Consider the following 55,016-nt stretch of genomic DNA (forward strand, 5'->3'; position numbering starts at 1 on the left):
GCTGGCGAATTTGCCAGCGGCCCAAGTGCCAGAAGTAAGAGCGGAAGTCTGCATCATGTTCAAAGCGATGACCAACGTTGTGCTACCCGGCGGCTGGAGCGCGCAGCGCGTAAGCCGTCCGGTTGAGCGGAATGTTGGACACGCGCGTGAACTTGCCAAGAAGGCTTAGACGACAGCGTGTCCGCGAATGCGCCCGAACGAGCGGCTGCAAACCGCAAGTGCGGGGCCTTGCCCGGAAACTGCGAGCAGCAAGCGGCCAAACCGCCAGCACTAGCCGCACTGGTAAAGCTGCCAGCGGCCCAAGCGCTAAACGAAGTGGTCGAAGTTTGATACATGTTCACAGCGATGCCCAACGTGGAACTAACCGGCGGCGGAAGCGCGCAGCGCTGTAGCCGTCCGGTTGAGTGTAGTGTTGGACACGCGCGTGAACTGGCCGCGAAGGCCTAGCCGACAGCGTGTCCGCGAATGCGCCCAGGCTAGCAGCAGCGGGCCGTACTGCACTGGACTTGCCACCGATACTTGCGCAGACGGCGGCCCAAGCGGCACCGCAAGCCGCGCTGGCGGATTTGCCAGCGGCCCAAGTGCCGAACGAAGTGGTCGAAGTCTGCATCATGTTCAAAGCGATGGCCAACGTGTTTGAATTAACCGGCGCGCGTCAGCGCGTCCGCGTTGAATGAATTGTTGGGCATAGTTTAACTTGGGTCTAGGTCGGTTGGAAATTTGCTGGCCTCATCCCAAGCATGTCCTTCGAGTTCACCAATGACATTTCGACGGTGCCACGCACGATTGAGATGAGAAAAGATGTGCCCCAGTTCGACGCGAAAAACACTCTCGTCAAACTCAGGATCGGCAGTCATCGAGTCCATCATTTTTTCGAGATGTTCACGAGCATCGTCAAGTTCGTACATGAGCATGGCCCATTCAACCGGAGCTTCTTCTTTCGAAATCATCGTTAGCTTCACCGTCCAGCCCAACGTGGTGCTAACCGGCGGCTGGAGCGCGCAGCGCGTAAGCCGTCCGGTTGAGCTAGATGTTGGACACGCGCGTGAACTGGCCGCGAAGGCTCAGACGACAGCGTGTCCGCGAATGCGCCCGCACGAACGCCAGAAAACCGCGCGCGCAGGTCCCTGCCACCAAATTGAGAACTGCCAGCGGCCCAAACGCCGGCACCAGCCGCGCTGGCGGATTTGCCAGCGGCCCAAGTACCAGAAGTAAGAGTTGAAGCCTGCATCATGTTCACAGCGATGACCAACGTGGTGCTAACCGGCGGCTGGAGCGCGCAGCGCGTAAGACGTCCGGTTGAGCTAGATGTTGGACACGCGCGTGAACTGGCCGCGAAGGCCCAGACGACAGCGTGTCCGCGAATGCGCCCGCACCAACGCTAGCAAACCGCGCGTGCTGACCCCTGCCACCAAACTGAGAACTGCCAGCGCCCCAAACGCCGGCACTAGCCGCGCTGGCGGATTTGCCAACGGCCCAAGTGCCAGAAGTAAGAGCTGAAGCCTGCATCATGTTCACAGCGATGACCAACGTTAAGTAGACGTCATATTGACGTTTTAGTAAAAAAATATTATGACGTCTAATCTCGCGTTGAGCAATGGAACTACCCGTCTATTATTTCCTTTAGTACGAGGAAAGCATCCTAATGATGAGGGAAATCACAGCGGGGAGTGTTGATCCATTGCATTTTGCTAGTCATGCGAATCCCGGTGGGGATAACGGTCTAAAGATTGCGAACCGCTACCGATTCGTAGAGCTTTTTAGACTTTAGCCGCGAAATTCTGGACCGTTTTAGACAGGTGCGCGCTATTTCTAGACTGATTTAGATCGGCGGGGGCCCCATTTAGCGCGTTTTAGACCGAAACGGCTCGAACTAGACCTGTTTAGATTTCAGGGGCGTTCGAATACCCTCCCGGTGCGCTGGAAACCGGCCTCAGCAATGGCATCGGCGAGCGGTTACAATTGCTTTGACTTCAATTTTTGCCCCAGCTGTTTCATGTCATTCATCCCCGCAAAGTTCAGAGCTGTCCTGCTCGCATTCACTGCCACTATCGTCCTGCTGCTTGTCTTCCTGCTTGCTGCTTCCTGGCTCGCGAAAGCTCCTTACGCCAGCGACCAGGTATTCGGCAAGGTGCGCACTGGCGAGCTGTGGAGTCCGAATGCGCGGTTTATCGACGACTGGTATGCGGTGGAGGCCTTGGATGATGGCACGTTCATCATCGGCGAGCCGAAGTCCTCGCAGTACAACTCTTCCTATCTGCTGGCAGGTCAGGAGCGGGCGCTGTTGATTGATGCTGGCTCGGGCGAGCGGCCGGCGAGTGCGCGCAGCATCCGTGCGGTGGCGGAGAGTTTGACGACAAAACCGGTCATGCTGATGCTGTCGCACTTTCACTTCGATCACACGGGCGACCTGGATGCCTTCGATGGTGCGCTGGTGCTGGCGACGCCGGACCTGAAAGCGCGCGCAGAAGGCGGTAAACTTGCCCTTGATGCGTCCGAGACTTTGACCGGTGCGCGCGACTTGCGCATCCTGCGCTGGGTAGCGCCGGGGGAGAAGCTGGAGTTGGGTGGCCGATCCATCGAGGTGCGGGGGACGCCGGGGCATGCGCATGAATCGGCCAGCTTTATCGATCATGAACGTCGCTTTGTGTTCGCTGGCGATTTCCTCTACCAGCATTTGGGCGGCCTGGTTGCTTTCCTGCCGGGGAGTGATGTTGGCGTGTATGCGGATGAAATCGGCAAGCTGCTGCAGGCGACGGGTAAGACCTATCGCTATTTCGGCGCGCATGGTGTGCCGGAGTTTGATGCTGCCTGGGCGGGCAAGGTGCATAAGGCGATGCGTGACCTGGCCGTGGGCACGGCGGAGCCGGTATTGGGGGAGACTTACCTGGCGCCAGGTGTGCCGTTGCGGATGCACCAGCAGGATCAGCTCCTGATTTATCAGCCGCCTTTGGCGAGCGCGCCGATGCTGTTTTCTTGGCGGGGGCTGGGGGTGCTGCTTGCGGCGCTGGTGGCGATAACGGCTATTTTCTGGCGTCTTTTCCGGACATTGGGGCGTTCCAAGTCCGGCGTATAATCAGGCTCGCCCCCGCTTTGCCGGCGGGATTCAACCAGTAAAAGAATACAGCTCATGAGCGATAACAGTGTCCTGGGGATTTATACCTTCGAAGGTGTTTTCGAGGGGAAGCCGGTTTATGAATATGCCTATCCGCAGGAGCATGCGCTGCATAAGTGCATGATGTTCTTGCTGCAGGAGGGGGCGGATGCCCTTTGGGATTCGGCGATCATCGAATGCGCCAAGTTCGGCTTCGAGGATGTGGCGATGGATGCGTTTAGCGTGCTGCAGGCGGATATGCTGGAGCAGCAGCCTTTTAAAGACCTGCATGCGCATATTGAGGAAGCGCTGACATTGGGCAGTTCGCTGGTCTTTTACGATAAGCCCTGAACCATGTCTGGTGTGGCCCCGTTCTTGCGGGATGGGTTTGTGGTGTTGCCTGGCTTGCTTGATGCCGGCGAATGTTCGGAGCTGCTTGGGCAGCTGCCGGGCGTGGCTGGTCCCGGGGCGCGGACCATGCTGGGGCAGGGCTGGTGTGCGGAACTGGCGGCGCGGCTGCTGGGTTCCAATGCATTGAACGCGATCATGCCTGCGGGGCATGTGGCCGTGCAGTGCACTTTCTTTGAGAAATCCGATTCTGTTAATTGGCTGGTGCCGGTGCATCAGGATTTGAGCATTCCTGTGCGGGATCGGTGTGTCGTTGACGGCGCGGGCGCGTGGTCGCGCAAGGAGGATGGCTGGTATGTGCAGCCGCCAGTTGCAGTGCTGGAGCAATTGGTGGCGGTGCGGGTGCATCTCGATTCCTGTGGGGCGGAGGATGGGCCATTGTTTGTGGTGCCGGGGTCGCATCGGCTTGGGGTGATTCCTTCGGCGGCTGTTGTGGCGATGCGGGGTGGGGAGCGGGCTTGCCTGGCTGCTGCGGGCGATGTGCTGGTTATGCGTCCCTTGCTCTTGCACCGGTCTTCTAAGTCTTCTGGGGTGAGCAGGCGGCGGGTGCTGCATTTTCTGTTTGGGCCGGCGTCCTTGCCGGGGGGATTAGAATGGCGTGTGCGGGAGGGGACATGCCATGAAACTCATCATCGCTTCAATTAGCCTGGTGCTCAGCCAGGCTTTGCCGGCTGCGGCAAACTCATTGCCGCCGGCTGAACAGGCGGCTGCTTTCAAGGCTGCGGGATTCAAACTGCATGGCTCGCAGTGGCGGGCTTGCGAAGACCCGAGTACCAGTTATGTGCCGGGCGCGATCGATCAGGTGGCCGACTTGAATGGGGATGGGCGGCCGGAGGTTGTGATCACGGAAGGTGGGAGTTTTTGCTTCGGGCAGGCGGGGGCTGGGTACGCGCTGGTCAGCAAGCAGGCTGACGGGAGCTGGAAGCTTTTGTCGCGTGGGACGGGGATACTGACTGTGTTGCCCAGCAAGGGTAAGGATGGGTGGCCGGATCTTGAGATCGGCGGGCCGGGCTTTTGTTTTCCGGTTGAACGTTGGAATGGCAAGACCTATAAATTCCATCGGCGGCAATACGAGGGCAAGCCTTGCAAAAGGTGAGACTTTGAGCGATCTCAACTCTGTGGGCGCTACGGGGACGGTGTTCGCGCGAAAAGACTAAGATAGTTCTGTAGTCTGGAAAGTGGAGGCTCCGCCATGGAGCAGCAGCGAGAAGAAGTCCGAGAGTGCCAGCCTGATATGAAGGACGCGAATCGCCTCCGCCAGGTGAAAGAGATGTTAGTGCGATTGCGAAAATATCGTGGCAGTTTGCCTGTTGGCTTCACATTTGATCGTGAAGAAGCCAATGAACGGCGCTAAGGCGTTCTTTGACACTAACGTTTTGCTTTATCTTGCATCAGCCGAGCGAGAGAAGGCCGCTATTGCTGAGCAATTGCTCTCTTGCGGTGGTGTCGTCAGCGTTCAAGTGCTGAATGAATTCATTGCCGTTGCTCGGCGTAAGATGCAGCTCTCCTGGATTGCCATCGCAGAATTTACTGCTTCATTTCGCTCGACCTGCGACATCGTTGCGCTCACGTTGTCGGTTCATGATCGTGCTGTTCATATCGCCGAGCGCTATCGTGTGCCAATTTGTGATGCCATGATTGTGGCGGCTGCAATCGAGGGCGAGTGCAGCATGTTGCTGACCGAGGACTTCCAAAATGGGCAGCTCTTCGAGAGCTGTTTGCGCGTCTTTAATCCATTTGCGGCGAGCGCCTAGAAGCGGGTTTCGCGGGCGGCGCGGAGGAAGCTGTCGAGGATGCCGGTGCAGTCGAGCAGTTCGACGCCGCCGGCGCGGTGGAATTCTGGGTGCCATTGCAGGCCCATCACAAACGGGGCGCGCTGGTAGCGGATCGCTTCGATCACATTGTCGGGGTAGGATAGCGCTTCTACCTGCATATCCTTCCCTAATGTCTTCACCGCCTGGTGGTGGATCGAGTTGACCAGGGCGCGCGGCGGGCCTTGCACCATGGAGTGCAGGGAGGAGCCGGGCGGGAAGCTGATCTCGTGGCGGTGCTGGTCGTAGTCGTCGTTAACATGCGGATGGGCGGTCGGCACGTCGGTGGCGATGTCCTGGTACAGCGTGCCGCCGAAGGCGACGTTCAGCAACTGGCAGCCGCGGCAGATGCCGAGCACGGGTTTGCCGGCCTCCACAAATTCATGCAGTAACTCCAGCTCGTACATATCGCGTGCGCGGTCGCCGCTCCATTCCGGGCGGGTGGGCGTTTCGGCGTAGCTGTGGGGCGAGACGTCGGCGCCGCCTTGCAGAACCAGGCCGTCCAGGTGCTTGGCGTAGTCGCGCAGGCGGATATTGGAGGGGTGCAGCAGGCCGGAGGTGTTCACGGTGGGGATCATGAAGACCAGCACGTCGCGCGACATGACCCATTGCGCAATCGATTCTTCCAGGTATTGCAGGTTCTTGCTGCGCAGGCCGGTGGCGCCGGCCTCGGGGTGGTAGATGCGGGCGGAGACGCCGATGTGCAGGGGGCGCTGGACGATGTGGCGGGTGGCGGCGGCGGCCAGGCGGCGGTAGCGCGCGACCAGTACCCGTCCCCATAGGCTGAAGATGGTTTCTCCGGGGTCCAGGTAGCGCGGGGTGTCGTCCTTGCGGCGGCTGTGGCTGCGGTCGCCTTCGCGGCGGTCTTGCTGGCGCGGATCCTTGGCTGTCATGCTCGGCTATCTCCTCGCGGCGAGTTTCGCATACGCTGGGCTTGCAAGTCGCACGGATGGGGGCGCTCGGCGGCTGCTTATCCGGTGCGCAGCAGGCGCAGTACTTCGTCTTCCTCCACCTGCGGGAAGGAGCGGTAGAGGCGGCTGACGGAGGTGAAGTTCATCGGCGTGGCCAGGGCGATGATTTCGTCGGCCAGCGGCGCGATCGCTTCCAGCGAATCGGGGGCGGCGACCGGCACGGCGGCAATCAGGCGGGCGGGCTGGCGGGCGCGCACCGAACGCAGGGCGGCGGCCATGGTGGAACCGGTGGCCAGGCCGTCGTCGACGATGACGACGATGCGGCCGGCGATCGCGGCCGGTGGCCGGGCCTGGCCGTAGCTGGCGCGGCGGCGGGCCATCAGGGCCAGTTGTTCTTTGGTTTGCATCTCGACCCATTCCATGCTGGTGCGGGTGCGGTCGAAGTAGGGGGCGAGGGTGCGGTTGCCTATTTCATCCACGGCGCCCACGGCTAGTTCGGGGTCGATGGCGGAGGGGATTTTTCGCACCAGCACCACGTCGAGTTCGCCTTGCAGGCGGTCGGCGAGGATGCGGCCGATCGGCACGGCGCCGCGCGGTATGGCGAGGATCAGGGGATGTTTGCCGCGCAGGCCAGACAGTTTCGCGGCAAGCAGCTCGGCGGCTTGCGCGCGGTCTTCCAGGGGCAGTTCGAAGTCATCCATGCGAGCCTCCACCACGCTGCCAATACGACAGCATAGCGCGGTAAGGCGCGCGCGTTAAGCCTTGATATCGAGCAGTGTGCCGATACGTTCATCCGCCGCCTGCACGACTTTGGCGGAGAGGTCGAAACCGGCTTTGTAGACCAGGGAATTGGTGATGGAGCTGGCGGGGTCGGTGCCGGAGGGGGCGCTGCCGGTTTGGTCGGTGGCGGACAGGTCGCGCGCGGCGCTGGAAATGGTCACGCTGGTGCCGCCGGGCGTTTGCTGGAACTGGGCTTGCTGGGGCTGGAAATTCTGCGTCGACATATTGGCGACGTTGTGCGCTTCCACGCCCAGCGCTTGCTGGTTGGACTGGAGGCCGGACAGGCCTGCCTGGAGTGCGGAGATGGCCATGGTGGTGAATTTCCTTAAGGCAAGTGCGGCAAGTTTACCTGATTCCTTGCGGCAACGCGCGCTTCTGCGTAAAAAATAAGCAGGATCGGCCACAGGTGCTATGATTATGGTTGCAATCATAGTGCGGGGTGCCTGGCATGAAAATCACGAAGGAAAAAGCGGCGGAGAACCGGCAGATGCTGGTGGAAACGGCGGCGCGCCTGTTCCGCGAGAAGGGAATGGACGGGGTGGGCGTGGCGGAAATCAGCAAGGCGGCGGGGCTGACGCATGGCGCGCTGTATGCGCATTTCCCGTCCAAGGATGCCTTGGCGGCGGAGGCGATGCAGTTCAGCACGCGGGCGGCGTTTGGCAAGGTGACGGAGCAACCGGTGAGCCTGCCCGAGCTGTTTGCGTTTTACCTGGCGCCGGACCAGCGCGACAACCTGGCGGGCGGCTGCCCATTGGCGGCGGCGGGCAGCGAAATGGCGCGGCAGGATGCGTCGGTGGGGGCGGGCTATACGGCGGGCTTGCGGCAAATGGCGAATCTCATTGCGGCCCAGCTGCCGCCGGAACGGCGCGGGCGGGCGCTGGCGATCATGGCGGCGCTGATCGGTGGGGTGTCGGTGTCGCGCAATGTCTACAAATCCGACCCGGAACTTGCCAATGAGGTATTGGAATCGGTCCATTCCATGCTCCTGGAGCTGAGCTAATTGTTACGTTTGACCTTTTGGGATTGCTTTCCAGAACGGTGCGCATAAGAATCTCCTTTATCGTTCGCACGTATTAGTTCTGGAGAGCATCATCAACGCCTTCTTCGCCCGAGTTGCCGCCGTATTGCTGGCTTGTGCCAGCCTGCCGCTTGCGCAGGCCGGCGAACTGGCCCTCGACGCGCGGCTGAATGAGCAGGTCATCATGGTGCCGGCCGGGCGGGCGCCGGAGGGGCAGCTGGAGACCACGGTTTTCCGTCCGCCGGGCGCGGGGCCGTTTCCGCTGCTGATCGTGAACCATGGCAAGGCGCCGGGCAATCCCAGGCTGCAGGCGCGCGACCGCTTCATTTACCTGGCGACGGCATTCGTGCGGCGCGGTTATGCGGTGATGGTGCCGATGCGTTCAGGCTTCGCCAATTCCAGCGGCAAATTTGTCGAGTATGGCTGCAATATGACGGCCAACGGCTATGAACAGGCGGGCGATATCGCGGACGTGGTGCGGTTTGCGCGTCAGCAGCAGTGGGTGGATGGCGAGCGCATCGTGCTGGCGGGGCAGTCGTTCGGCGGCCTGGCGAGCGTGGCGGCGGCGACGCAGGAGCTGCCGGGCGTGCGCGGCATTATGAATTTCGCGGGCGGGCTGAAGGTGCACGGCGACCTGTGCGATTGGCGCGGTGCGCTGGTGAAGGCCTTCACCGAGTATGGCCGCCGCAACAAGCTGCCGAGCATGTGGATGTATGGCGCGAATGACAGCTATTTCGGGCCGGAGCTGGCGGCGCGCATGCACCAGGCCTTTACGGCGGCGGGCGGGCGGGCGCAGCTGGTGGCGTTTGGCGCTTTCAAGAAGGATGCGCATGGTTTGCTGGGCAACCGCGACGGCGCCACGGTGTGGCTGCCGGAGGTGGAGCGCTTCCTGGCGGCGGTCGGCATGCCGACGCGCGAGGTGTATGCGGTGGCAGATCCGCCGCCGCAGCGCGCCACCCATTACGCGGCGCTGGAGGATGTGGAGGCGGTGCCTTACGTGCCGCAGCGCGGGCGCGAGCAGTACCGCGAGTTCCTGAAGAAGGCGACGCCGCGCGCGTTTGCGATTTCCCGCACCGGTTCCTGGGGCTGGGCGGAAGAGGGTGAGAACACCAATGAAAAGGCGCTGGCGGCATGCCAGTCGGCCAGCCGGGAGCCGTGCCGCCTGTATTCGGTGGACTACCAGATCGTGTGGCCGGAGCGGGCCTCGGCCGGGCGCAACTGATCAGGACAGGGTGAAGCCGGCGATCAGCGTAAGTGCGGCGCTCAGGTAGCCGAGTGGCCTTTGCGCCCAAGCCATGCGGTGGGCCATGAGGGCGCTGGGGCGGTGCAGGTGCACGAAGGCGTAGCTGGCGAGCAGGTTCTGCAGGGCGACCCAGCCGTGCATCAGGATGGCGGCGCCGAGCATGGCGACGCCGCCGCCGCGCGCAATGGCGCTGACTTCCACCGCGGCGACAATCACGGCACCCTGGGCGATACCCAGCATCATGCCCAGCATGGCGACGCGCAGCAGGCGCGGGTTGAAGTAATGCCGCTGCCACTGGGGCGCCAGGCTCAGGGCATGCAGTACAAGGATGATGGTGAGGGTGAGCTGGTACAGGTCCAACAGGGACGCCAGCCACTGCAGGTCTTCCACGGCTTGCCTCCGTGCTGTGGCCTCCTTGACCTGAAGTTAACACAATCCCTTAACTGGCATCGCATGATTGCAACCAGGCCAGCAGGGCGGCGGCGACGCCGTCGGGCTGTTCCCGTTGCGGGAAGTGGCCGACGCCGGCCAGCAGCGCGCGGTGGTAGGGGCCGCTGAACAGATGCTCGCGCTGCTCCGAGGTTTGCGGGCTGTTGGCGCCGTCTTCGCTGCCGTGCAGGGTGAGGGTGGGCACGCTGATGACGGTTTCGCGCCGCAGGCGGTCTTCCTGCAGCGCGTAGTGCGGGTCGCCGGCGGCCAGGCCCCAGCGGTGGCGGTAGGAGTGCAGGGTGACATCGACCCAGTCCGGGTTATCCCAGGCGTGCAGGGTGTCGTGGAAGACGCCTTCGCCGAAGTGCCAGGAGGGCGACCAGGTGCGCCACAACAGGTGGGCCAGCTCGCGCCGTTCCTTGCGCAGGGCTTCGGCGCCGCGTTCGGTGGCCATATACCATTGGTACCAGTAATTGCGGGCTTGATGCAGGCTCAGGATTTGCTGCGGGTCGTTGCTGCCCCAGCCCACGGACAGGGCCATGCAGCGCAGTATGCGCTGCGGCGCGAGCAGGGCGGCGTTGTAGGCGGCGCGCGCGCCCCAGTCGTGGCCGATGACGTTGAAGCGTTCAATGCCGAGCGCGCTGGCAAAGTCCAGCAAGTCCTGCGCCAGGGCGCTCAACTGGCCGCTGCGCGGCGTGGCGGGATCGAGGAAGCGGGTGTCTCCAAAACCGCGCAGGCTGGGCACCAGCAGGCGGTAGCCGCCTTGTGCCAGCGCGGGCAGGATGCCGTCCCAGGTGTGCAGGTCGTCGGGCCAGCCGTGCAGCAGGATGATGGGCTCGCCCCGCGGCGCGCCATGCTGGCGGTAGGCGATGCGCAAGCGGTCGGTGTTCACGAATTCCATGATGCCTCCTCCTGGCCGGGTGTGGCGTGCCCTCGGCATTATATGCCTGCGCTATACTGCGGCAATGGAAAACCTGCATATCGTTTGCCCGCATTGCGACGGGGTTAACCGGGTGCCCGCAGTGCGCCTGGAAGAGGGGCCGACTTGCGGCAAGTGCCAGCGCGAGCTGTTTACCGGCCGTCCGGCGGATTTGTCGACGGCGCGCTTTCTCAAGCATATAGAGCGCAACGAGATCCCGGTGCTGGTGGATTTCTGGGCGCCGTGGTGCGGGCCGTGCCGTCAAATGGCGCCGTTCTATGAGCAGGCGGCCAAGAAGCTGGAGCCTTACTTCCGCGTGGTGAAGGTGAATACCGAGGCGGAGCCGCAACTGGCGGGGCAGTTTGCCATCCGCAGCATTCCGACGCTGGCGCTGTTCAAGGGCGGGCGTGAGATGGCGCGCCAGCCGGGCGCGATGGACGCCAACAGCATCATCGCCTGGGTGCAGCAGCATTTGCGGTAAGCTGCGCCGCAATTAATAAACTTTTTCGTTTACTTATTGTCGAGCCCGCCCTATAGTGGAGGGCATGAACCAATTCCTCCTGATCGCAGCGACCTGCCTGCTGGGACTTTTGTCCACCACCGGCGCCTCGCTGCCTTATCCCATCCTGCCGCCGCTGTTCGCGGCGGAGGCGCCCAACGCTTTCAATAACTTCCTGGGCTTGCCGCCCAAGCTCTTGTTCGGCATCGCGCTGACGGTGAACCCGATCGGCCTGGTGATCGGCTCGGCGCTGCTGGGGCCCTTATCGGACCGTTACGGGCGGCGCCCGATCCTGCTGGCGACCGCGCTGGGCGCGGCGGCGGGCCATGCGCTGACGGCGCTGGCGCTGGTCATGCAGTCCTATCCGCTGTTCATCCTGGCGCGCTTCGGCACCGGGCTGCTGGAGGGGAATGGCGCGGTGGCGCGGGCCCTGGTGGCGGAGAAGCTGGAGGGGCCGCAGCGCCTGCGCGCGCTGTCGCTGGTGAACGGTTCGCTGCACCTGGGCTGGCTGGTGGGGCCGGTGCTGGCGGGCTTCACGCTGGGCTTCGGCATTACGGTGCCGTTCTGGGTGGCGGTGGCGGCGCTGATCCTGGCGGCGGCGCTGGTGGCGTTCACCGTGCCGCGCGCGGCGGCGGCGCCAAATGACGGCGCGTCGTGGTGGCAGGTGGCGCGCAAGCATCATGCGATGAACTTGCTGCGTTTCCCGGAACTGCGCACGCTGTTCATCGTGCAGTTGGCGCTGACCTGCGGCATAACGGGCTTTTACGAGTACTACCCATTGTGGCTGGTGGAGCAGGGCGGCTACGATGCGCGCGGCATTGCCACTATCAATATGGCGATGTGCGCGATCATGACGCTGGCGGCGATTATCGCGGGGCGCCAGAGCCGGATGGAGCCGCTGCACCGCGCCAGCTGGCTGGCTTTCGGGCTGGCGGCTGCGGTGGCAGGCGTGGCGCTGGGTAACCTGTGGGTGGGCATGATTGCGATCTGCCTGTTCGGTTTGCCCAATGCCTTCTATAACGCCACGGTGCAGTCGTGGGCAGCGGACCGCTTTGCGGCGCACGGCCAGGGTTCCGTCATGGGGCTGCTGTCGATGACCTTCTGCTTTGCCAATATCGTGATGGCGGCGATCGGCTCGGTGTTGACGCTGGTCGATACGCGCCTGATCCTGCTGCTGGGGGCGGTGCTGGCGGCGTGGGCGGGCTGGCGTTTGCGCGGCTGGCGCAAGGAGCTGGCGCTGCAGCCGGCGCCGCGCGCACAGGCGGAAGGAGCGCGGGCATGAATACGGCCGATCAGATCCTGTTCCTGCTGAAGACGCGCGGGCCGCGCACGGCGCAGCAGCTGGCCGACTTGCTGCAACTGACGTCGATGGGGGCGCGGCGCCAGCTGGAGGCGGCCGAGGCTTTGGGCCTGGTGCGCTTTGAGGATGTGGCGGAGAAGGTGGGCCGCCCGTCGCGCCGCTGGCTGCTGACGGAGGCGGGCCATGCGCGCTTCCCGGACCGCCATGCGGACCTGACGCTGCAGCTGATTACCCAGGTGCGCGGTCTGTTCGGCGAGGAGGGTATGGAGAAGCTGATCACGGCGCGCGAACAGGTGACCGAGGCGGCCTACCGCGCTGCCATCGGCACGGCGCCGGACCTGGCGCAGCGGGTGGCGGCGCTGGCGCTGGCGCGCGATGCGGAGGGCTATATGGCGGAGGTGGCGCAGGCCGACGACGGTGCGCTGCTGCTGGTGGAGAACCATTGCCCGATCTGCGCGGCGGCGCGCGAGTGCCAGAATTTCTGCCGCTCGGAGCTGCAGGTGTTCCAGCGTGTGCTGGGGCCGGACGCCAGCGTGGAGCGCGCCGAACATTTGCTGTCCGGCGCGCGGCGCTGCGTGTACCGCATCAAGCCGGTTTAGGCACGGACAAGGTACGCTGCCAGGCCATCAGTGCGGCCAGGCCCAGGCCGACGAAGACCAGCAGGCGGAAGTACTCCAGTTGCGCCAGCAGGGCGGCTTGCTGGTTCAGGGTTTGCGCCAGCTGGCCCAGGGCCAGTTGGGCGGCGCCGTGCGCGCCGTTTGCACTGGCGAACCAGGTGCCGAGCTGTTCCAGCTGGCGGCTCATCTCCACATCGCCGCTCACAAAGCGGCGGTTCAATAGCGCGTAGTGTTCGGCGGTGCGCCACTGCAGCAGCAGGTTGGCGCCGGCCACGCCGAGCGCGGTGCCGAATTGCGCCAGCATGTTCTTGACTTGCTGGGCGTGGAAGAAGGCGACCGGGTCGTCCTGGAACTCGGTGAAGCCGTGGATCGCCGTGGTGGCCAGGATCAGGACGATGAACATGCCGTACAGGCCGATGGCGGGCAGCACGTGGCGCCACAGGTCGGCCTCCAGGGTCAGGCCGGAGAGCAGCCAGCCGAACAGAGCGAGCGCACCGAAGCCGGCGACATAGAATTTCTGCGGGCTGGGCGCGGTGCGGATGATGCGCAGCTTGAGGAAGAAGACGGCGATGCTGGCTGTGAGGCCGATGGCCTGCACCGTGCCGGCCACGTGCCAGGGGAAGCCGAGGGCGCGTTGCACCAGGGACGGCAGCATGGTGTTGTTCGCCCCCAGCACCATATAGCCGACCGTGAATACGCCGAGCGCCGTCAGGTAGCGGCGGCGCGCCAGTTGGCGCAGGCGCAGCAGCGGGCGTTCGTGGCCGTGCTGGTGCCAGGCGAACCAGACCACCGCCGCAACCCCGGCCGCCGTCAGGGCGAGCAGGTAGGGCAGGGTGCTGTAAAAATCGTATAGGGCGCGCTGCACCGCGAACAGGGCCAGGAAGCTGCCGCCCGCCATCACCAGCAGGGGACCGAAGTGGGCGTGGGTGTGGCTCTCTTCGGGCAGGGGTTCGTCGGGCAGGGTGATGGCGGCGAGGAAGGCGGCCAGCAGGGCCAATGCGGCGAGCAGCACGAAGATGCCGTTCCACCAGTCGGCGCCGACGAATTGCGCGACGATCCAGGGCGCGGCGGAAATGGCGCAGGACAGGCCCAGGGCGAAGGCGATGATGCCTTTGATGCGCGCGGGGCTGGGCGGGATCAGGTTGACCAGCATGCGGGCGCTGGTCATGAAGGCGGCGCCGCCCATGCCCATTACCAGGCGGCCCAGCAGGAACTGCGGGAAGCTGGTGGCGAGGCCGCTGATGCCGGCGCCGGTCAGGAAGAAGGCAATCGAGAGCAGGATGAAACGGCGCCAGCCCAGGCGTTCGATGAACCAGCGCATCTTGGCGATGGCGGTGATGGCCACCGCGGCGTAGGCGGCGGTGACGATGCTGTACTCCTCGGGCGAGGCGTTGATCTGCCCCGAGATCGGGCTGGCGCCGAAGGCCAGCATGCCCGATTGCAGGAACTCGATGACGGTCAGGGTGAAGATGGTCGCCAGCAGGAGCTTCATGCGCGGCAAGGGCGCGGGGTTTTCCATTACTGCACCCGCTGGCTGCCGACGTTGGCGGCGATGATGCGGGCCACGGCCTTGTCGGCGTCTTCCAGTTCGTGCGCGAAGACGTCGGTCTGGTAGCCTTTGCGGCTGTCGGCGGCAAGCGGCGCTACCGGGCTGGCGGTATCGACCTGCACCCGCATGGACAGGCCGAGCTTGAGCGGGTGGGCCGCCAGTTCCTTCTGGTCCAGCGCAATGCGCACCGGTACGCGCTGCACCACCTTGATCCAGTTGCCGCTGGCATTCTGTGCCGGGAGCAGGGCGAAGGCGCTGCCGGTGCCCGCCTCCTGCCCGACTACCCGACCTTTATAGCGCACGCTGCGGCCGTACAGGTCGGCCACCAGCTCGACGGCCTGGCCGGCGCGGATATTGCGCAGCTGCGATTCCTTGAAATTGGCGCTGACCCACATCTGCTCCGGCGGCACGATGGACATGACGGCGCTGCCGGCGCTGACGCGCTGGCCGATCTGCACATTGCGCTTGCTGACATGGCCGCTGACCGGCGCGCGCACCGTGGTGCGGCTGGCGCTGACATACGCGTCGCGCAGCGCGGCAACGGCGGCTTGCACGTCGGGGTGGCTGGCGATGCTGGTCTGGTCGACCAGGGCTTGCGAGCTGGCCAGCTGCTGCTCGGCCACCGACATGGCGGCTTGCGCGGCGCGCACGGCATCTTCGGCGTGGCGCAGGTCTTCGCCGGAAACGGCGCCGCTGCTGGCCAGTTGCTGGCGGCGCGCCAGGTCGGACTGCACTTTGGAGAGGTCGGTGGCGCGCAGGGTGACATTGGCTATTTGCTGGGTGGCGTTGGCGAACTGCACGCGCACCTGGCGCACGGCGCGCGAGAGCTGGGCTTCGGCGCGCGCCACGGCCAGTTGGGCGTCCACTTCGTTCAGGTGCACCAGGGGCTGGCCGGCCTGCACGTAATCGGTATTGTCGGCGGCGATCAGGGTGACGCTGCCGCCCACTTGCGGCGTGACCTGCACGATATTGCCTTCGACATAGGCGTCTTCGGTCGATTCGGAGCGCGCAGTACTGCCCATGATCCAGGCGGCGCCGGCCACGCCGGCAAAGAGGATGGCGGCAGCGCCGGCGTAGATTTTCTTTTGCGTGTTCATTTTGTTCACCGCTCAGTAGCCGCCGCCCAGGGCGCGGACAAGGTTCATATCGAGGTCGAAGGCGCGCGCGTCAAAGTCGATGCGGGCGCGCTGCTGCGCCAGCACCTGGTTCTGTGCGGCCAGCACTTGCAGGTAGTTGCCCAGGCCGGACTGGTAGCGCTGCACGGCCAGCGCGTAGCCTTGCTGGGCGGTGGCCAGGGCTTCGGCCTGGTAGGCGGCGCGCTCCTGCAGCCACTGGATGGAGGTGAGCTGGCTCACCACGTCGCGCAGGGCGTCGACCAGGGTCTGGTTGTACTGCTCCACGGCCAGGTCGTAGTCGGCGTTGCGCAGGGCCAGGTTGTGCCGCAGACGGCCGCCGTCGAAGATGGGCAGGGACAGGCCGCCGCCCAGCGCCGATAGCTGGCTGCCGCCTTGCAGGAATTTGCCGAAGCCCAGGCTTTGCAGGCCAACCAGGCCGGCCAGGTTGAAGCTGGGGTAGAACTGGGCCTGGGCCGCTTTGATGTCCTGCAGTTGCGCTTCCACGCGCCAGCGCTGCGCCACCACGTCGGGCCGGCGCGCCAGCAGCTCGCTGGGCAGGCTGCCGGGCAGGCCGGCGGGCCGCACTGCCTGCAACTGCGGGCGGGCGATGGCGGCGCCGCGATCGGGGCCGGCGCCCAGCAGGGCGGCCAGTTGCGTGCGCAGCAGGGCGACCGCTTCCTTGGCGGCGGCGATCTGTTCGCGCGCCACCGGGATGGCGAGTTCGGCCTGTTTCAGGTCCACGCTGGAATCGAGTTGCGCGGCGACGCGCTGGCGCGTCAGCTGCAGCACGTGCTCGCGCTGTTTGAGCACGGACTGCGCCAGTTCAAGCTGTGCGTGCGCTTGCGACAGGCGCAGGTAGGCTTGCGTCACGCCGATTTCCAGCATCAGGCGGCTGGCCTGGGCATCGACTTCGGCGGCGTTGCGGCGGCCGACGGCGGCGGCCAGCGCGGCCTCGTGCTTGCCCCAGAAATCCAGTTCGTACGAGAAGTTCAACGTGGCTTCGTTGGACCATTGCCAGCTGCCGGCCAGGGGTTTGGGCACGCTGCTGTTTGCGCTATACAGCTGGCGCGTGCTGCGCGCGGCGGCGCCCAGTTGCGGCGCGCCGGCTGCTTCGGCCAGGCCTTCGGCGGCCTGCGCCTGGCGCACGCGGGCCTGGGCGATGCGCAGGTTAGGGCTGCCGGCCAGGGCTTCCGCCACCAGTTGGTCAAGCTGGGCGTCGCCGTAGCGCTGCCACCAGTTGGCGGCGGGCCAGGCGGCAGGGCTGACGCGGGCGTCGGCCAGGGTGGCGGCTGCCGCGAGGCGGTCGGCCTGGGCCATGCTGGCTTGCGGGCGCAGGCCGCCATCGCTGGCGCAGCCGGCCAACAGGGTGGCAGTCGCCATCAGGGTGGCGAAGGTAAATCGGCTTGTCATGGGCGTCCTAACCGTGCAAGGTATTGGCTTTGATCCGCAGCAGCATGCTTTGCAGCTGCGCTTCTTCCTCGGGCGTGAAGCCTTGCAGCATGCGCTCGTGGACGCGGCTTACGGCGGCCATCAGCTGCGGATAGAGGGCGCGGGCGGCGTCGGTCAGCTCCAGGTTCAGGGCGCGCCGGTCGGCGGGGCAGGGCACGCGCCGGATCAGGCCTTTTTCCTCGACCCGGTCAAGCAGGCGTTTCATGGCGCCGCTGTCGTAATCGAGGTAGCGCGCGAATTCGCTCAGGGTGTGGGCGCGTTCGTGGGCGATGCCGGCCACCACGCGGAACTGGGCGCAGGTCAGGCCGAGCGGCTCCAGTTCCTCGCTCAGGTCGTGGAAGGAGGCGTTGCGGGTCTGGCTCAGTAAATAGCCCAGAAAGCCGCCGCGCAGGGTGTTGAAGGAGGGATCGATCATGGCGTATTTAATTCATTAATGAATCAATTATACTGCCTAGGCAGGGAAAATCAAGAAAAACGTATCTGGTGTAGAGTGAGCCAAAGCCAAAGGAGGTCGCAATGGACGAAGAAACGAGGCGGCAATTCATTGCCGAAGTGTGGAAGCGCTATGTGGCGGTGCAGGAGTGGGCGATTGCCAACTGGCCTGACAAGGAGCATCCGCTAAGCAGTGCGGAGTTTGTGGAGGGGAGGAAGGAAATCCTGGGCCTGGGCTTGCCGCCCAACTTGCGGCCGGGCCGCACCCCGGCCGGCACAGCGCCGGAACCGGAGCAGGGCGGCCCGCAGTATCAGGATGTGACGCCGGCGCCCTGGCCCTGAGCCAGGTGGTAGGCGGCGTAGCTGACCAGCAGGCAGGCGGCCAGGCCGTAGGCCAGGTGCAGGGCGCTGCCGAACAGCAGCGGCGCCACCAGCCCGGAGACCAGGGCGAACAGCATCATCTGCAGGAAGGACTGCATGGACGCCGCCAGGCCGCTGTGGTTGGGGAACAGGTTCATGCCGGCCAGGGTCAGGGGCGGCATGGCCAGGGCCAGCGAGAAGGAATACAGGAACAGCGGCAGCACGGCCCACGGGATGGTGGCGGCGAAGAACCAGTTGTAGGCTACGTTGAGCGCGGCGGACACCGCCATCAGCGCAAAGCTGACGCGGATCAGGGTGCGCGGCGCTACTTTGTGCGCCAGCTTGCCGCTGGCGGTGGCGCCCAGCACGTGGCCGCTGATCAGCGGAATGAAGAGCCAGGCGAAAGCGGTTTCCGGCAGCTTCAGGATGTGCATGATGAAGTAGGCGGCGGAGCCGATGTACAGCGCGAAGCCGCCGAAGGCCGCGCCCAGCGAAATCGACAACAGCAGGAAGCAGCGGTGGCGCAGCACCATCCAGTAATTGCCGGCGATGGCGCCCAGGTGCAGCGGGTGGCGCTTTTCTTTCGGCAGGCTTTCCGGCAGCCAGCGCCAGACGGCCACGAACATCACCACGCCGAAGGCGGTGAGGAACCAGAAGATCGAGCGCCAGCCGAAAGACACCTGCAGCCAGCCGCCCAATACCGGCGCGATGGCGGGCGCCAGGCCGAACACCATCATGATATTGCCCAGCATTTTCTGGGCTTCCATGCCTTCAAAGCGGTCCTGCACGATGGCGCGGCTAATCACCGAACCGGCGCCGGAGGCCAGGCCTTGCAGGATGCGCGCGCCAAGCAGGAAGCCGAACGAGCCGGCCAGCGCGCCGCCCAGCGAGGCCAGGACGTACAGCACCAGCGACCACAGGATCACCGGCCGGCGGCCAAAGCTGTCGGACAGGGTGCCGTAGAACAGCATCATGAAGGCGAAGGTGAACAGGAACAGGCTCAGGGTCTGCTGGATCGCCATCGGGCTGGCGCTGAAGGTTTCCGCAATCGCCGGGAAGGATGGCAAATAGGTATCGATGGCCAGCGGGCCGACCATGGTGAGGCCGGCGAGCAGCAGGGTAAGGAGGATGTTCTTCATGTAAAGCCCGGGAGTGAGGGCGCTATTCTAAGGGATTAGCAGCCGGGCTGCTTATGCGCTGGAAGCATAAGCTTCTGCGAACTGCTTCTTTCGTTTTTGCGCCGCCGCTCGATATGCTGGTGCCTTATGGCTATCGACTCTTACGGCGCCGCGAGCGGCGCAGCACGCTGGGACCTCGACGAAGTGGTCAACCAGCTGCGGGTGTCGCGCGAAGCGACCCACAATATCCGCCACCAGGGGCGCGTGCGCGAACTGCCGTCGCGCGCGCAACTGGTGCAAATCCTGGAAGGACTGGCCGCCGTGCTGTTCCCCACGCACTACGGCCGCCCCAACCTGACGGATGAAAGCATCGACTACTTTGTGGGCGATACGCTGAACACCACGCTGGACCGCCTGCACGAGCAGGTGCGGCGCGGGCTGCAGTTCGGCGCCGTGGCGCCCGAGACGGAGGAAGCCCAGGCGCAGGCCGCGCTGTCCATCACGCGCGCCTTCGCCGCCACGCTGCCGCAGGTCCGCGCGCTGCTGGTGTCGGACGTGCAGGCGGCCTATGCCGGCGACCCGGCCGCCACCTCGATCGCGGAAATCATGCTGTGCTACCCGGGCATGGTGGCGATCCTGCACTACCGGCTGGCGCACAGCCTGCATCGCCTGGGCGCCCCCTTCATTGCGCGTATCATCAGCGACATTGCCCATTCGCGCACCGGAATCGATATCCATCCCGCTGCACAAATCGGCGCCAGCTTCTTCATTGACCACGGCACCGGCGTGGTGATCGGGGAAACCACCGTCATCGGCGAACGCGTGCGCCTGTACCAGCATGTGACGCTGGGCGCCAAGCGCTTCCCGGCCGACGCATCGGGCCAGCTGATCAAAGGCACGCCGCGCCACCCGATCGTGGAAGACGATGTGGTGGTCTATGCTGGCGCCACAGTGCTGGGACGGATCACGATCGGCGCCGGCTCCACCATCGGCGGCAATATCTGGCTGACGCAAAGCGTGCCGCCCAACAGCAACGTCTCGCAAGCGCATATGCGCAGCGACTAAGCCGCTTGCCTTGCCCGGGGGCGGCCTACCTCAAAAGGGTGATTGTTTTTTGCTCGGATGTGGTGCCTACTATCGAAAAAGTCGATCAATAGAGCGCACATTATGCGTTTTACACTGATCGGTAGTCGTCGCATAATGGTCGATCCAACCCCACATGGAGTACTGACAATGAAAAAGCTGATCGCATTCGCCCTGGCCGCTGGTTTTTCCCTGGCTGCCGCCGCCGCACCCGAAACCTACAGTATCGACACCAGCCACTCCTTCTCCCGTTTTGAGTACAGCCACTTCGGCTACTCGACCCAGGTGAATAAGTTCAACAGCACCGTCGGCAAAATCCAGATCGACCGCGCCGCCAAGACCGGCTCGGTGGAAGTGTCGATCGACCCGAAATCGGTCAACACCGGTTCCGACCTGTTCAACAGCCACCTGCAAGGTCCCGACTTCCTCGACTCCGCCAAATACCCGGCCATTACCTACAAGTCCAGCAAGTTCGTCTTCAACGGCGACAAACTGGTTGGCGTGGAAGGCAACCTGACCATCAAAGGCGTGACCAAGGCCGTGAACCTGGAAGTGACCTCCTTCCACTGCATGCCGCACCCGATGATGAAGAAGGACGCCTGCGGCGCCAATGCGCTTGCCAAGATCAAGCGCTCCGACTTCGGCGCCGGCAAATACGCGCCGCACGTGAGCGACGAGATGACCCTCGGCTTCTCGATCGAAGCGATCAAGGAGTAATCCCATGGCCCGACCGATGCTGGCCGCAGCCCTGCTGGCTGCCTTCCTGCCGCATGCCCACGCGACAGACCTGATCATCACCAATGGCAAAGTCGCCACGATGGCGCGCGAAGGCAGCTTCGCGCAGGCAGTCGCCGTTAAAAGCGGCGTGATCACCGCCGTGGGCAGCAATGCCCAGGTGCTCAAGCTGAAAAAGCCCGGCACCCAGGTGATTGACGCCGGCGGCCGCACGGTCATCCCGGGATTGAACGACTCCCACCTGCACATCATCCGCGAAGGCCTGAACTATAACGCCGAGCTGCGCTGGGACGGCGTGACCTCGCTCAAGCGCGCCATGCAGATGCTGCGCGAGCAGGCCGCCCGCACGCCGGACGGCGCCTGGATCAAGGTGGTGGGCGGCTTCAATGAATTCCAGTTCGAAGAACGGCGCCTGCCGACGCTGGAAGAAATCAACGAAGCCGTGCCGGACAAGCCGGTCTTCATCCTCTACTTGTACGGGCTGGGATTCCTGAACAAAAAGGGTATCGAAGTACTCGGCTACGACAAGGACACGCGCTACAAAGACGGCGTGGTGGAACTGGGCGCCGACGGCAAGCCGACTGGCCTGCTGGTGGCCAAGCCGAACGCCATGGTGCTGTACTCCACGCTGGGCAAGACCGGCGCGCTGCCGCGCGAGCAGCAGCTCAACTCCACCATCCACTACTACCGCGAAATGAACCGCCTGGGCGTGACCAGCGCGATTGACGCGGGCGGCGGCGGCCAGGCCTATCCCGACGACTACTCGGTCACGCTGGAACTGGCGAAAAACGGCAAGCTGACCGTACGCACGTCGTACTACCTGTTTGCGCAAAAGCCCGGCAAGGAGCTGGAAGACTACCAGCGCTGGCTGACCATGGCCAAGCCGGACCGCAACGACCACATGTTCTACGCCAACGGCTACAACACCGAAGGGGCAGGCGAGAACCTGGTCTGGAGCGCCGCCGACTTCGAGAACTTCCTGGAGCCGCGGCCCGAGATGCCGGCCCATATGGAAAGCGAGCTGGAACCGGTGCTGCGGCTGCTGGTGAAGAACCGCTGGCCATTCCGCATTCACGCCACCTATGGCGAATCGATTGAGCGCGACCTGGCCGTGATCGAAAAGGTCAACCGCGAGATGCCGTTCAAGGGCGTGCGCTGGTTCTTCGACCATGCCGAAACGATTTCCGACGCCCAACTGGCGCGCGTGAAAGCGCTGGGCGGCGGCGTGGCCGTGCAAGACCGCATGTACTTCCAGGGCGAACATTACTGGCAGCGCTACGGCGCGCAAACGCGCCAGATGCCGCCGCTGCGCAAGATGCTGGAGATGAAGATCCCGCTCGGTCTGGGCACGGATGGCACGCGCGTATCGAGCTACGGCCCCTGGCCCTCGATCTACTGGGCGGTAACGGGCAAGACGGCCGGCGGCCTCTCCATGTGGCAGCCGGGCGATCGCCTGAGCCGCTACGAAGCGCTCCAGCTGATGACTTCCGGCAGCGCCTGGTTCAGCGGCGAAGAAAAGCGCAAAGGCCAGCTCGTGAAAGGCCAATACGCCGACCTGGTGGTGCTGCCGAAAGACTACTTCAGCATTCCCGAAGCCGAGATCAAGACCCTGGAAAGCGCCCTTACGGTGGTGAACGGCCGCATTGTCCACGCCGGCCCCGATTTCCAGCGCTACGCCCCCGAGGCCCCAGCGATCCAGCCCGACTGGAGCCCCGTGAAACACTACGGCGGCTACCAAAACCGCTAATACAGCCCAGCCCGCGTCAACCTTGGGCGGTACGGCGACCCGGCCGACCCTTGGTTGACATTGACTTCCTGGGATCTTGGTCGATACTTTCAAGACCGCCCATCACGCTTGAAGGTGTCCCATGGAATTGCTGCATTACACCCCGCGCGTCGATCTGGCGCGTTGTGAGATTGTTGACCGTGGTATCGAGGTGCAAGCCAGTTTCAGCACCTTGTGCGCGCTGGAGTACATGAAGTCCCACAATATCCCGCCTCAAATCATCCAGCGTGTCTTGCTCCAGCCCGCTCAGCGGCGCGCGGCGAGCCGGGTTATACACAAAAATTGACGGCAGGTACTGCGCGAGTTTAATTAGTTAAAGAGTCGCTGTGACAATTTGTGAGTTTCTAAGTCGTTGATTTTAAAGCCGGTTTATTCTGCACATTGAACAGGCAGTTTGTTGGAAATGGCGTCGTTGAGGGCTGTTTGCCTTGTCAAGCCCCCCTTATCAACAAAGATATCCACAAACAATGTGGATAAGGGAAAAAGGCCTTTTCAATCCGCCACTTAGCGCGGTTTGCGGGAAGTTACCGGGAAGATGAGAGCGAAATAACTACTGTACGTGCATACAGTAGTTATTTCAGGATGCGGCCGGTGGCGCTGAAAGTGCCTGTTTCCGCACCGGGCTGGACCTGGATATCCACAGTTGCCGGCGGCTGACCAATGGTGAGCTGGCCGGACCATGCCTGGCCTTGCTGCAATCCCTGCAGGATGGCGGCGAATTGCTCGCGGTGCTGGTTGTACTTGGCGAGCTGCGCTTGCAGCTGGACCAGGTCGGAGTAGTTGCGCAGGGAGGAAATGACCGTCGTGAACAGCTTGCGCGTGGTCAGGTCGGTCTTGCACCAGAAATCATTGATGTCGTAGTCGAGGATGATGCTGTGCTCGAGCGCCTGGCCCGGCTGTCCGGTGCGCAGCACAATGCGCACCAGCTCGTTCTTCAGCTCTGTGCGGATCTGGTTGGCCACGCGCAGGCCGGCATCGCTGGTTTCCATGATCACATCCAGCAGCACCAGGGCCACGTCGGGATTGTTGCGCAGCGTGGTCAGCGCTTCCTCGCCGGAGTAGGCGTGCAGGAAGCTGAGGCGGCGGCCCATGAAGCAGGCGTTGCTGAGGGAGAACTTGGTGACGACATGGACATCGACATCGTCATCGACGATCAGGACGCGCCACGGCGCGGGACCGGCACCTGCGGCAAGTTCGGCGGAACCGGCTTGCGCCTCGTCGTCAATCATCCAGCCTTCGCTTGCGTCGTCGTCAGGAACTTTAACGTCCATGCATTTTCCCTTCATCCTTTTTGGACACACTATTCTGCGGCAGGGGTTTTGTCAAAATATTTTCCGAAGGCTCAGTGAGTTGCAAGAAAGCATATGCGTGCATTCGCTAAGTCATTGATTTTAATAGGACTAACTGCATGCCAAAGAATTGGGCAATTTGTTGAAAACCGCGCCGTTACAGGCGAAACGGGCTGTCAAGCCCCGCTTTTCCACACGCTTATCCACAGTGAAAGTGGATAACTCAAAATTCGTCTTTAAATACTTCGCATTAGCGCAATTTTATCATCCGGTCTATGAAGCTGCTGCCTTCAGCCGGTCAAGTTCGGCGAGGAAACGCGCGCAGGCCAGCCCCGGCGCCCAGGGCTCCCAGGCCCGGTCACCGTATAACGGCTGCAACGGATCTTCAGGTAAGGGCACTGCGCTGATCTTCAATGTGCGCCGCACTTCTTCGTCGCTCCAGCCGACCACGTGCACGGCTTCGCTGGCGGCGGCCAGGCGGTCGGCACGCTTGTGGACCTGATATTCCTTGGGGGTCCAGGCCGGCAGGCCGTAGCGCAGGAAAACCGCCTGTTCCAGCCGTTGGCTCAGTTCGCGGAAGCTCTCGCCCAGGAAGGGTTTGAGCACCGATATACAGTCGAATCCGAGCAGGCCTTCTTCCGCATCGTGCAGCAGCTCGCGCAGGCAGGACAGGGGATCGAGTGGCGTGGCCGACCATTGGCGACGCAATTGCAGCACCGTCAGTGAATGCTGGGCGACCGAGAGCGGTAAGGGCCAGGCGGAATGGCCGCCCCAGCGATAGGTGCGTGCCAGGCCCAGCGCCAGGTCGGAGTCGTCCCAATCGAAGGGCGTGGGGTCGAGCAAGTCCAGCCGGCGGCCGGACGGCATGCGCACCCAGGCGCGTTGTGTCGTCATGCCGCTATCGTATCGTCGCGGCGCAGGTCGTTGCAAGCTTGCAGGATAAGGGATTCGAGTTCCGGCAACAGGGCGGCGGCGCTTTGCAGGTCGCCGCTGGCGCTGGCCTTTTCCATCTGGTGGCACAAGGTGTGCAGCTCCGGCGCGCTCAGGTAGCCGCAGCTGCCTTTGAGCGCGTGGAAGGCGCTGGTGGCGCCTTCGCCGTCGCCGTTCTGCAGGGCCAGGCGGCCTTCGTCCAGCCGGCGCGGCGCTTCCTCGAGGAAGGCTTGCGCAATGCGGCGCTGGTGGCGCGGCGTCATGCCGCTAAGCGGCAGGATGTGGATGGCCGGGTTGGCCGGCGCCACGCCGAACAGGTCGTCCAGTTCGGCCAGGGTGGGCGCGGTGCGCTGCAGTTGGCGGCCGCGCGCCAGTAACTGGTTGATGGTCTTTTCCAGCAGGTCGAACAGCAGCCGCTCATCGACCGGCTTGCTGAGGAAACCGTCCATGCCGGCATTGCGGTAGCGCGCGCGATCGAGGTCGGTGGCGTTGGCAGTGAGGGCGATGATCGGCACCAGCGGGTCGCGCACCGGCAGGTCCAGGCTGCCGCCGCGGCGGATCAGGCGCGCGGCTTGCTCACCGTCCATCTGCGGCATGCGGCCGTCCATCAGCACCACGTCGTAATCTTCGTTATGCAGGGCGCGCAGCGCTTCCAGGCCGTTCTCGGCCACTGCCACCTCGTGCCCCATGCCTTCCAGCAGGGTGCTGATGATGATCTGGTTGGTGCGCACGTCTTCGGCGCACAGCACGCGCAGGCGGTGCGCGTGGCGCAGGTGGGCCGGCACGTTGAGCGGGCTTTCCTCGGGCGGGGCGCCGAGGGCCAGCGGCAGCGAGAAGCGCACCGTGGTGCCTTTGCCGAGGCGGGTGTCGGCTTCGATATGGCCGCCCATCAGGTCGACCAGCTCTTTGCAGATGGCCAAGCCCAGGCCGGGGCCGTCGGCGCGGCGGGTGGAGGACAGGTCGGCCGGCTCGAATTTGCGGAACAGGCGCGGCAGCATTTCCAGCGGGATGCCGGGGCCGGTGTCGGTGATGGCGAAGCTGACGCGCGCCAGGCCGTCCGCCGTTTCACCCGAGGCGCGCAGGCGCACTTCGCCGCGTTCGGTGAATTTGATGGCGTTGCCCAGCAGGTTGAGCAGGATCTGGCGGATGCGGTTGGGGTCGCCCTGCACGTGGCGCGGCAGGCCGGGCGCCAGCTCGCAGCGCAGCAGCAGCGCCTTGGCGTCGGCTTGCGGGCGCAGGATGGTGATGGCTTCGTCGATGATGTCGATCAGGTCCAGGTCCTGGGTGCTGATCGAGAGGCGGCCGGCGTCGATGCGCGAAAAATCGAGCAGGTCGTTCAGGATATTGAGCAGGGCTTCGCTGTTCTTCAGGCCGATGCGCAGGTACTCGACAGTGCGGTCGGCGATGGTGCGGTCGCGCAGGGCGAATTTGAGCATGCCGATCACGCCCGCCAGCGGGGTGCGGATGTCGTGGCTCATGGCGGCCAGGAAGTCGATCCGGTGCCGGCCCAGCTTTTCGTTTTGCAGTTGCAGGCGTTTTGTTTGCGCTTCGCTGTCGGCCAGGCGCTGGCGCAGGCGCCGGTTTTGCCAAAACAGCAGGATAAGCGCGGCCAGCCCCAGGATTATTAACAGGGCTGCGGGGAAATCCAAAAACGAATCAACGGAAGAAAACAATATTAATAATCTCCACAATGTCATTATTGTAATGGACAATCCGTCGTCCGGATGTACCGAATTGTTATTGGTGTATCATCCGGGCTCCCCGCTTTAACTACTCAACTGAAAGACACTGGTGTTGATCTCCCCGGAACAAGGGCTGGCCTTCCTGGCGGCAGCCATGCTGATTACCGTTTCCCCCGGCCCGGATAACCTGATGGTGCTGAGCATGGGCATGTCGCGCGGGCGCAAGCAGGGCGTGGTATTCGGCCTCGGCTGCGCGCTGGGCTGCCTGAGCCACACCATCCTGGCGGCGCTGGGCGTGGGGGCGCTGATCGCTGCGTCGCCCGCAGCTTTCACCACGCTGAAGCTCGTGGGGGGACTCTACCTGATCTGGATGGGGATCGGCGCACTGCGCAGCAAGGGTGGGGCGCAGGTGGGGCAGGCGGCGCTGCCGGAGGAATCCCTGGGCAAGCTGTTTGCCAAGGGTTTGCTGGCGAACGCGATCAATCCGAAGGTGGTGCTGTTCTTCCTGTCGTTCCTGCCGCAGTTCGTGGTGGCGGGGCGCGGCGACGCCAGCTGGCAGACGGCGCAACTGGGGCTGCTGTTTACCTTGCAGGCTTGCCTGCTGTTTGGCGCGCTCGGTTATTTCGCCGGCGCGGTGGGCAAGTGGATCAACCGCCATCCGCGCGCGGGCTTGTGGCTCGATCGCGGCGCCGGGGCGATTTTTGTCGGCCTGGGCCTGCGCCTCATCGTCGCGCGCTGATCGCGAAACGCAGTTCCATTTCATCCTTCACCGCCAGCGCGCCGCCGAACACGGCGAAGGGCGTGATGCCGAAATCGCTTTGGCGCGCGGTAAAGCTGCCGCTCGCGCGCAGCAAGGCGCCATCTTCCTTTAGCTGCAGCGGCACGCGGTAGGCGCGCGTAACGCCGTGCAGCGTGACCTGCGCGTTCAGGAAAGCCCCGTCACGCGCGGCGCGTACCACGACCCAGGGGTGGGCGGCGGCCTGCAATACCTTGTTGAACATATTCCTGCGCGTGCCTTCGATGGCGTCGGGCGAGGGCTGGGTGTCGAGCCCGGCATCCTTGCGCTGTTCGGCTTCGTCCACCTGCAGCTGGTCCAGGCGGAAGCGCAGTTCGGTGCGGCCTTGGGCCAGGTCGACAAAGCCTTCCAGCTGGCGCGTGGCCACCACGTGGTCGTGGCCCATGCGCGCCAAAGGACCGCCGCGGCGCACGGTGATGGCGACCAGCGATTCGCCGGCGACGATGCGGTGGGCCTGGTGCGTGGCTGGCGGCGCGGGGGCGGCGGCGGGGAGGGCGGTCGGGGCGGGCGGCGGCGGGGCGGTGCTACAGGCGGAAATGGCCATGGCGCCCGCGCTGAATGCGGAATAAATGGTCCATTTACAAATTTTTACCCGCATTGTGACTTTTCGAGAGTTTCTATTTTAAAAATTGTACTATCTTATACGAAGTTATGTTGTTTCGATATTCGGAAAACCGCCGCGAGATATTCGCGGTCGATTATCCATCCCAGCACTTTCAAATCTCTCCCGATTTGAATCCCTTCACCCGCGCATGGCGCGGGTTTTTTTTCGCCTGGCCGAAGATTCCTTCCTTAATGAACTCCTAAGCCTTGGCTTACGGAAAGCTGGCAAAGTACGTCCATAGCGTACGGCATTGCCGAGCGCCCGGTTGCCGGATTCCTCAATCCGGCACAGTTTCGTTTCTTCTATCCCCGCGCCCTAAAAAGCGTTTTCACCGGCCCCCCCAATCGGCCGGTTTTTTTTTGCGCGCTCGGCTATCATGCTCCGGTCTGCCGAAAGGAGCGCTGATGATCGATTTTTACACCGCCGCCACGCCCAATGGTCACAAAGTGTCCATTGCGCTGGAGGAGTTGGAACTGCCGTATGAGATGCGGGTGCTGGACCTGGGCCAAGGGGAACAGAAGGAGGCGTGGTTCACGGCGATTAATCCGAACGGGCGCATCCCGGCCATTGTCGACCGCGACAACGGGAATTTTGCGGTGTTCGAGTCGGGCGCGATCCTGCTCTATTTGGCTGAGAAGACGGGGCGTTTGATGCCGCAGGACGGCAAAGGGCGCTCGCTGGTGATGCAGTGGCTGATGTTCCAGATGGGCGGCATCGGACCGATGATGGGTCAGGCGAACGTGTTCTTCCGCTACTTCCCCGACAAGATCCAGCCCGCCATCGACCGCTACCAGGGCGAGTGCCGGCGCCTGTTCAGCGTGCTCGACAGCCGCCTGGCCGAGCATCAATACCTGGCGGGCGAGTATTCGATTGCGGATATCGCCAACTGGGCCTGGGTGCGCACGCACCGCTGGTCGGGCGTGGATACCGAGGGTTTGCCGCATCTGCAGCGCTGGATCGCCGAACTGCGCGCGCGACCGGCCGTGCAGCGCGGCATCGAGCGGCCGCCGAGCGAGGTGTTGGTTCGGCCCGACAGTGAAGAAAAAGCACGCCAATTCTCCGCCGCGGCGCGCAAAATGCTCGAAACCGGCCAGTCGCGCCGCTCACAAAAGGAGACCGAATGAAGCTGTACACCGCCCCCCGTGCCCCCAACCCGCGCCGCGTCGCCATGTTCATGGCGGAGAAGGGCATCGCGCTTCCACTGCAAAACGTTGACCTGGGGGCGGGCGAGCATCGCAGCGAGAGCTACCTGGCGCTGAATCCCTTCGGCCGCCTGCCGGCGCTGGAACTGGACGACGGCCGCGTGCTGTGCGAAACGCGCGCCATCTGCACCTATCTGGAGGGGCTGCATCCCAGCCCCAACCTGATGGGAGAAAGCGCCGAGGAGCGCGCTTTCATTGAAATGGCGGACCGCCGCATCGAGCTGCATTTGTTCGCGATCGCCGCCAACGCCATCCGCCATTGCCATCCCGGTTTCGCGCCGCTGGAAAATCCGCAATTCCCCGACTTCGGCACCTCGCAGGGCGAGAAGTTCCGCGAGAATGCGCGCTGGCTGGATGGCGTGCTGGCCGCGCAGCCCTACGTGGCGGGCCAGCGCTTTACCATTGCCGACATCACCGCGTTCTGCGCCTTCGACTTTGCGCGCGGGCTGATGAAGTTCCGGCCCGCCGAGCAAGGTCTCATGCACCTGCAAGCCTGGCGCGACCGGATTGCCGAGCGCCCGAGCGCCAGCGCCGGCACCTGAAGCATGGACCCGACCCGGCGCCGGCAGCTGCTGGCCTGCTTGCCGGGCATGCTGGCGCTGTCTCTTGCGCGGGCCGTCCGCGCCGGCGGCCGGCCGCTGCGGGCGGCGGTCTTGCAGGTGGAACCCTACGGCATGCGCGATGCGCAGGGCCGCCAAAGCGGCGCCTATACCGAAGTCTTCGCAATGCTGGGCGAGGAGCTAGGGCGCCCGCTCGATGTGGTGGGCGCGCCGTATGCGCGCGCCCTGGCGCTGCTGCGTTCCGGGCAGGTGGATATGATGCTGGCCATGCCAAGTCCGGCCATCGCGGAGGTGGCGCATGCGGCGGGCCCGGTCTGGTCGCTGGAGGCGATTGCGGTTGGCCGCGCCGGCACCCGTCTGCGCCGCGTCAGCGACCTGCGCGGCCTGACGGTGGCGCGTATACGCGGCACGGATTACGGTCCGGAGTTCATGCACGACAAAGCGATCCACCACTACGAAATCACCGACCATGTGCAAGGCTTGCACATGCTGCTGGAAAAGCGCATCGACGTGGTGGTGGGCGGCCGGCCCGGTGTCTTTTATGCGATGCGCAAGCTGGGCATCAGCCGCAGCCAGCTGGGCACCTCGTTCGTGGTCCATTCGCGCGATGTGCAGCTGCACCTGTCGAAGCGGCTGGATGACGCCCAATTGGCAAACGAACTGCGGCGCGGCATGGCGGCGCTGCGCGCTGATGGCCGCGTGGATGCGGTCATCGCCAAGTACTCGGCCGGCTTGCCGCGCGAGTAGGCGCCACCAGGCGCCGCTAGGCGCGTGCGCGCAGCTTGCCCACGATCCCGCTAGGGAAGAAGTAAATCGCCACGATGAACAGGATGCCGAGCCAAAGCAGCCAGCGGTCCGGGTGCAGGGCCGCCTCCAGCAGCGGCACGCCGGCCACCGCCCCCGCCGCCTGTGCCATCAGCGACTTGAGGTAGTTGTTGGCCAGGATGAACAGGGCGGTGCCGATTAGCGCGCCGTACATGGTGCCCATGCCGCCGATCACCACGATCAGCAGGATGTCGGTCATTACTTCGAAGCCGAGCGTGGTCTTGGGGCCGACGTAGCGCAGCCACAGCGCGAGCAGGGCGCCGGCCAGGGTGGCCGCGACGGCGCCGATGCAGTTGGCCGCGATGCGGTAGAGCACCGTGCGGTAGCCCAGCGCTTCGGCGCGGAACTCGTTCTCGCGGATCGCTTGCAGCACGCGCCCGAAAGGCGAATTGACGATGCGCAGCAGGGCCAGGAAAATCAGCACCGCGCAAATAAACACGATGTAGTAAGTGAGCACCTTGCCGTCCACAATGCGGCCCATGAATTCGCCAAATTCGTTGGCGGGGGACAGCAGGTCGGGCACGTCGAAGGTCTTGCCGTCCTCGCCGCCGGTCAGGTCGGACAGCTGCGAGGCCAGCACCGCGAAGGAGGACGCCACCGCCAGCGTGATCATGGAATAGAAGATGGCGCGCACGCGCAGCGCGAACAGGCCGATGATGAAGGCCAGCACCAGGGCCAGCGCCAGGGCCGCCACCAGGCCGATGGCGGCGCCGCTCCAGCTGGGCGTCATGCCGGCGAAACCCAAGCCGACGCCGTAGGCGCCGATGCCGAAGAACATGGTGTGGGCGAAGGAGACGATGCCGGTGTAGCCAAGCAGCAGGTCGTAGGAGGCCACCAGCACGATATAGATGCAGATGGTGGCCGCCGTGTTGAGCGGGCGGGCGCCGGTGGCGATGAAGGGCGCCAGCGCCAGGGCCAGCACCACCAGGGCCAGCATGGTGCCCAGGGTGCGGCTGCGCGGCAGGTCGCCGGAGAGCAGGGTATTCAGCATTATTTCCTCGACAGGCCGGCCGGGCGCCAGAGCAGGATGGCGATCATCAGCACGATATGGGACACGAGCGCCAGCTTGGGCGCCAGGAAGCCGGCGTAGTTGGCGGTGAGCGCCATCAGCAGCGCGCCGATAAAGCAGCCGCCCACCGAACCCAGGCCGCCGATGATGATGGTGATGAAGACCATGACCATCACTTCGCCGCCCATGGAGGCGGTCAGGGTTTCCTTGTACAGCCCCCACATCACGCCGCCCAGGCCGGCCAGCGCGGAGCCGGCCGCGAACACGGCGACGAACAGGCGGCGGATGCGGTAGCCCAGGGCTTCCACCATTTCGCCGTTCTCCACGCCGGCGCGGATCAAGAGGCCAAGCTTGGTGCGGTTCAGCACCAGTGTCAGCGCGACGAACACCAGCAGGCCGACCACCACCGCCAGCAGGCGGTACTTCTCAATGGCGGCGTCGCCGATGACGATGGCGCCGCGCAGGGCGGTCGGCAGCGGCATCGGTTTGTGGTCGGCGCCCCAGACCACGTGGATCAGTTGTTCCACCACGATCATGCCGCCCATGGTGATCAGGATCTGCTTCAGGTGCTGGCCATAGACCGGCATGATGATGACGCGCTCGAAGGCCCAGCCCAAAAGGGCGGTGACCGCCATTGCCATGGCGACCGCGAGGCCCAGCACGGCCAGGTTCATGCCGAGCGAGTCGGCCTCCAGCCAGCCCTGCATCGGCAGCAGCACCAGGGTGGCGGCAAAGGCGCCCACCGAGATGAAGGCGCCATGGCCGAAGTTCAGCACGTCCATCAGGCCGAACACCAGGGTCAGGCCGCTGGACATGATGAAGATCATCATGCCCATCGCCAGCCCGGCCATGGTCAGCGTGACCCAGGTGGGCAGGCTGCCCACCAGCGGCAGCATGGCCAGCATCAGGGCCGGCACCAGCAGCAGTGGCGGGATGTCGCGCGGGATCGGCGGCAAAGCCGCCGATGCGCTGGGGGCGGGCAAGTTATCGCTCACGGTCGCTCCTTATTGGTGTGCGTCGAGGGCCAGGCCGAGCAGGCGTTCCTGCAGGGCGCGGTCGGCGGCCAGGTCGGCCATGGCGCCGCTGTGGACCACGCGGCCGTCGTCCATCACGGCCACGGTGTCGCCCAGCTGGCGCACGAAGTTGAAGTTCTGCTCCACCAGCAGCACGGTGGTTTGGCCTTTGAGCTGGCGGATGGCGTCGGCCAGGCTCTGGACGATGGCCGGCGCCAGGCCCTTGGTCGGCTCGTCGATCAGCAGCAGTTCGCGCGGCTCGATGATGGCGCGCGCGATGGCGACCATTTGCTTCTGGCCGCCGGACAGGTTGCCGGCCGGGTAGTTCCAGAACTTTTTCAGCGCTGGGAAGAAGGAGAAGATCCATTCCAGGCGCGCGGTGTCCATCGGCCCGTTGCGCGCGGCCAGGAACAGGTTTTCGCGCACGGTCAGGGCGCTGAACACGGCCATCGATTCCGGCACGTAGGCGATGCCGGCCTGCGCGATGTCGGGCGTGCCAAGCTTGCTGATAGCGCGGCCTTTGAATTCGACCTGGCCGGCGCTGGCCTGCCACAGGCCCATGATGGTGCGCAGGGTGGTGGTCTTGCCGGCGCCGTTGCGGCCCAGCAGGACGGTCAGGCCGCCGCGCGGCACGGCCAGGTCCACGCCTTGCAGGATGTGGTATTCGCCGATGTGGGTGTGCACGCCGGACAGTTTGAGCAGGGCTTCAGTCATGAATTGCAGCTCCTTGCGCAGCTGCTTGCGCAGTTCCGAGGTAGGCTTCTTGCACGATGGCGGAGGACATGACGGCGGCTGGTTCGCCATCCGCCACCAGGGCGCCGTGGTGCAGCACGATGATGCGGTCGGCCAGGGCGCGCACCACGTCCATCTTGTGCTCCACCAGCAGCACCGCCTTGTTGCGTTCCGCCTTGACCTGGTGGATCAGGTCCAGCACCACCGGCACCTCGTCCACGCTCATGCCGGCGGTGGGCTCGTCGAACATCATCACCTCCGGCTCCAGTGCCAGCAGGATGGCCACTTCCAGCTTGCGCTTGTCGCCGTGCGACAGGGCGGCCACCGGGGTGTCGCGCCGCGCGCCCAGCGACACGCGCTGCAGGTAGTGCTCGGCGCGCTCGATCAGTTCCTTGTGGCTGGACCAGATCGACCACAGCTTCATGCCGGCGCCGGCGCGCGCCTGCACCGCCAGCCGCACGTTCTCATGCACGCTCAGGTGCGGGAACAGGTTGGTGAGCTGGAAGGCGCGGCCGATGCCCTGGCGGGTGCGCGCCGCCGGCCCGCTGCCGGTGATGTCTTCACCGCGCAGCAGCACCTGGCCGCTGGTGGCCGGCAATTGGCCGGACATGAGGTTGAAATAGGTGGTCTTGCCGGCGCCATTGGGGCCGACAATCACCGTCAACTGGCCCGCGTGGAAATCGGCGCTGACGTTATCGACGGCCGTGTGGCCGCCGAAGCGGATCGTCAGCCCGCGTGTGGACAGCAAAGGAGTCATCGTTCAGCGCTTGTTCTTGATGGGGACGGGCAGCTCGGCAGCCGGGATTTCGCGCACCAGTTCCAGCAGGTCCCATTCGTTCTTCTGGTCCTTCTTGATGCGGAAGTGGTACATCGGCTGCAAGGCCTGGTGGTCCTCCTTGCGGAAGAGCATGCGGCCTTTCGGCGTGTCGAACTCCATGCCCTCCATGGCCGCGATCAGCTTGCGCGTGTCGCCGCCGCCGGCTTTGGACAGCGCCGTCACCACCGCGCTGGCGGCGGTGAAACCGCCTGCCGTGAACATGTCGGGCGGCGTCTTGTAGCGCTTCATGTGCTCGGCCACGAACCAGTCGTTCATCGGGTTCTTGGGGAAGTTGTAGTAGTAATAGATGGTGCCTTCGGTGCCGGCGAAGGCCTTCCACGTTTTCAGCACCGGCAGGATGTTGCCGCCCGGCGCCAGCGTGATGCCGTAGCGCTCCGGCTTCATGTCGGCGATCTTGTTCATCGGGTTGGGACCGGCCCAGATGATCTGCAGCACGCGCGGCTGCGGCTTGTCTTTCAGCTTGTCGAAGATGCGCTGGGCCGAGGCGGTGAAGTCGGTGGCGTTCTGCGGCGCGTATTCCTCGTGCACGATATTGGCCTTGGAACCGGTCAGCTGCAGCGCTTCGCGCGCAGCCTTGACCGCATCCTTGCCGAAGGCGTAGTCCTGGGCCAGGAAAGCCACGCTGCCTTGCTTGAAGGTGGCGGCGGCGGCCAGGCCGTCCTGCATGGAGTTGCGCGCGGTGCGGAAGATGTACTTGTTCCACTTCGAGCCGGTGATGGCGTCCGACACGGCGGGCTCGACGATCAGCACCTTCTTGTATTCGGCGGCGATGGGCAGCATGGCGATGGCCGAGCCGGAAGAACTGGTGCCCACCGCGATATCGACCTTGTCGTCGCCGTAGGCTTCGGCCAGCATGGTGCGGCCCAGGTCCGGCTTGCTCTGGTCGTCCTTGACGATGACCTTGAGCTTGCGGCCGTTGATTTCCATCTTGCCCTTGGTTAGGTATTCCAGGCCCAGCATGAAGCCGGCCTCGGTCTCCTTGGCGTATGGTTCGAGGATGCCGGTCTTGCCGGCGATGAGCGCGACTTTCAGCTCCTGCGCGGGCGCCAGGGCCGGCGCGAGCGCGATGAGTAGCGGTACTAGCGGTATGTATTTTTTCATTCGGTGTCTCCGTCCGCCCAATATAGTTCAATCCACGCTGGCGAGGAAGCTGCGCAGCGCTTCCAGCGCGGCCGGCTCGGACAGCATGGGCGCGTGGCCCACGCCCGGCACTTCGGCGTACTGCATGCGCGGCGCGGCGGCGCGCATGGCGTTGGCCTGCTCGGCCTCGATCAAGTCGGACAGCCCGCCGCGTATCAGCATGGTGGGCCGGCGCCGCGCCAGGCGGCGGAAGGCGAAGTGCGCCGCCAGCGAGGTGGCCTTCAGCTTGTTGGCGCGGATCGGCACAGCGATATTCGGGTCGTAGCGCAGCGCCAGGTGGCCGTCGCGGTCCTCGCGGAAGGCGCGCCGCGCCCAGCGCTCCCATTCCTGCGCCGAGTTGTCCGGGAACGCCACCGCGTTGATGCCGCTGATGTAGGCCGCCGCCTGCTGCCAGCTGGTAAACGCCTCGCCCTTGCCGGTATAGCCGCGAATACGCGACAGGCCGCGCTCGGACAGCGCCGGGCCCACGTCGTTCAGCACCGCCGCCGCCACCAGGCTGGATTTGCGCACCGCCAGGGTCATGGTGATCAGGCCGCCCATCGAGGTGCCGATGAAGACCGCGCGCTCGATGCCCAGGTCGTGCGCCAGCTTGACCACATCGTTGGCATAGGTCACAGGTGTATAGCGGTCCGGCTTGGGGTCGTAGTCGGAGTTGCCGCGGCCGCGCACATCGAGCGCGATCACGCGCCGGCCCTGGGCCGCGATCCACGGCGCCACGTCCTCAAAGTCGGCCGAATTGCGGGTCAGTCCGTGGATGCAGATCACGGGCAGGCGCGCGGCGCCGCTGGCGGCGGGATAGTCGCGCGCATACAGGCGCAGGCCATCGTCGCTGGTGTAGCTGATCTCGGAATACATAGTCCTCGTGGGCAGCGTTGCAGGAGCGTGCAGTGTGCAAGAAATGCATCATTGCGGGAACCGGAGGCTGCGCCCACCGTGTGTGCAATTTTGCACAGCAAGCCCAATCGGCCCCAAAATGATGCACAATACGACGCATGAAGACACTGCCCGAATGGACCGACCTGCGCTTCTTCCTCGAGCTGGCACGCGCCGGCACCTTATCCGGCGCCTCGCGCCGGCTGGAGGTTGAGCACACCACCGTATCGCGCCGCATCGACCGCCTGGAGCAGCAACTGGGCGCCACCCTGTTCGACCGTTCGCGCGAAGGCTATGAACTGACCGAGATGGGGCATGCCGTGCTGCCGCACGCGGAGGCGATGGAAAGCGCCGTGCTGGCCGCGCAGGGACAGTTATCCGGCACCGAGGTGGCCATCCGCGGCGTGGTGCGGCTGGGCGTACCGGAGGCGCTGGGGGTACGCTTCATCACGCCGCTGCTGGCTACCTTCCTGCAGGACTATCCCGAATTGTCGGTCGACTTGCTGGTGCAGCCCCGTTTTGCCAACCTGGCCAGCCGCGAAGCCGACCTGGGCGTGACGCTGGATGCGCCCAACACGGGCCGCTATATGGTGACGCGGCTGGCGTCCTTCCGCCTGTACGTCTACGGCTCGCCCGCGTATCTGGCGCGCCACGCGCCGATCAAGCGCCGCAGCGACCTGGCCGGACATGATTTCGTCGACTATGTGCAGGACCGCCTGGCCAGCAACGAGCTGAATTTCCTCGACGAACTGGGCGTCAACCCGCGCCGCCGCCTGTGCTGCACCGGCATGCTGGCGCAGGCCGAGGCGGCGGCGGCTGGCCTGGGCCTGATGATGGCGCCGCCCTATATGGCGACCGATGGCCGCCTGGTGCCGGTGCTGCAGGACGAAGTGTATGTGGAGCGCGCCTATTGGCTGGTGGCGCCGGTGGATTTGTACCGCTTGCCGCGCGTGCGCGCCGTGTGGAATCTGCTGCGTCAGTTCGCCGAGTCGAATGCCACGCTGTTTAGTTCGAACAAGTGAGGCAGGGCGGCGCTGACCGTGCTGCGATGGAAGGCCACCCGGCCCGGCGCCGGTACGGGCTTGCCCTGCGCCAGCGCGTGCAATACAGGCGCCGGGTCGCAGCTCCAGTCGACGGCATAGCTGCCCGGGTCGCCTTCGCGCACTTTCATCAAGGCCAGCTCGAACTGCGATACGCACACCACCAGCGGATCGGCGTGGCTTGCCAGGAAGGCGAGGAAGGCCGGCGGCTGGTATTCGCGGAACGGTGAGATGTTTTGCTGGCGGATGAAGGCGTGCAAGGCGTCTTCCAGCAAGGCGCGCTGGCGCAGCAGCGCCACCGTCAGCACGCAGCTGCGTTCGAGCACGAAAACGCGCCACAGGTAGACGTTGCCGCGCGCCTCGCGCAGGTCGATGGAGGCGGCCACGCGGTGGAAGTAGGGCGCATCGTCCGCGCCGGGCTGGAAGGTGGCGCGCATCAGGCCGAGCAGGATGCGTTGGTGGTTGGCCAGGTCCATGTTTGCTACCTCCATTGGCGTTGCCGCATCTGCTGCAGGGTGTCGGCGATGGCGGCGTGACCCAGGCCGGGCACGGCTTCCGGCATGAATTCATAGACGATCACTTCGGCCCCGGGGGCGACATCGCGCAGCACCTGCTGCGCCAGGTCCAGGGTGCAGGAGCGCGGCAGGCGCGAATGCACATCCAGCATCAGGCCATTGTGCCTGACGCCGCATGCCACGTGCAGTTCGCGCACATGTTCGCCGTCGAGTTCAGCCAGGAAGGCGGGGATGTCGAGCGCGTGGTTGTGGGCGTCGCATTCCAGGTTGTACACGTCCAGGATCAGGCCGCAGCCGCTGTCGGCGGCAATCGCGTTGAGGAAGCCGGCATCGGTGTAGTCGGCCGGGCAGTCGGGCACCACGTGCACGATATTCTCCAGCAGGAAGGGCAGGCCGTAGCGCTGCTGCAGGCACCAGGCGCGCTGCGCCACCAGCTCGGCCGCCTGCTCGGTGCGCGGCAGGGCCAGCATGATGCCCAGGTGCTCGCCATCGACGCGGGTGTAGCCCAGGTGCTCGCTGTGCCAGCGCACGCGCACCTTGTCCATCAATTCATCCAGCAGGCGCAGGTAAGTGGGCGACCAGCCGTCGTGCGAGCCGATCGACAGGCTCACACCGTGCACCACGATGGTTTTCTCGCGGTCGATGTTCCGCAGCTCGGCCACAATGGCGGGGTCGAGGCGGATGCTGTCGCCGTCCGCCAGCGACATGGTTTCCGGCGTGACCTCGATGATATCGACGTGTGGCAGCATCAGCTCAAGGAGCGCCGGCTCGCGCCCCTCATAGCTGACGCCCACGCCCGGTGCCGGGCGCGGGACGGCGTCTGCCAGCCTAGCGTTGGAGGATTTCATTTTCCACCAGCACGCTTTCGATGTGCGGCACCTCGCGCAGCACGCGGCCAAAGGCCGGGTCGCCGCGCAGGAAGGTCAGGTCGAAGCCGGTCAGGCCGCAGTTGCAGCCGCCTTTCGGCACCATCTGGGCCACGGCCACGTCCAGTGCCTTGTGCAGTTCTTCCAGCGTGACGCGGCCTTCGGCGACCACGATCTTGATATGGTTTTTCTTGATATTGCGAGCGCTCAAATCTTCCATGACGATCTCCAGGCGGTCCGGTTGGTGAACGGGCGCGGCCTGGTGGACCATAGTGTGAACCGCGCCCTTGCATGCCACTGTAGGCGGCGCGCGGCGGCGGCGAATTGGTACTGGTACCTAGTTTGCGCCGCTGCCGGCACCTAGTTTTGCAGCGGGGCGGACGGCGGGCGGCGCAGCAGGTCGAGGCGCGTGCTGGCGCCCAGTTTGCCGAGCAAGGTGGAGACGTGGTGTTCGACGGTGCGTTCGGAGCGGCACAGGCGCTGGGCAATTTCGGCGTTGCTGAGTCCATCCAGCAGCAGTTCCAGCACTTGCGCTTCGCGCTTGGTCAGGCCGCAGGGATGGTCGCGCGCCGCGCCGTAGGGGCCGCGCCGCGCTTTCGGCAATTGCGCCTGCATGCCGCCGGCGCGCGCGCGCCGGCGCGCCAGGGCGGCTGCCGGGGCGGCGCCGATCTGCTCCAGCAAGGCCACGGCCTTGGGGATGGCGGCGACCGCGCTGGTGTCGGGCAGGTCGAGCAGGGCCAGCGCCGCTTCGAAGGGCAGGCCGAGTGCGAGCCAGGCGTCGCAGGCGCTGGCGGCTTGTCCTGACAGTTCGGCGGCGCGGGGCGCGGGCCAGGGCGGCGGATCGTCTTGCCCTGGGGCGGCGCCGTCGGCCATGGGCGGCAGGCCCGCGCGCTGGCGCCAGACGGCGACTTCGGCCAGGTCCCAGGCATTCACGCCAGACAGGTCGAAGTGGGCGATATCGTCCAGCCAGCGGCGGCCGGCCTCGGCGTCCTGCGCCTGCCAGGCCGCTTCGGTCAAGGCCAGCAGCACCGGCAGCAGGCGCTGCGCCTCGCCAGTGGCGCGCGCCCATTGCAGGGCTTCGCGCAGGCAGGGCGCCGCGTCCTCGTCGCCCAGGCGCGACAAGGTGCGTCCCAGCACAGTCAGGGCCGGCAGGCGCATCACCAGGCTCAGGTCCGGCAGGGCCAGGACCTGGCGCGCCAGCGCGGCGGCGGTACACAGTTCGCCTTTGTCAAGATGGAGCTGGGCTTGCCAGCCCGTCAGGTAGTGCACCCATGCGTCCAGCTCGTGGTCATGGTGGTAGGCGAAGCCCTCGGCCAGCAGGCGCTCGGCCTGGGCGAACTGCTTGAAGACTACCGCGTACTCGGTCCAGTTGCTATAGATGCGCGCCGCGTGTTCATGCAGGTGGCAGGCCAGCGCGATTTCCAGGCCCTCGGCCAGGTCCTGCTGCCCGTTGGCATCGCCGAGGAACAGGCGCGCGCTGCCGATATTGGTCAGCGCATGCACGCGCGTATCGTTGTCATCCAGCGCCGTTGCCAGTTCCAGCGCCAGCTGGCCCCATTCGATGGCGGAGCGCGGATGATCCTGCAACAGCTGGTGCTGCGCGCGCATGCTGTAGGCCATGGCCAGCTCTTTGCTGTTGGGCAGGCGCTCCAGCGTGCGGATCGCTTCCAGGCCGTAGCGCTCAGCCTCCTGCGCCTCACCGCGATACCAGTGCAGACGCGCCAGCCAGCGCAGGTTCAGGCCCACCTTGTCCGGCCGGTCCACGCTTTGCCAAAGCGCGATGGCCTGCTGGCGCGCCGCGATCAATTGCGGGTCGATGCGCAGCAGGCCGGCCTCGTAGGCCCAATCCTCATAGAGCTGGGCCGCATCGCCGGTCCAGGCCACGGCATCGACGAACTGCAAGGCGCTCGCCAGATGCGCGGCCGCCTGCCGGTGCGCGCCCAGCGCCGCGGCCTGGCGCGCCGCGCGCGGCGCCAGTTGCAGCACCATATGCGCGTCCTGCGCCCCGGTGGCATGGTGTACCAGGCGCGCCAGCTCCACCTTGGCCTGCGGCGGCGCCTGCTCTGCCAGCGCGTGGCACAGGCGCTTATGCAAGGCGCGCGTGGCGGCCGGACGCAATCCGCTCAACACCGCCTGCCGTGCCAGTTCGTGGCGGAAGGACAAATGGCCGGGGGCGCCGCGTTGCAGCAGGCCGCTATCGACGCTGCGATCAATGGCGTGGCCGGCGCCTTCGCCCAGCAAGGCTTCCAGCAGCCATTCTTCCAGCGCCACCGGACTTACGCTGACCAGCTCCAGCACGGTGCGCACCGGCGCGTCCAGGCGCGCCAGGCGGCCCCACACCGCGTCGCGCACGGAAGCGGGCAGGTGGCCCGGCACAGGCGGGCCGGCGTCGGCCAGCAGTTCGGACAGGAAGAAGGGATTGCCGCCGGTGACGCGGTGCAGTTCCGCCGGATCGCAGGCCATGCCTTGCGCCAGGGTCGCCACGGCCGCCGCCGACAGCGGCGGCAGCGTCAGGCGCTGGGTGCTGGCGGCGGGCAGGTCGCCGGCCCAGCGCCAGAAGGCATGGTCGGGCGGCAGTTCATCATCGCGCGCACTGGCCAGGAGCAGGATCGGGTGGCTGGCGATGCGCCGTGCCAGGTACTTCAGCAGGTCGAGGGTGGCCTGGTCGGCCCAATGCAAGTCTTCGCAAATGACCAGGACGGGGCGTGCCTGCGTGCCCAGCCGGCTGAGCAGCAAAGGCATCAGCTGGTCGGGATGGGTGGCGTGGTCGATGGCGGCAACCACCTCGCTCCCCAGGGCCGGCGCCATATCGCGCAATGGGCCCAGGACGCGCGGCGTGGACAGGTCCTCGCAGGCGCCCTGCAGGACCAGGAAGCGATCCTGCAACGCCGCCGCGCAGGCGCGCAGCAAGGACGACTTGCCGATGCCGGCCTCGCCCAGCACCAGCGCCATCCCGCCCGCACCGGCGGCAACGCAATTTGCCAGCCGCTGCAGCGCCTCCAACTGCTTATCACGCTCGAGTAACATCTGGCTATCCTCATAGCCATGATATGCCTACTGGCGCACGGAATTCTCTCCAATCGTCACCAATTCTCAGAACTTGTAGGAGGCGGTGAGCTTGTAGGTGCGCGGGTCGCCGTAGTAGGTGGTGACGGTGTTGAAGAAGCCGCCGAAGGCGTAGCCGGCCACCTTGTAGCGCTTGTCCGTCAGGTTGCGGCCGTGCAAGCCGATCTGCAGCTTGCGGTCGGCGCTGGTCCAGACCAGGCCGGCGTCCCACAGGGTGAAGGCGCCTTGCGCCAGCATCAGGTTCTGCGGCACCAGCGCGTCCAGCGAGGCGACGCCGGTGGGGCGCACGATCTCGGCCTGGTACACCTTGTCTTTGTACGACACGCTGTTGTTGAAACTCATGGTGCCGCTGCGGCCCAGCAGGTTGACCGGCCATTCGTAGCTGGCGCCCAGGTTGGCCGACATCTTCGGCGTGTTCTGCACCTCGGCGCTCTTGGCGATATTGACCAGGGTGGCGCCGCTGGCGACCATCCATTCCTTGTACTCGGCGTCGATGTAGCTCAGCATGCCGTTCACGGTCAGCTCGTTGCTGACGCGGGCAATCGCTTCCAGTTCCAGGCCTTTGATCTTGGCCTTGCCGGCGTTGGTCAGGGTGCCGGCGAAGCCGTTGACCTGGCCCTGCGCGTTGAAAGTGGGGATCGAGCCGGCGATCTGCACGTTCTGGTAGTCGGTGTAGAACAGCGCGGCGTTGGTTTGCAGGCGGCCGCCGTTGAGCGAGGATTTCAGGCCCAGCTCCACTGTGTCGACTTCCTCCGGATTGACGCCGCGGCGTTTTTCCAGCGAGGCCGGGGTGTTCGGGCCGCCGGTTGCCGCCAGGTCCATGCGCGGGTCGTACATGCCGCCTTTGAAGCCGCTCTGGTAGGTGCCGTAGACATTGTGCTCCGGCGCGACCTTCCAGCCGAAGCCGAGTTTTGGCGTGAACTTCTTGTCCTTGCGATTCAGGTCGCCCTTGCCGAGGTCGGTGTTGGGCGCCAGGCCGACCGCGTTCGGGTTGCCCAGGTTGGGCGAACCGGCCAGGCCGAGATAGGTGCGCTTGTAGATCGCCGCTTCGCGCTGGTCGTCGGTCCAGCGGCCGCCCAGGCTCAGATTGAAGGTATCGCTCACGCTGTAGCTGGCGTCGGCGTAAATGGCCCAGGTCTTGGAATCGATATCGTCGCGGGTCAGCAGCGACAGGCCGCCGCCGGCGTTGTACAGCACATCGAATTCGTTGAAGGCGTTGGTTTTCATGTAGAACAGGCCCGCCACGCCCTGCCATTTGGAGCCGGCGTAGGTCAGCTGGAATTCCTGGCTGTCTTGCTTGTCGCTGTAGATGGCCGGCGCTTCCCACAGCGGCGCGTTGAGCGAATCGAAGTCGATCGGCGCGTAGGATTTGGAGGAGCGGTGGGCGGTGACCGATTTGAACATCAGTTCAGGGCTGAGGTTGTAGTCGATGGTCAGCGACGCGCCCTTGGTGGTCACTTCCTGTTCGTGGCCGTTCACCTTGTACAGGTTGGCGCGCGTATCGTAGTCGCCGGCCAGCGGCGGCTCGTTGCCCGGCGCCGGGCCGTTCAGCAGGCGGTAGCCTTGTTTGGCTTGCGAGTCGTCCTTGGTGTAGTCGGCCGCGAAGCGGATGAACAGGTCGCTGCTCGGCACCAGTTCGGCGCTGACGCGGGCCGCGCCCACGTCCTTGTTGTAGTTCTCGCGGCCGTTGATGACGTTCTTGCCGAAGCCGTCGCGGTTGAAGGTGCCGACGGTGGCGCCGACGCGCAGGATGTCGCTGATCGGCGTGCTGCCTTTCAGCACCAGGTCGCGCTGGCTGTAGTTGCCGAGGGCGCCCTTGATCTCAAAGGTCGGGTTGGGCGACAGTTTTTTGGTGACGTATTTGACCGCGCCGCCGATGGTGTTGCGGCCGTACAGCGTGCCTTGCGGGCCGCGCAGCACTTCGATGCGTTCCAGGTCGTAGATGTCGGTCAGGGCGCCTTGCGGGCGCGCCAGGTAGACGTCGTCCAGGTAGATGCCGACGCCTTGCTCGTAGCCGGCCACCGGGTCTTGCTGGCCGATGCCGCGAATGAAGGCGGTGAGGGTGGTGTTGGTGCCGCGCGAGGCTTTGAGCGTGGTGTTGGGCACGATGTCGGTCAGCGCCGTGATATCCGGCAGCGCCTTCTTCTCCAGCTGGGCGCCGGACAGCGCGGTGACCGCGCCCGGCACGTCCTGGATCAGCTCTTCGCGCTTGCGGGCCGTCACGATCACCTTGTCGATCACCGCCTCCGCCTTCTGCCCGCCGGCGTCCTGCGCCAGGACGGGTTGGGCATAGACGGCGGGCAAGGTCATCATCACCGCCGCCACAGAGCGGCGCAGCATGAATTGGTTGTTCGACACACGCATCAAAGTCTCCTCGGGTTTTGTTATGCGACGAGTGTGCATGTTTTGCCAACTGTGCGAAACTGACAGGGTTGCACTCACGTTGTGCAATTTTGCACATAACCGAGGGGGGCGAGGCTTTCGTGGAAGAGCTGGAGCACGTGTTGCCGCAGCAGGGGGCCGAAGTCGGGCAGGCTGCGCGGCGCGATGATCAGGTTGAACTCGTTGAAGGAGGCGTCGGTGACCAGGTTGTATTGCGACCAGGTGATGTGCTTGCGGTGCGCGCCGGCCAGCGCGGCGCGGCCGGCCTGGACCTGGAAGTAGTCGTTGAGCTGGCCCTGGCCGCCACTCTGGCGGTAGGCGGCTTGCGCCTGTTCCAGCTCGGCCTCGGTGAGCCAGGCGGACAGGGCTTCGTCCAGCAGGTCGTCGCTGGCGACGGTGGCGTGGATTTCGGCCTGCTCCAGCAGGCCCATCTCGGCCAGGATGACGGCCAGGGTCCAGGCCTGGCCGGCGCCGGCGCAGTCGGCCAGCCAGATGCGGGGCAGGGCGGCGCCGCGCAGGGCGTGTTCGGCGGCTTCGCGCAGCATCAGCGCTTCGGCCGGGGCGTCGAACAGGCCGGCGGGCGGCACGTGCAGGGTGCGGAATAGCTGGCCGGCGGCGACGGCGTCGTGCAGGGCGCTGTCCTGCAGCTGCGATAGCGTGGCCAGGCCGTGCTGCCGCATGAAGCCGAACAGCTTGGCCTTCAGCGCCACGCGCTCGTGCAGGCGGAAGTCGAAGCCGAAGCGGCGCACCAGCGCTTCGAGCAGCAACTCCAGCTCCAGCTCCTCCAGCTCGGGCGCCGTGCTGCGGCGCAGTTCTTCGCTCGCGCCCATCAATGCAGCCAGACGCGCATCAGCGACAACAGCTGCGCCACGTCCACCGGTTTGGTGATGTAGTCGGAGGCGCCGGCGGCGATGCATTTGTCGCGGTCGCCCTTCATGGCCTTGGCGGTCAGCGTGATGATGGGCAGCGAACGGAATTTGGGGATGCGGCGGATGGCGCGCATGGTGTCGTAGCCGTCCATCTCCGGCATCATGATGTCCATCAGGACGATCTCGATGGTCGGGTCGCGTTCCAGCACCTCAATGCCATCGCGCCCGTTCTCGGCGAAGGAGACCTGCATCTGCTGGCGTTCCAGCAGCGAGGACAGGGCGAAGATATTGCGCAAGTCGTCGTCCACGATCAGCACCTTGCGCCCTGCCAGGCCGGCATCGGCCGCGTGCACCTCTTCCAGCATGCGGCGCTGCGCTTCCGGCAGGTTGGCCTGGGAGCGGTGCAGGAACAGCGCCGTTTCATCCAGCAGGCGCTCGGGCGAGCGGGCGTCCTTGATGACGATGGTCTTGGCGTAGCGTTTGAGCTTGGCCACTTCCTTGCGGTTCAGCTCTTTGGCGGTGTTGATCACGATCGGCATGGCGCGCAGGCGCTGGTCCTTGCCGATGGTGTCGAGCAGGTCGAAGCCGCTGATGTCGGGCAGGGTCAGGTCGAGCACCATGCAGTCGAAGTGGGCGGCGTGCAGGGCGGCCAGTGCTTCCTGGCCGGTGCCGACGGCGGTGATGGCGACATCGGAGTCGCCTATCAGCTTGATGATGGCGTCGCGCTGGTTCTCTTCGTCGTCCACCACCAGCAGGTTGCGTTTGCCGCCGATCAGGAAGCGCTGGATGCGCGAGAATTCTTCGTTCAGGTCTTCCTTGCTGACCGGTTTGTTCAGGTAGGAGATGGCGCCGCTGCGCAAGGCCGGTTCGCGTTCGCGCAGGCTGGACATGACATGCACCGGGATGTGGCGCGTGCTCGGGTCGCGTTTCAGGCGCTCCAGCACGGTGAAGCCGTCGATGTCCGGCAGGTCCAGGTCGAGCAGGATGGCCGAGGGCAGGTAGTCGCGCGCCAGGCTCAGGGCCCAGTCGCCCTGGTGCGTGACGATGCCCTTGAAGTTCTTTTCGCGCGCGAAATCCAGCACCACTTTGGCGAAGCGCTCGTCGTCCTCCACGATCAGCACCGACGGGTCGCCCGGCGTGGTCAGGCCGCGGTCGTCGATGGTGGAGCCGTAGGTCTGTTCGTCCTGTTCGATCTGCGGCTGCGGTGGCGGCGTGTACACCACGGCGGGGGCGGCGATCATCGGCTGCGGGGTGTTCGGCGTGTTCGGCGCGGGCAGGCGCGGCATGGCCGGCTGGCGCGCCGTCTCGTAGTACACGAAGCCGGAGCGGTTATACGGCAGGAACAGGGTGAAGGTGGAGCCGGCGCCGACCACCGATTCGACGCGGATCTCGCCGCCCAGCAGGCGGGCCAGTTCGCGCGAGATCGACAGGCCAAGGCCGGTGCCGCCGTACTTGCGGGCGGTGGAGCCGTCGGCCTGCTGGAAGGCTTCGAAGATCAGCTGCAGCTTGTCGCTGGCGATACCGACGCCGGTATCGCTGACAGCGAACGAGAGCACGGCGTCGGCATTGCCCAGGTTGGGGTGGTCGCTGCTCCAGCCGCTTTGCACCAGGGCGATGCCGAGCGAGACCTGGCCGTGGTTGGTGAATTTGAAGGCGTTCGACAGCAGGTTTTTCAGCACCTGCTGCAGGCGCGTGGTGTCGGTCATCAGGGAGGCGGGCAGGTTGTCGCCCAGTTCCACCGTGAAGCCGAGGTGCTTGGCCTCCGCCATATGGCGGAAGGTGCGCTCGACGTAGCTGCGCAGGTTGGCGAAGCGGTATTCGGACACGTCCAGCGTGACGGTGCCTGATTCGATCTTGGACAGGTCGAGAATGTCGTTGATCAGCGTGAGCAGGTCGGAGCCGGAGCCGTGGATGGTCTTGGCGAATTCCACCTGCTTGCCGGACAGGTTGCCCTCCGGGTTGTCGCCCAACTGCTGCGCCAGGATCAGCAGCGAGTTCAAAGGCGTGCGCAGCTCGTGCGACATATTGGCCAGGAACTCGGACTTGTATTTGGAGGACAGGGCCAGTTGGGTCGCCTTTTCTTCCAGCGCCAGTTTGGCCTGCTCCACCTCGCGGTTCTTGCGTTCCACCTCGATATTCTGCTCGGACAGCAGGCGCGCCTTCTCGGCCAGCTCCTGGTTGGTTTGCTGCAGTTCCTGCGCCAGCGATTGCGATTGCGTCAGCAGCGATTCGGTGCGGCTGTTGGCCTCGATGGTGTTCAGCACCACGCCGATCGATTCCATCAGCTGGTCGAGGAAGGACAGGTGGGTCTCGGTGAAGCGATCCAGCGAGGCGATTTCGATCACCGCCTTCACCTGCTGCTCGAACAGGATGGGCAGCACCACGATATTGGTGGGCGGCGCCGCGCCCAGGCCGGAGCTGACCACGATGTAGTCGCGCGGCACGTCGGTCAGCCAGATGCGCATTTTCTCCAGCGCGCACTGGCCGACCAGACCCTCGCCCGGCAGGAAGGAGGTGGGCAGCTTGCGCGACGAGCGGTAGCCGTAGCTGGCGATCATGCGCAGGCGGGCGTCGGCCAGCTGCGAGTCCATCATGTAGAACACGCCGTGGTGGGCCGACACCAGCGGCGCCAGCTCGGACAGGATCAGCTTGGTCACCGCCTGCAGGTCGCGCTGGCCTTGCAGCAGGCGGGTGAAGCGCGCCAGGTTGGTTTTCAGCCAGTCCTGCTGCGCGTTCTTCTGCGTGGTTTCCTTCAGGTTGCGGATCATCTCGTTGATGTTGTCCTTCAGGTAGGACACCTCGCCGCGCGCCTCGACCTGGATGGAACGGGACAAGTCGCCGCGCGTCACGGCGGTTGCCACCTCCGCGATCGCGCGCACCTGGTTGGTCAGGTTCGCCGCCAGCTGGTTCACGTTCTCGGTCAAGTCCTTCCAGGTGCCGGCCACGCCGGACACGTTGGCCTGGCCGCCCAGCTTACCCTCGGTCCCCACCTCGCGCGCCACGCGCGTCACTTCCGAGGCGAAGGAGGACAGCTGGTCCACCATCACGTTGATGGTGTCTTTCAGTTCCAGGATCTCGCCCTTCACGTCCACCGTGATCTTTTTCGACAGGTCGCCGCGCGCCACCGCGGTGGTCACCGCCGCGATATTGCGCACCTGGCCGGTCAGGTTGGAGGCCATGAAGTTCACGTTGTCGGTCAAGTCTTTCCAGGTGCCGCCCACGCCGGGCACGTAGGCCTGGCCGCCCAGCTTGCCCTCGGTACCCACCTCGCGCGCCACGCGCGTCACTTCCGACGCGAACGAGGACAGCTGGTCCACCATCACGTTGATGGTGTTTTTCAGTTCCAGGATCTCGCCCTTCACGTCCACCGTGATTTTCTTGGACAGGTCGCCGTTCGCCACCGCCGTGGTCACCTCCGCGATATTGCGCACCTGGCCGGTCAGGTTGGAGGCCATGAAGTTCACGTTATCGGTCAAGTCCTTCCAGGTGCCGCCGACGCCGGACACGTTTGCCTGGCCGCCCAGCTTACCCTCGGTCCCCACCTCGCGCGCCACCCGGGTCACCTCCGAGGCGAAAGAGTTCAACTGGTCCACCATCACGTTGATGGTGTTTTTCAGCTCGAGGATCTCGCCCTTCACGTCCACCGTGATCTTCTTGGACAGGTCGCCGTTCGCCACGGCGGTGGTCACCTCGGCGATATTCCGCACCTGCGAGGTCAGGTTACCCGCCATGGAGTTCACGGAGTCGGTCAAGTCTTTCCAGGTGCCGGCCACGCCTTTCACCTGCGCCTGGCCGCCCAGTTTGCCCTCGGTGCCCACCTCGCGCGCCACACGCGTCACTTCGGACGCGAAGGAGGACAGCTGGTCCACCATCACGTTGATGGTGTTTTTCAGTTCCAGGATCTCGCCCTTCACGTCCACCGTGATTTTCTTGGACAGGTCGCCGTTCGCCACGGCGGTGGTCACCGCCGCGATATTGCGCACCTGGCCGGTCAGGTTGGAGGCCATGAAGTTCACGTTGTCGGTCAAATCCTTCCAGGTGCCGCCCACGCCCGGCACGTAGGCCTGGCCGCCCAGCTTGCCCTCGGTACCCACTTCGCGCGCCACGCGGGTCACCTCCGAAGCGAAGGAACGCAGCTGGTCCACCATCACGTTGATGGTGTCTTTCAGCTGCAGGATCTCGCCGCGCACGTCCACCGTGATTTTCTTGGACAAGTCGCCGTTCGCCACGGCGGTGGTCACTTCCGCGATATTCCGCACCTGGGAAGTCAGGTTACCCGCCATGGAGTTCACGGAGTCGGTCAAATCCTTCCAGGTGCCCGCCACGCCCTTCACCTGCGCCTGGCCGCCCAGTTTACCCTCGGTGCCCACCTCGCGCGCCACGCGCGTCACCTCGGACGAGAAGGAGGTCAGCTGCTCCACCATGGTATTCGCCGTCATCGCCGCGCGCAGGTATTGGCCTTTCAGGGGATGGCCATCCACCTCCAGCGCCATGGTCTGCGACAGGTCGCCCTTGGCCACGGCGCCGATCACGCGCGCCATTTCCGTGGTTGGCCGCACCAGGTCATCGATCAGGGTATTGACCGCGCTGATGATGGTGGCCCAGCCGCCGGAGACATGCACCGTCGCGCGCTGCGTCAGGCGGCCCTCACGGCCCACCACGCGGCTCACCTCCGTCACCGACTTCACCATGCGCTCGTTGGTTTCGATGATGTCGTTCAGGGTATCGGCGATCTTGCCCGACATGCCCGTCCAGTCGGACGGCAAACGCGCGGAGAAGTCACCTTTCTTCAAGGCCATCAAAGTGGACAAGATCAGTTTCAGGTCCAACTCTTCAGGCAGTTCGGTCATGTCATTCATCGACGGTACCTCGTTGTGCGGGTGGATTGCGAGGGGAAAGGCCTAAATTTACTCCAGCAGGTGCGACAGTCAATCACAAAGTATCAAAAAGCTTCACTTTGTAAAGAACGCAACGCCGCAGGCAACATTTTTCAGCATAGCCAGCGCCATATTTCCCCGGCGCACGCTTGGCAAAATTCGGGGCCAAAATTCGGGGTCAGGTCTGACAATCGGACAAAATGCCGGCATGCAATATGAAAAACACCCTGCGCGCCCATAAAGGCGGGAAGGGTGTTTTGAGATAAATCAAAGGTGTGTCGTCGGTGTCCGATTGTCAGACTTGACCCCGAATTTAGCGGAGCTGTTTCAGGAGGAAGGCGTAGGTCAGGGCGTTCATCTGGGCTTGCTGGTCGTTGTTGGCGGCGCCGGCGTGGCCGCCTTCGGTGTTTTCCCAGTACAGCACGTCATGCCCTTGCTCTTTCATCTTGGCGACCATCTTGCGGGCGTGGCCGGGGTGGACGCGGTCGTCGCGGGTGGAGGTGGTGAACAGGACGCGCGGGTAGTGCTTGTCCTTGAACACGTTCTGGTACGGCGAGTATTTGCTGATGTAGGCCCATTGCTTCGGGTCGTCCGGGTCGCCGTATTCACCCATCCAGGAGGCGCCGGCCAGCAGCTTGCTGTAGCGCTGCATGTCGAGCAGGGGGACCTGGCAGACGACGGCGTTGAACAGGTCGGGGCGCTGGGTCAGCGCTGCGCCCACCAGCAGGCCGCCGTTGCTGCCGCCCATGATGCCGAGGTGGCGCGGGCTGGTGATCTTGCGCTTGATGACGTCCTGGGCGACGGCGGTGAAGTCGTCGAAGGCGCGCTGGCGGTTTTCCTTCAGCGCGGCCTGGTGCCAGCGCGGGCCGAATTCGCCGCCGCCGCGGATGTTGGCCAGCACGTAGGTGCCGCCTTGCTTGAGCCATGCGGCGCCGGTGCTGCCGCTGTAGAAGGGCTTCATCGAGACTTCAAAGCCGCCGTAGCCGTACAGGATGGTGGGGTTCTTGCCATTCAGCTTGGCTTTCTTCGCCATCACCACGAAGTAGGGCACTTTGGTGCCGTCTTTGGAGACGGCCATGTGCTGCTTTACCGTATACGGCGCGGCGTCGAAGTAGGCGGGCAGGGACTTGAGCGCGGTGCGCTGGTCGTTGCCGGTTTGCGCCAGGTACATCGTGGTCGGGGTGAGGAAGTCGGTCACCGTCAGGAAGTACTGGTCGGAGTCGACGGCGTCCAGCGGCTGCACGCCCAGGGTGCCGAAGGCGGGGGCGTCGACCTTGCGCTGCTGCCATTTGCCGTCCACGTGGCGCAGTTCGACCAGGCGGTTCTTGACGTTGTCGAGCACATTGAGCAGCAGGGCGCTGCGGGTGGCGCTGACGCCGTCGAGCGAGCTGGTGGCGCTTGGGGTGAACAGGACGTCGAACGCGCGCTCGCCCGCCATGAAGCGTTTGAAGTCCATCGCCAGCAGGGAGCCTTGCTGGTAGGTGGCGCCGTTGACGGTCCAGTCGGAGCGCAGCTCGATCACCAGCTGGTCGCGCACGGTGTAGGCGTTGGCGTCGTCCGGCTTCGCCACTTTGGTGAGCGTGGCGCCTTCGCGCAGGAACAACTCGCTGGCGTAAAAGCCGATCTGGCGCGTGATGAACTGGTGGTTGTAGCCGGGGGTGAAGTCCTTGTAGGAGCCTACGCCCAGGTCGTCGGTTTTGGCTTCGTAGAGGGTGGTGGCGGCGGCCAGCGGGGCGCCGCGTTGCCATTCCTTGACAATGCGCGGGTAGCCGGAGGTGGTCATGCTGCCGGCGCCGAAGTCGGTGGCGACGAAGACGGTGTCGGCGTCGATCCAGCCGATGTCGCTCTTGGCTTCGGGCAGGTTGAAGCCGTCGGCGATGAAGGCGCGCTGGCTCACGTCGAATTCGCGCACGACGTGGGCGTCGCCGCCGCCGCGCGAGAGCTGCACCAGGCATTTCTCGCCTTTGGGGTAGAGGCAGGAGGCGCCGTGCCATACCCAGTTTTCCTTTTCGTCGGCGGCCAGCTTGTCGATGTCGAGCACCGTTTCCCATTGCGGGTCGGCCTTCTGGTACTGCTCGAGCGTGGTGCGGCGCCAGATGCCGCGCGTGTGCGTGGCGTCGCGCCAGAAGTTGTAGTAATAGTCGCCCTGCTTGTTGACGTAGGGGATGCGCTCTTTCGAATTGAGGATGGTCTTCAGGCGTGCGTGGATGGCTTTATAGTCGGGCTGCGCCTGCAGCTCTTTCTCGGCGGCGGCATTCTGTTCCTTGACCCAGGCCAGCGGCTTGTCGCCGCCGACGTCTTCCAGCCACAGATAAGGGTCGGGCTGCTGCGCGTACGCGCCGCCCACTGCCGCCAAACCAAGCACCACGCCGGATGCCATTTTTCGATACGCGCGCATTCCACCTCCAAGTTGTCAGAATGCGCACAATTTACACTAGAGTTGGCGGGCCTCAAAGGTATTGCATTGGGAAATTTCGCCGGAATCGATGCCGCGCTTGAACCAGCGCACGCGCTGCGCCGAGCTGCCGTGGGTGAAGGAGTCCGGCACCACCTGGCCGCCGGCCTGGCGCTGCAGGGCGTCGTCGCCGATGGCGGTGGCGGCGGCCAGCGCGGCTTCGACGTCGCCTTGCTCAATGATGTTGCGGGCGCGGTTGGCGTGGTGGGCCCAGACGCCGGCGAAGCAGTCGGCTTGCAGCTCCAGGCGGACCGAGAGGGCGTTGGCCTGGCGTTCGGAGGCGTTGCGCTGGGCATTGTGGACTTTGTCGCTCAGGCCCATGAGGTTTTGCACGTGGTGGCCGACTTCGTGCGCGACCACGTAGGCTTGCGCGAATTCGCCGGGCGCGTTGAAGCGGCGCTCCATCAGGCGGAAGAAGTCCAGGTCGATGTAGATTTCGCGGTCGCCCGGGCAGTAGAACGGGCCGGTGGCGGAAGCGCCCTGGCCGCAGGCGGTCTGGATGCGGCCGGTGAACACGTTCAGTTTGGGCATCTGGTAGTTGCCGCCGTTGCGGCGGAACAGTTCCTGCCACACGTCTTCGGTGTCGGCCAGCACGACTTTCATCAGCTTGTATTCGCGGTCGTCGGCTTCGGCGCGCGGGCGCGGTTGCTGCTGTTCGCTGACCTGGACCGGGCCGCCGCCGCCGCTCAGCAGGCCGAGGATGGTGAGCGGATTCACGCCAAACACCCAGCCGCCCAGCAATGCCAGCACGATGGTGCCGATGCCGATGGAGCGGCCGCCGAAGCCGAATCCCCCGCCGCCGCCACCGCCGTCGCCACGGTGGTCTTCGACGTTTTCACTTTCCCGGTTGCCTTCCCAGCGCATTATTTAACTCCTTATTTGTTTTCCCACAGTTTAGCGCATTGGTGTGCGCGGCGGGCGCACGTACAATGCGGCCATGAAGATTCCAGGCAAAGCAAATCCACGGGCGGCGGCGGTCGCGATGGCCGGCGTGGCGGTGGTTCTGGTGCTGTTGGCGGCGCTGGCGGTTTGGTACAAGCAGCTGCGGGTGAAGACCGTCAGCGTGCCGTGCGCCCAGCAGCAGGCGGCCGATCTGTCGCCGCAGTGCGCGGCGCAGGCCGAGGCGGCGGCCGGACGCGGCGAGCGGGCGGCGATGATGGCGCTGACCGAGTATTTCCAGTCGCGCCAGCCGGCGCAGGCGCTGCGCTGGATGCGCGCCGCGGCGGCGGCGGGCGAGCCGCGCGCCATCGCGCGCGTGCTGCAGGCTTGCGGCGCGGGCCAGCCCTTCACCATGGATGAGGCGCGGGCCCTGCTGCCGCAGGCGCCGGTGCTGGCAGCGCTGGATTTCCAGCTGGGCGGTTCCTGTGCGCCGCCGGACCTGGCGGCGGCGCGCGCCGTACAGCCGGCGACGGTGCTGGCGCAAGCCGACGGCGCCGGCCTGTGCAAGGTGGCCGTGCGTTATGGTTTGCTGCGCATGTCGCGCGAGGGCGCGCAGCTCGATTCGCAGGGCGCGCAGCAAATGCTGGCCGAGTGCGAGCGGCGCGCGCAGGCCCCGGCCGATGTGCGGCAGGAGGCGCAGGCCGTGCGGCAAATGCTGGCGCGCGAAATCAGGCCGGTGCATATCAGCGTTGATTGATCCATATCGGGGCTGACCACAGCTGGCGGCCGTCGTCCTGCGTGATGCGGGCGTAGTAGAAGTGGCGGCCGGGCGCCGGGGTGAGCGTGTGCTGCAGGGCGCGGACGCCGGGCAGGGCGCGCACTGCGCCCTGGCGCCCTGGCACGCCTTCCATGATCTCCAGCGTGGCGATGCCGCGCCCCGTGCTGCTGGCGAAGTGCACCTGCAGGGCCAGCGGGCCGCTGTTATCGACCTCGCTGCCCATGATGGCGCCATTGGCGCTGAGGGCGATGGCGCTGTGCTTGTCCATGGTGGCGAAGACGCGGCGGGCGCGGATGGCGGCCAGCACGCTTTCCTGCGTTTGCCGGTCGCCGGCTGGCAGCAGGATGCCGGTGCGGTTGCCGTAGGCGGCGCCCCAGTTGGCGCAGTGGTTGTCCTGGTTGCTGCTGAAGGCGAGCTGGTAGCCGGCTTCCAGCAGGCGGTTGCAGGTACTTTCGTAGAAGCTGTGGCGTACTTCGCTTTCGTCGGTGCGGGCGGAAAAGGCGTGGCTGTTCATGATCTCGCACAGGGCCATGGCGGCGGCGCCGTCCTGGCTGTAGGCCAGGGCTTTGCCGCCCAGCGGGAACTGGTTCTCTTTCGGGTGGTTGAATTGGCCCAGCCAGCCTTGCTCGTGCATGGCCTTGTAGAGGGCGGCGTAGTCGTTGCGCGGGGTGACTAGGTCGGCAAAGGGCTGGCCATCGGCGCTGCGTTCCCAACCCAGCAGGGCGGGGCTGTTCAGGATGTTGATGTGGCCGCCGCCGCTGATGATGCCCCATTCCTGGCCGTACAGGGCGGTGAAGGCCGGATGGGCGGCGCTGTAGCTGGCGGCGCTGTCCAGGCCCATGCGGTAGAGCTGGCGCGCGGCCAGCGGGTCGGCGCCGGGGGCGCTGCCTTCGCTGCCGTCGAACATGTGGTTGTGCTCGGAGGCCAGCAGGAACTGCAGGCCGTGGCGTTCGGCGAACTGGTAGGCGTCGGCCGGGCCGAAGGGCGCGCTTTGGGGCGCCTGCGCGCCGTCGCAGTGCGCCGGGTCGCCGCCGCCGTCGCTGTGGTTGGTCTGGCTGTGCAGGTTGCCGTAGATGATGGCGTAGGGCAGGCGGTCGAAGTGCGCCGGGCCGGCCAGGGTCCGGCCCGGCATCGAGGCGG

The 55,016-nt window shown here is 65.2% G+C and carries 54 protein-coding genes (1 of these 54 running past the window's edge); 23 read left to right on the forward strand and 31 right to left on the reverse strand.

The window, feature by feature from the left end; genetic code table 11:
- Positions 1–506 precede the first annotated feature (506 nt).
- Entirely contained in the window at positions 507–677 is a 171-nt protein-coding gene (locus GTP41_RS14505) for a hypothetical protein (RefSeq protein WP_161026279.1), read from the forward strand.
- Positions 678–692: 15 nt separating this feature from the next.
- On the opposite strand, the gene GTP41_RS14510 is transcribed toward GTP41_RS14505, so the two are convergent.
- The gene (locus GTP41_RS14510) at positions 693–950 is read right to left on the reverse strand and encodes a hypothetical protein (protein ID WP_161025894.1); all 258 of its coding nucleotides are present in this window, start codon (positions 948–950) and stop codon (positions 693–695) included.
- A gap of 1,046 nt (positions 951–1,996) precedes the next feature.
- Between GTP41_RS14510 and GTP41_RS14515 the strand changes: the two genes are divergently transcribed.
- The 6 genes from GTP41_RS14515 to GTP41_RS14540 all read left to right on the forward strand — a co-directional run bounded on the left by GTP41_RS14515 (position 1,997) and on the right by GTP41_RS14540 (position 5,256).
- Positions 1,997–3,076 (forward strand): MBL fold metallo-hydrolase, encoded by a 1,080-nt coding sequence (locus tag GTP41_RS14515; RefSeq protein ID WP_161026280.1) that lies wholly within the window; start codon positions 1,997–1,999, stop codon positions 3,074–3,076.
- A 54-nt stretch (positions 3,077–3,130) separates the two neighbouring features.
- Entirely contained in the window at positions 3,131–3,445 is a 315-nt protein-coding gene (locus tag GTP41_RS14520; RefSeq protein ID WP_161026281.1) for a hypothetical protein, read from the forward strand.
- Between the two features lie 3 nt (positions 3,446–3,448).
- A complete protein-coding gene (locus GTP41_RS14525; protein ID WP_161026282.1) occupies positions 3,449–4,147 on the forward strand; it encodes a phytanoyl-CoA dioxygenase family protein in 699 nt (232 codons plus the stop codon).
- Positions 4,122–4,598: a hypothetical protein gene (locus GTP41_RS14530; RefSeq protein WP_161026283.1), complete on the forward strand. Its 477-nt coding sequence runs from the start codon at positions 4,122–4,124 to the stop codon at positions 4,596–4,598. Before GTP41_RS14525 ends, GTP41_RS14530 begins: the two co-directional genes overlap by 26 nt.
- Positions 4,599–4,694: 96 nt before the next feature.
- Complete coding sequence (locus tag GTP41_RS27175; protein WP_202419737.1) at positions 4,695–4,856, forward strand: hypothetical protein; 162 nt, start codon at positions 4,695–4,697, stop codon at positions 4,854–4,856.
- Complete coding sequence (locus tag GTP41_RS14540) at positions 4,843–5,256, forward strand: PIN domain-containing protein (protein WP_161026284.1); 414 nt, start codon at positions 4,843–4,845, stop codon at positions 5,254–5,256. Before GTP41_RS27175 ends, GTP41_RS14540 begins: the two co-directional genes overlap by 14 nt.
- On the opposite strand, the gene GTP41_RS14545 is transcribed toward GTP41_RS14540, so the two are convergent.
- The 3 genes from GTP41_RS14545 to GTP41_RS14555 form a co-directional block, all read right to left on the reverse strand.
- Positions 5,253–6,206, reverse strand: coding sequence for a gamma-glutamyl-gamma-aminobutyrate hydrolase family protein (locus GTP41_RS14545; RefSeq protein WP_161026285.1), 954 nt, complete (start codon positions 6,204–6,206; stop codon positions 5,253–5,255). The two genes, GTP41_RS14540 and GTP41_RS14545, sit on opposite strands and share 4 nt — an antisense overlap.
- A 77-nt stretch (positions 6,207–6,283) precedes the next feature.
- On the reverse strand, positions 6,284–6,925 hold the full coding sequence (locus tag GTP41_RS14550) for a phosphoribosyltransferase (RefSeq protein ID WP_161026286.1): 642 nt from the start codon (positions 6,923–6,925) through the stop codon (positions 6,284–6,286).
- A 54-nt stretch (positions 6,926–6,979) separates the two neighbouring features.
- Positions 6,980–7,315 (reverse strand): flagellar basal body protein, encoded by a 336-nt coding sequence (locus tag GTP41_RS14555; protein ID WP_161026287.1) that lies wholly within the window; start codon positions 7,313–7,315, stop codon positions 6,980–6,982.
- Positions 7,316–7,452: 137 nt separating this feature from the next.
- Here GTP41_RS14555 and GTP41_RS14560 point away from each other — a divergent pair, with 137 nt between their 5' ends.
- Together GTP41_RS14560 and GTP41_RS14565 are read left to right on the forward strand one after the other, a co-directional pair.
- Complete coding sequence (locus GTP41_RS14560; protein WP_161026288.1) at positions 7,453–8,004, forward strand: TetR/AcrR family transcriptional regulator; 552 nt, start codon at positions 7,453–7,455, stop codon at positions 8,002–8,004.
- 124 nt (positions 8,005–8,128) lie between these two features.
- Entirely contained in the window at positions 8,129–9,244 is a 1,116-nt protein-coding gene (locus GTP41_RS14565; RefSeq protein WP_161026289.1) for a dienelactone hydrolase family protein, read from the forward strand.
- Here GTP41_RS14565 and GTP41_RS14570 read toward each other — a convergent pair whose 3' ends face one another.
- Both GTP41_RS14570 and GTP41_RS14575 read right to left on the reverse strand, forming a co-directional pair.
- Positions 9,245–9,655 carry a hypothetical protein gene (locus GTP41_RS14570; protein ID WP_161026290.1) on the reverse strand — a complete coding sequence of 137 codons (411 nt, stop codon included), beginning with the start codon at positions 9,653–9,655 and terminating at the stop codon, positions 9,245–9,247. It abuts the gene before it with no gap.
- Between the two features lie 49 nt (positions 9,656–9,704).
- Positions 9,705–10,595 (reverse strand): alpha/beta fold hydrolase, encoded by an 891-nt coding sequence (locus tag GTP41_RS14575; protein WP_161026291.1) that lies wholly within the window; start codon positions 10,593–10,595, stop codon positions 9,705–9,707.
- Positions 10,596–10,659: 64 nt separating this feature from the next.
- Between GTP41_RS14575 and trxC the strand changes: the two genes are divergently transcribed.
- The 3 genes from trxC (at position 10,660) to GTP41_RS14590 (ending at position 13,011) form a co-directional block, all read left to right on the forward strand.
- Positions 10,660–11,094, forward strand: a complete 435-nt coding sequence (gene trxC, locus GTP41_RS14580) for a thioredoxin TrxC (protein ID WP_161026292.1) — start codon at positions 10,660–10,662, stop codon at positions 11,092–11,094.
- A gap of 64 nt (positions 11,095–11,158) precedes the next feature.
- Positions 11,159–12,394 (forward strand): MFS transporter, encoded by a 1,236-nt coding sequence (locus tag GTP41_RS14585; RefSeq protein WP_161026293.1) that lies wholly within the window; start codon positions 11,159–11,161, stop codon positions 12,392–12,394.
- A complete protein-coding gene (locus GTP41_RS14590) occupies positions 12,391–13,011 on the forward strand; it encodes a helix-turn-helix transcriptional regulator (protein ID WP_161026294.1) in 621 nt (206 codons plus the stop codon). Before GTP41_RS14585 ends, GTP41_RS14590 begins: the two co-directional genes overlap by 4 nt.
- On the opposite strand, the gene GTP41_RS14595 is transcribed toward GTP41_RS14590, so the two are convergent.
- From GTP41_RS14595 to GTP41_RS14610, 4 genes are read right to left on the reverse strand one after another with little or no spacing between them, the layout of a single operon-like run.
- Entirely contained in the window at positions 12,998–14,548 is a 1,551-nt protein-coding gene (locus tag GTP41_RS14595; protein ID WP_161026295.1) for an MFS transporter, read from the reverse strand. The two genes, GTP41_RS14590 and GTP41_RS14595, sit on opposite strands and share 14 nt — an antisense overlap.
- A complete protein-coding gene (locus tag GTP41_RS14600; protein ID WP_161026296.1) occupies positions 14,548–15,675 on the reverse strand; it encodes an HlyD family secretion protein in 1,128 nt (375 codons plus the stop codon). The genes GTP41_RS14595 and GTP41_RS14600 overlap by 1 nt, the downstream gene beginning before the upstream one ends.
- 12 nt (positions 15,676–15,687) lie before the next feature.
- The gene (locus GTP41_RS14605; protein ID WP_161026297.1) at positions 15,688–17,103 is read right to left on the reverse strand and encodes an efflux transporter outer membrane subunit; all 1,416 of its coding nucleotides are present in this window, start codon (positions 17,101–17,103) and stop codon (positions 15,688–15,690) included.
- 7 nt (positions 17,104–17,110) lie between these two features.
- On the reverse strand, positions 17,111–17,557 hold the full coding sequence (locus GTP41_RS14610; RefSeq protein ID WP_161026298.1) for a MarR family winged helix-turn-helix transcriptional regulator: 447 nt from the start codon (positions 17,555–17,557) through the stop codon (positions 17,111–17,113).
- A 101-nt stretch (positions 17,558–17,658) separates the two neighbouring features.
- On the opposite strand from GTP41_RS14610, the gene GTP41_RS14615 reads away from it, so the two are divergent.
- Positions 17,659–17,916 carry a hypothetical protein gene (locus GTP41_RS14615; protein ID WP_161026299.1) on the forward strand — a complete coding sequence of 86 codons (258 nt, stop codon included), beginning with the start codon at positions 17,659–17,661 and terminating at the stop codon, positions 17,914–17,916.
- On the opposite strand, the gene GTP41_RS14620 is transcribed toward GTP41_RS14615, so the two are convergent.
- Entirely contained in the window at positions 17,886–19,073 is a 1,188-nt protein-coding gene (locus GTP41_RS14620) for a multidrug effflux MFS transporter (RefSeq protein WP_161026300.1), read from the reverse strand. The two genes, GTP41_RS14615 and GTP41_RS14620, sit on opposite strands and share 31 nt — an antisense overlap.
- A 126-nt stretch (positions 19,074–19,199) precedes the next feature.
- Here GTP41_RS14620 and epsC point away from each other — a divergent pair, with 126 nt between their 5' ends.
- From epsC to GTP41_RS14640, 4 genes are all read left to right on the forward strand, one after another.
- The gene (epsC, locus tag GTP41_RS14625; protein ID WP_161026301.1) at positions 19,200–20,117 is read left to right on the forward strand and encodes a serine O-acetyltransferase EpsC; all 918 of its coding nucleotides are present in this window, start codon (positions 19,200–19,202) and stop codon (positions 20,115–20,117) included.
- Between the two features lie 168 nt (positions 20,118–20,285).
- Entirely contained in the window at positions 20,286–20,852 is a 567-nt protein-coding gene (locus GTP41_RS14630; protein ID WP_161026302.1) for a YceI family protein, read from the forward strand.
- A gap of 4 nt (positions 20,853–20,856) precedes the next feature.
- Positions 20,857–22,617, forward strand: a complete 1,761-nt coding sequence (locus GTP41_RS14635; RefSeq protein WP_161026303.1) for an amidohydrolase — start codon at positions 20,857–20,859, stop codon at positions 22,615–22,617.
- A 121-nt stretch (positions 22,618–22,738) separates the two neighbouring features.
- Complete coding sequence (locus tag GTP41_RS14640) at positions 22,739–22,942, forward strand: hypothetical protein (RefSeq protein ID WP_161026304.1); 204 nt, start codon at positions 22,739–22,741, stop codon at positions 22,940–22,942.
- 286 nt (positions 22,943–23,228) lie between these two features.
- On the opposite strand, the gene GTP41_RS14645 is transcribed toward GTP41_RS14640, so the two are convergent.
- The 3 genes from GTP41_RS14645 to GTP41_RS14655 all read right to left on the reverse strand — a co-directional run bounded on the left by GTP41_RS14645 (position 23,229) and on the right by GTP41_RS14655 (position 26,524).
- Positions 23,229–23,927 (reverse strand): PleD family two-component system response regulator, encoded by a 699-nt coding sequence (locus GTP41_RS14645; protein WP_229502865.1) that lies wholly within the window; start codon positions 23,925–23,927, stop codon positions 23,229–23,231.
- A 291-nt stretch (positions 23,928–24,218) separates the two neighbouring features.
- Positions 24,219–24,839: a phosphohydrolase gene (locus GTP41_RS14650; protein ID WP_161026305.1), complete on the reverse strand. Its 621-nt coding sequence runs from the start codon at positions 24,837–24,839 to the stop codon at positions 24,219–24,221.
- A complete protein-coding gene (locus tag GTP41_RS14655; RefSeq protein ID WP_229502867.1) occupies positions 24,836–26,524 on the reverse strand; it encodes an ATP-binding protein in 1,689 nt (562 codons plus the stop codon). Before GTP41_RS14655 ends, GTP41_RS14650 begins: the two co-directional genes overlap by 4 nt.
- 187 nt (positions 26,525–26,711) lie before the next feature.
- Here GTP41_RS14655 and GTP41_RS14660 point away from each other — a divergent pair, with 187 nt between their 5' ends.
- On the forward strand, positions 26,712–27,296 hold the full coding sequence (locus tag GTP41_RS14660; protein ID WP_202419748.1) for a LysE family translocator: 585 nt from the start codon (positions 26,712–26,714) through the stop codon (positions 27,294–27,296).
- Here the strand turns inward: GTP41_RS14660 and GTP41_RS14665 are convergent.
- Entirely contained in the window at positions 27,280–27,897 is a 618-nt protein-coding gene (locus GTP41_RS14665; protein ID WP_161026308.1) for a YceI family protein, read from the reverse strand. The two genes, GTP41_RS14660 and GTP41_RS14665, sit on opposite strands and share 17 nt — an antisense overlap.
- Before the next feature lie 464 nt (positions 27,898–28,361).
- Between GTP41_RS14665 and GTP41_RS14670 the strand changes: the two genes are divergently transcribed.
- From GTP41_RS14670 to GTP41_RS14680, 3 genes are read left to right on the forward strand one after another with little or no spacing between them, the layout of a single operon-like run.
- Entirely contained in the window at positions 28,362–29,081 is a 720-nt protein-coding gene (locus GTP41_RS14670) for a glutathione S-transferase family protein (protein ID WP_161026309.1), read from the forward strand.
- Entirely contained in the window at positions 29,078–29,701 is a 624-nt protein-coding gene (locus tag GTP41_RS14675; RefSeq protein ID WP_161026310.1) for a glutathione S-transferase family protein, read from the forward strand. Before GTP41_RS14670 ends, GTP41_RS14675 begins: the two co-directional genes overlap by 4 nt.
- A 3-nt stretch (positions 29,702–29,704) precedes the next feature.
- Positions 29,705–30,466 carry a substrate-binding periplasmic protein gene (locus GTP41_RS14680; protein ID WP_161026311.1) on the forward strand — a complete coding sequence of 254 codons (762 nt, stop codon included), beginning with the start codon at positions 29,705–29,707 and terminating at the stop codon, positions 30,464–30,466.
- A gap of 16 nt (positions 30,467–30,482) precedes the next feature.
- On the opposite strand, the gene GTP41_RS14685 is transcribed toward GTP41_RS14680, so the two are convergent.
- Genes GTP41_RS14685 through GTP41_RS14710 form a run of 6 tightly spaced genes read right to left on the reverse strand, consistent with a single transcriptional unit; the run spans position 30,483 to position 36,131 of the window.
- Entirely contained in the window at positions 30,483–31,535 is a 1,053-nt protein-coding gene (locus GTP41_RS14685; protein ID WP_202419738.1) for a branched-chain amino acid ABC transporter permease, read from the reverse strand.
- Positions 31,535–32,548: a branched-chain amino acid ABC transporter permease gene (locus GTP41_RS14690; protein WP_371867358.1), complete on the reverse strand. Its 1,014-nt coding sequence runs from the start codon at positions 32,546–32,548 to the stop codon at positions 31,535–31,537. Before GTP41_RS14690 ends, GTP41_RS14685 begins: the two co-directional genes overlap by 1 nt.
- 9 nt (positions 32,549–32,557) lie before the next feature.
- The gene (locus GTP41_RS14695; protein WP_161026312.1) at positions 32,558–33,280 is read right to left on the reverse strand and encodes an ABC transporter ATP-binding protein; all 723 of its coding nucleotides are present in this window, start codon (positions 33,278–33,280) and stop codon (positions 32,558–32,560) included.
- The gene (locus GTP41_RS14700; RefSeq protein ID WP_161026376.1) at positions 33,273–34,046 is read right to left on the reverse strand and encodes an ABC transporter ATP-binding protein; all 774 of its coding nucleotides are present in this window, start codon (positions 34,044–34,046) and stop codon (positions 33,273–33,275) included. Before GTP41_RS14700 ends, GTP41_RS14695 begins: the two co-directional genes overlap by 8 nt.
- Positions 34,047–34,058: 12 nt before the next feature.
- Positions 34,059–35,237 (reverse strand): substrate-binding domain-containing protein, encoded by a 1,179-nt coding sequence (locus GTP41_RS14705; RefSeq protein WP_161026313.1) that lies wholly within the window; start codon positions 35,235–35,237, stop codon positions 34,059–34,061.
- A 27-nt stretch (positions 35,238–35,264) separates the two neighbouring features.
- Positions 35,265–36,131, reverse strand: coding sequence for an alpha/beta fold hydrolase (locus tag GTP41_RS14710; protein ID WP_161026314.1), 867 nt, complete (start codon positions 36,129–36,131; stop codon positions 35,265–35,267).
- Positions 36,132–36,268: 137 nt separating this feature from the next.
- Here GTP41_RS14710 and GTP41_RS14715 point away from each other — a divergent pair, with 137 nt between their 5' ends.
- Positions 36,269–37,171 (forward strand): LysR family transcriptional regulator, encoded by a 903-nt coding sequence (locus GTP41_RS14715; protein ID WP_161026315.1) that lies wholly within the window; start codon positions 36,269–36,271, stop codon positions 37,169–37,171.
- Here the strand turns inward: GTP41_RS14715 and GTP41_RS14720 are convergent.
- The 9 genes from GTP41_RS14720 to ypfJ form a co-directional block, all read right to left on the reverse strand.
- Positions 37,126–37,680 carry a hypothetical protein gene (locus tag GTP41_RS14720; protein WP_161026316.1) on the reverse strand — a complete coding sequence of 185 codons (555 nt, stop codon included), beginning with the start codon at positions 37,678–37,680 and terminating at the stop codon, positions 37,126–37,128. The two genes, GTP41_RS14715 and GTP41_RS14720, sit on opposite strands and share 46 nt — an antisense overlap.
- A complete protein-coding gene (locus GTP41_RS14725) occupies positions 37,671–38,552 on the reverse strand; it encodes an MbnB/TglH/ChrH family RiPP precursor modification enzyme (RefSeq protein ID WP_161026317.1) in 882 nt (293 codons plus the stop codon). The genes GTP41_RS14720 and GTP41_RS14725 overlap by 10 nt, the downstream gene beginning before the upstream one ends.
- Positions 38,533–38,790, reverse strand: coding sequence for a hypothetical protein (locus GTP41_RS14730; RefSeq protein ID WP_161026318.1), 258 nt, complete (start codon positions 38,788–38,790; stop codon positions 38,533–38,535). Before GTP41_RS14730 ends, GTP41_RS14725 begins: the two co-directional genes overlap by 20 nt.
- Positions 38,791–38,930: 140 nt before the next feature.
- Positions 38,931–41,597, reverse strand: a complete 2,667-nt coding sequence (locus GTP41_RS14735) for an ATP-binding protein (protein WP_161026319.1) — start codon at positions 41,595–41,597, stop codon at positions 38,931–38,933.
- Positions 41,598–41,663: 66 nt separating this feature from the next.
- Entirely contained in the window at positions 41,664–44,000 is a 2,337-nt protein-coding gene (locus GTP41_RS14740) for a TonB-dependent receptor (RefSeq protein WP_161026320.1), read from the reverse strand.
- A gap of 74 nt (positions 44,001–44,074) precedes the next feature.
- Complete coding sequence (locus GTP41_RS14745) at positions 44,075–44,848, reverse strand: CheR family methyltransferase (RefSeq protein ID WP_161026321.1); 774 nt, start codon at positions 44,846–44,848, stop codon at positions 44,075–44,077.
- A complete protein-coding gene (locus tag GTP41_RS14750; RefSeq protein WP_161026322.1) occupies positions 44,848–49,746 on the reverse strand; it encodes a hybrid sensor histidine kinase/response regulator in 4,899 nt (1,632 codons plus the stop codon). The genes GTP41_RS14745 and GTP41_RS14750 overlap by 1 nt, the downstream gene beginning before the upstream one ends.
- Before the next feature lie 331 nt (positions 49,747–50,077).
- Positions 50,078–52,162 carry a prolyl oligopeptidase family serine peptidase gene (locus tag GTP41_RS14755; protein WP_161026323.1) on the reverse strand — a complete coding sequence of 695 codons (2,085 nt, stop codon included), beginning with the start codon at positions 52,160–52,162 and terminating at the stop codon, positions 50,078–50,080.
- A gap of 36 nt (positions 52,163–52,198) precedes the next feature.
- Positions 52,199–53,083, reverse strand: coding sequence for a KPN_02809 family neutral zinc metallopeptidase (ypfJ, locus tag GTP41_RS14760; RefSeq protein ID WP_161026324.1), 885 nt, complete (start codon positions 53,081–53,083; stop codon positions 52,199–52,201).
- A gap of 73 nt (positions 53,084–53,156) precedes the next feature.
- On the opposite strand from ypfJ, the gene GTP41_RS14765 reads away from it, so the two are divergent.
- Positions 53,157–53,855, forward strand: a complete 699-nt coding sequence (locus GTP41_RS14765) for a hypothetical protein (protein ID WP_161026325.1) — start codon at positions 53,157–53,159, stop codon at positions 53,853–53,855.
- Here the strand turns inward: GTP41_RS14765 and GTP41_RS14770 are convergent.
- Positions 53,842–55,016 carry the 3' portion of a CehA/McbA family metallohydrolase gene (locus GTP41_RS14770; protein WP_229502869.1) on the reverse strand. The gene runs 490 nt beyond the window's last position, so 1,175 of the gene's 1,665 nt are visible here — the last part of the coding sequence; the start codon falls outside the window, past its right edge; its stop codon occupies positions 53,842–53,844. The two genes, GTP41_RS14765 and GTP41_RS14770, sit on opposite strands and share 14 nt — an antisense overlap.

This window comes from Pseudoduganella guangdongensis, from assembly GCF_009857475.1.
Lineage (GTDB): Bacteria > Pseudomonadota > Gammaproteobacteria > Burkholderiales > Burkholderiaceae_D > Rugamonas > Rugamonas guangdongensis.

Coding starts and splice junctions, on each gene's coding strand:
- GTP41_RS14510 (WP_161025894.1), bottom strand. CDS start 950: ATGATTTCGAAAGAAGAAGCTCCGGTTGAATGGGCCATGCTCATGTAC.
- GTP41_RS14515 (WP_161026280.1), top strand. CDS start 1,997: ATGTCATTCATCCCCGCAAAGTTCAGAGCTGTCCTGCTCGCATTCACT.
- GTP41_RS14520 (WP_161026281.1), top strand. CDS start 3,131: ATGAGCGATAACAGTGTCCTGGGGATTTATACCTTCGAAGGTGTTTTC.
- GTP41_RS14525 (WP_161026282.1), top strand. CDS start 3,449: ATGTCTGGTGTGGCCCCGTTCTTGCGGGATGGGTTTGTGGTGTTGCCT.
- GTP41_RS14530 (WP_161026283.1), top strand. CDS start 4,122: ATGAAACTCATCATCGCTTCAATTAGCCTGGTGCTCAGCCAGGCTTTG.
- GTP41_RS27175 (WP_202419737.1), top strand. CDS start 4,695: ATGGAGCAGCAGCGAGAAGAAGTCCGAGAGTGCCAGCCTGATATGAAG.
- GTP41_RS14540 (WP_161026284.1), top strand. CDS start 4,843: ATGAACGGCGCTAAGGCGTTCTTTGACACTAACGTTTTGCTTTATCTT.
- GTP41_RS14545 (WP_161026285.1), bottom strand. CDS start 6,206: ATGACAGCCAAGGATCCGCGCCAGCAAGACCGCCGCGAAGGCGACCGC.
- GTP41_RS14550 (WP_161026286.1), bottom strand. CDS start 6,925: ATGGATGACTTCGAACTGCCCCTGGAAGACCGCGCGCAAGCCGCCGAG.
- GTP41_RS14555 (WP_161026287.1), bottom strand. CDS start 7,315: ATGGCCATCTCCGCACTCCAGGCAGGCCTGTCCGGCCTCCAGTCCAAC.
- GTP41_RS14560 (WP_161026288.1), top strand. CDS start 7,453: ATGAAAATCACGAAGGAAAAAGCGGCGGAGAACCGGCAGATGCTGGTG.
- GTP41_RS14575 (WP_161026291.1), bottom strand. CDS start 10,595: ATGGAATTCGTGAACACCGACCGCTTGCGCATCGCCTACCGCCAGCAT.
- trxC (WP_161026292.1), top strand. CDS start 10,660: ATGGAAAACCTGCATATCGTTTGCCCGCATTGCGACGGGGTTAACCGG.
- GTP41_RS14585 (WP_161026293.1), top strand. CDS start 11,159: ATGAACCAATTCCTCCTGATCGCAGCGACCTGCCTGCTGGGACTTTTG.
- GTP41_RS14590 (WP_161026294.1), top strand. CDS start 12,391: ATGAATACGGCCGATCAGATCCTGTTCCTGCTGAAGACGCGCGGGCCG.
- GTP41_RS14595 (WP_161026295.1), bottom strand. CDS start 14,548: ATGGAAAACCCCGCGCCCTTGCCGCGCATGAAGCTCCTGCTGGCGACC.
- GTP41_RS14600 (WP_161026296.1), bottom strand. CDS start 15,675: ATGAACACGCAAAAGAAAATCTACGCCGGCGCTGCCGCCATCCTCTTT.
- GTP41_RS14605 (WP_161026297.1), bottom strand. CDS start 17,103: ATGACAAGCCGATTTACCTTCGCCACCCTGATGGCGACTGCCACCCTG.
- GTP41_RS14610 (WP_161026298.1), bottom strand. CDS start 17,557: ATGATCGATCCCTCCTTCAACACCCTGCGCGGCGGCTTTCTGGGCTAT.
- GTP41_RS14615 (WP_161026299.1), top strand. CDS start 17,659: ATGGACGAAGAAACGAGGCGGCAATTCATTGCCGAAGTGTGGAAGCGC.
- GTP41_RS14620 (WP_161026300.1), bottom strand. CDS start 19,073: ATGAAGAACATCCTCCTTACCCTGCTGCTCGCCGGCCTCACCATGGTC.
- epsC (WP_161026301.1), top strand. CDS start 19,200: ATGGCTATCGACTCTTACGGCGCCGCGAGCGGCGCAGCACGCTGGGAC.
- GTP41_RS14630 (WP_161026302.1), top strand. CDS start 20,286: ATGAAAAAGCTGATCGCATTCGCCCTGGCCGCTGGTTTTTCCCTGGCT.
- GTP41_RS14635 (WP_161026303.1), top strand. CDS start 20,857: ATGGCCCGACCGATGCTGGCCGCAGCCCTGCTGGCTGCCTTCCTGCCG.
- GTP41_RS14640 (WP_161026304.1), top strand. CDS start 22,739: ATGGAATTGCTGCATTACACCCCGCGCGTCGATCTGGCGCGTTGTGAG.
- GTP41_RS14645 (WP_229502865.1), bottom strand. CDS start 23,927: ATGGACGTTAAAGTTCCTGACGACGACGCAAGCGAAGGCTGGATGATT.
- GTP41_RS14650 (WP_161026305.1), bottom strand. CDS start 24,839: ATGACGACACAACGCGCCTGGGTGCGCATGCCGTCCGGCCGCCGGCTG.
- GTP41_RS14660 (WP_202419748.1), top strand. CDS start 26,712: ATGCTGATTACCGTTTCCCCCGGCCCGGATAACCTGATGGTGCTGAGC.
- GTP41_RS14665 (WP_161026308.1), bottom strand. CDS start 27,897: ATGGCCATTTCCGCCTGTAGCACCGCCCCGCCGCCGCCCGCCCCGACC.
- GTP41_RS14670 (WP_161026309.1), top strand. CDS start 28,362: ATGATCGATTTTTACACCGCCGCCACGCCCAATGGTCACAAAGTGTCC.
- GTP41_RS14675 (WP_161026310.1), top strand. CDS start 29,078: ATGAAGCTGTACACCGCCCCCCGTGCCCCCAACCCGCGCCGCGTCGCC.
- GTP41_RS14680 (WP_161026311.1), top strand. CDS start 29,705: ATGGACCCGACCCGGCGCCGGCAGCTGCTGGCCTGCTTGCCGGGCATG.
- GTP41_RS14685 (WP_202419738.1), bottom strand. CDS start 31,535: ATGCTGAATACCCTGCTCTCCGGCGACCTGCCGCGCAGCCGCACCCTG.
- GTP41_RS14695 (WP_161026312.1), bottom strand. CDS start 33,280: ATGACTGAAGCCCTGCTCAAACTGTCCGGCGTGCACACCCACATCGGC.
- GTP41_RS14705 (WP_161026313.1), bottom strand. CDS start 35,237: ATGAAAAAATACATACCGCTAGTACCGCTACTCATCGCGCTCGCGCCG.
- GTP41_RS14710 (WP_161026314.1), bottom strand. CDS start 36,131: ATGTATTCCGAGATCAGCTACACCAGCGACGATGGCCTGCGCCTGTAT.
- GTP41_RS14715 (WP_161026315.1), top strand. CDS start 36,269: ATGAAGACACTGCCCGAATGGACCGACCTGCGCTTCTTCCTCGAGCTG.
- GTP41_RS14720 (WP_161026316.1), bottom strand. CDS start 37,680: ATGGAGGTAGCAAACATGGACCTGGCCAACCACCAACGCATCCTGCTC.
- GTP41_RS14725 (WP_161026317.1), bottom strand. CDS start 38,552: ATGAAATCCTCCAACGCTAGGCTGGCAGACGCCGTCCCGCGCCCGGCA.
- GTP41_RS14730 (WP_161026318.1), bottom strand. CDS start 38,790: ATGGAAGATTTGAGCGCTCGCAATATCAAGAAAAACCATATCAAGATC.
- GTP41_RS14735 (WP_161026319.1), bottom strand. CDS start 41,597: ATGTTACTCGAGCGTGATAAGCAGTTGGAGGCGCTGCAGCGGCTGGCA.
- GTP41_RS14740 (WP_161026320.1), bottom strand. CDS start 44,000: ATGCGTGTGTCGAACAACCAATTCATGCTGCGCCGCTCTGTGGCGGCG.
- GTP41_RS14745 (WP_161026321.1), bottom strand. CDS start 44,848: ATGGGCGCGAGCGAAGAACTGCGCCGCAGCACGGCGCCCGAGCTGGAG.
- GTP41_RS14750 (WP_161026322.1), bottom strand. CDS start 49,746: ATGAATGACATGACCGAACTGCCTGAAGAGTTGGACCTGAAACTGATC.
- GTP41_RS14755 (WP_161026323.1), bottom strand. CDS start 52,162: ATGCGCGCGTATCGAAAAATGGCATCCGGCGTGGTGCTTGGTTTGGCG.
- ypfJ (WP_161026324.1), bottom strand. CDS start 53,083: ATGCGCTGGGAAGGCAACCGGGAAAGTGAAAACGTCGAAGACCACCGT.
- GTP41_RS14765 (WP_161026325.1), top strand. CDS start 53,157: ATGAAGATTCCAGGCAAAGCAAATCCACGGGCGGCGGCGGTCGCGATG.